The 56703-nt window shown below is 62.2% G+C and carries 55 protein-coding genes (2 of these 55 cut by a window edge); 35 read left to right on the top strand and 20 right to left on the bottom strand.

The window, feature by feature from the left end; translation table 11 throughout:
* Window positions 1–259, top strand: partial view of an SDR family oxidoreductase gene (locus tag ABIE49_RS10065; protein ID WP_192737972.1) — the 3' portion only. Its footprint begins 593 nt before the window's first position; only the last 259 of its 852 coding nucleotides appear in the window; its start codon lies beyond the left edge, outside the window; it ends in the stop codon at window positions 257–259.
* A 7-nt stretch (window positions 260–266) separates the two neighbouring features.
* Complete coding sequence (locus ABIE49_RS10060) at window positions 267–506, top strand: hypothetical protein (protein WP_192737971.1); 240 nt, start codon at window positions 267–269, stop codon at window positions 504–506.
* A 33-nt stretch (window positions 507–539) separates the two neighbouring features.
* Here ABIE49_RS10060 and ABIE49_RS10055 read toward each other — a convergent pair whose 3' ends face one another.
* Window positions 540–1163, bottom strand: coding sequence for a hypothetical protein (locus ABIE49_RS10055; RefSeq protein WP_192737970.1), 624 nt, complete (start codon window positions 1161–1163; stop codon window positions 540–542).
* 114 nt (window positions 1164–1277) lie between these two features.
* Between ABIE49_RS10055 and ABIE49_RS10050 the strand changes: the two genes are divergently transcribed.
* The 3 genes from ABIE49_RS10050 to ABIE49_RS10040 all read left to right on the top strand — a co-directional run bounded on the left by ABIE49_RS10050 (window position 1278) and on the right by ABIE49_RS10040 (window position 2542).
* Window positions 1278–1976, top strand: coding sequence for a TetR/AcrR family transcriptional regulator (locus ABIE49_RS10050; RefSeq protein WP_192737969.1), 699 nt, complete (start codon window positions 1278–1280; stop codon window positions 1974–1976).
* A 144-nt stretch (window positions 1977–2120) separates the two neighbouring features.
* Complete coding sequence (locus tag ABIE49_RS10045) at window positions 2121–2288, top strand: hypothetical protein (protein WP_192737968.1); 168 nt, start codon at window positions 2121–2123, stop codon at window positions 2286–2288.
* An 11-nt stretch (window positions 2289–2299) separates the two neighbouring features.
* Window positions 2300–2542, top strand: a complete 243-nt coding sequence (locus ABIE49_RS10040) for a hypothetical protein (RefSeq protein ID WP_192737967.1) — start codon at window positions 2300–2302, stop codon at window positions 2540–2542.
* 30 nt (window positions 2543–2572) lie between these two features.
* On the opposite strand, the gene ABIE49_RS10035 is transcribed toward ABIE49_RS10040, so the two are convergent.
* Window positions 2573–3361 carry a Crp/Fnr family transcriptional regulator gene (locus ABIE49_RS10035; RefSeq protein WP_354066738.1) on the bottom strand — a complete coding sequence of 263 codons (789 nt, stop codon included), beginning with the start codon at window positions 3359–3361 and terminating at the stop codon, window positions 2573–2575.
* Window positions 3362–3755: 394 nt separating this feature from the next.
* Between ABIE49_RS10035 and ABIE49_RS10030 the strand changes: the two genes are divergently transcribed.
* Complete coding sequence (locus tag ABIE49_RS10030) at window positions 3756–3890, top strand: hypothetical protein (RefSeq protein ID WP_354066737.1); 135 nt, start codon at window positions 3756–3758, stop codon at window positions 3888–3890.
* Window positions 3891–3920: 30 nt separating this feature from the next.
* Here ABIE49_RS10030 and ABIE49_RS10025 read toward each other — a convergent pair whose 3' ends face one another.
* Together ABIE49_RS10025 and ABIE49_RS10020 are read right to left on the bottom strand one after the other, a co-directional pair.
* Window positions 3921–4115 (bottom strand): hypothetical protein, encoded by a 195-nt coding sequence (locus ABIE49_RS10025; RefSeq protein WP_192737966.1) that lies wholly within the window; start codon window positions 4113–4115, stop codon window positions 3921–3923.
* Window positions 4116–4131: 16 nt separating this feature from the next.
* Window positions 4132–4344: a hypothetical protein gene (locus tag ABIE49_RS10020; protein WP_192737965.1), complete on the bottom strand. Its 213-nt coding sequence runs from the start codon at window positions 4342–4344 to the stop codon at window positions 4132–4134.
* Window positions 4345–4729: 385 nt separating this feature from the next.
* On the opposite strand from ABIE49_RS10020, the gene ABIE49_RS10015 reads away from it, so the two are divergent.
* Window positions 4730–6442, top strand: coding sequence for a sulfatase-like hydrolase/transferase (locus ABIE49_RS10015; RefSeq protein WP_192737964.1), 1713 nt, complete (start codon window positions 4730–4732; stop codon window positions 6440–6442).
* 99 nt (window positions 6443–6541) lie between these two features.
* Complete coding sequence (locus tag ABIE49_RS10010) at window positions 6542–8212, top strand: sulfatase-like hydrolase/transferase (RefSeq protein ID WP_354066735.1); 1671 nt, start codon at window positions 6542–6544, stop codon at window positions 8210–8212.
* A 139-nt stretch (window positions 8213–8351) separates the two neighbouring features.
* Here ABIE49_RS10010 and ABIE49_RS10005 read toward each other — a convergent pair whose 3' ends face one another.
* The 5 genes from ABIE49_RS10005 to ABIE49_RS09985 form a co-directional block, all read right to left on the bottom strand.
* On the bottom strand, window positions 8352–9287 hold the full coding sequence (locus tag ABIE49_RS10005; protein ID WP_192737963.1) for a DUF1932 domain-containing protein: 936 nt from the start codon (window positions 9285–9287) through the stop codon (window positions 8352–8354).
* Window positions 9288–9304: 17 nt separating this feature from the next.
* Window positions 9305–10123 carry a dienelactone hydrolase family protein gene (locus ABIE49_RS10000; RefSeq protein ID WP_192737962.1) on the bottom strand — a complete coding sequence of 273 codons (819 nt, stop codon included), beginning with the start codon at window positions 10121–10123 and terminating at the stop codon, window positions 9305–9307.
* Window positions 10124–10234: 111 nt separating this feature from the next.
* Window positions 10235–11794 carry an ABC transporter permease/substrate-binding protein gene (locus ABIE49_RS09995; RefSeq protein ID WP_192737961.1) on the bottom strand — a complete coding sequence of 520 codons (1560 nt, stop codon included), beginning with the start codon at window positions 11792–11794 and terminating at the stop codon, window positions 10235–10237.
* Window positions 11791–12591 (bottom strand): ATP-binding cassette domain-containing protein, encoded by an 801-nt coding sequence (locus tag ABIE49_RS09990; protein WP_192737960.1) that lies wholly within the window; start codon window positions 12589–12591, stop codon window positions 11791–11793. The genes ABIE49_RS09995 and ABIE49_RS09990 overlap by 4 nt, the downstream gene beginning before the upstream one ends.
* A gap of 143 nt (window positions 12592–12734) precedes the next feature.
* Window positions 12735–13874, bottom strand: a complete 1140-nt coding sequence (locus tag ABIE49_RS09985; RefSeq protein ID WP_192737959.1) for an SGNH/GDSL hydrolase family protein — start codon at window positions 13872–13874, stop codon at window positions 12735–12737.
* A gap of 212 nt (window positions 13875–14086) precedes the next feature.
* Between ABIE49_RS09985 and ABIE49_RS09980 the strand changes: the two genes are divergently transcribed.
* From ABIE49_RS09980 to ABIE49_RS09970, 3 genes are all read left to right on the top strand, one after another.
* Entirely contained in the window at window positions 14087–14938 is an 852-nt protein-coding gene (locus ABIE49_RS09980) for an ABC transporter ATP-binding protein (RefSeq protein WP_192737958.1), read from the top strand.
* Window positions 14938–15723, top strand: a complete 786-nt coding sequence (locus ABIE49_RS09975; RefSeq protein ID WP_192737957.1) for an ABC transporter permease — start codon at window positions 14938–14940, stop codon at window positions 15721–15723. The genes ABIE49_RS09980 and ABIE49_RS09975 overlap by 1 nt, the downstream gene beginning before the upstream one ends.
* A 135-nt stretch (window positions 15724–15858) precedes the next feature.
* A complete protein-coding gene (locus ABIE49_RS09970; protein WP_192737956.1) occupies window positions 15859–17103 on the top strand; it encodes an MFS transporter in 1245 nt (414 codons plus the stop codon).
* A 121-nt stretch (window positions 17104–17224) separates the two neighbouring features.
* Here ABIE49_RS09970 and ABIE49_RS09965 read toward each other — a convergent pair whose 3' ends face one another.
* Window positions 17225–17674: a cupin domain-containing protein gene (locus ABIE49_RS09965; protein ID WP_192737955.1), complete on the bottom strand. Its 450-nt coding sequence runs from the start codon at window positions 17672–17674 to the stop codon at window positions 17225–17227.
* A gap of 207 nt (window positions 17675–17881) precedes the next feature.
* Between ABIE49_RS09965 and ABIE49_RS09960 the strand changes: the two genes are divergently transcribed.
* Complete coding sequence (locus ABIE49_RS09960) at window positions 17882–18910, top strand: ABC transporter substrate-binding protein (protein ID WP_192737954.1); 1029 nt, start codon at window positions 17882–17884, stop codon at window positions 18908–18910.
* Window positions 18911–18953: 43 nt separating this feature from the next.
* Window positions 18954–19664, top strand: a complete 711-nt coding sequence (locus tag ABIE49_RS09955; protein WP_192737953.1) for an NUDIX hydrolase — start codon at window positions 18954–18956, stop codon at window positions 19662–19664.
* A 25-nt stretch (window positions 19665–19689) separates the two neighbouring features.
* Here the strand turns inward: ABIE49_RS09955 and ABIE49_RS09950 are convergent, their stop codons facing one another.
* Window positions 19690–20517 (bottom strand): FadR/GntR family transcriptional regulator, encoded by an 828-nt coding sequence (locus ABIE49_RS09950; RefSeq protein ID WP_192737952.1) that lies wholly within the window; start codon window positions 20515–20517, stop codon window positions 19690–19692.
* A 272-nt stretch (window positions 20518–20789) separates the two neighbouring features.
* On the opposite strand from ABIE49_RS09950, the gene ABIE49_RS09945 reads away from it, so the two are divergent.
* From ABIE49_RS09945 to ABIE49_RS09920, 6 genes are all read left to right on the top strand, one after another.
* The gene (locus tag ABIE49_RS09945) at window positions 20790–22100 is read left to right on the top strand and encodes an ABC transporter substrate-binding protein (protein ID WP_192737951.1); all 1311 of its coding nucleotides are present in this window, start codon (window positions 20790–20792) and stop codon (window positions 22098–22100) included.
* A gap of 18 nt (window positions 22101–22118) precedes the next feature.
* Window positions 22119–22886: an ABC transporter ATP-binding protein gene (locus ABIE49_RS09940; protein WP_192737950.1), complete on the top strand. Its 768-nt coding sequence runs from the start codon at window positions 22119–22121 to the stop codon at window positions 22884–22886.
* 2 nt (window positions 22887–22888) lie between these two features.
* Entirely contained in the window at window positions 22889–23593 is a 705-nt protein-coding gene (locus ABIE49_RS09935) for an ABC transporter ATP-binding protein (RefSeq protein ID WP_192737949.1), read from the top strand.
* A 71-nt stretch (window positions 23594–23664) separates the two neighbouring features.
* The gene (locus ABIE49_RS09930; protein WP_192737948.1) at window positions 23665–24546 is read left to right on the top strand and encodes a branched-chain amino acid ABC transporter permease; all 882 of its coding nucleotides are present in this window, start codon (window positions 23665–23667) and stop codon (window positions 24544–24546) included.
* Window positions 24543–25523 (top strand): branched-chain amino acid ABC transporter permease, encoded by a 981-nt coding sequence (locus tag ABIE49_RS09925; protein ID WP_354066725.1) that lies wholly within the window; start codon window positions 24543–24545, stop codon window positions 25521–25523. Before ABIE49_RS09930 ends, ABIE49_RS09925 begins: the two co-directional genes overlap by 4 nt.
* On the top strand, window positions 25520–26452 hold the full coding sequence (locus ABIE49_RS09920) for a polyphosphate kinase 2 family protein (RefSeq protein ID WP_192737946.1): 933 nt from the start codon (window positions 25520–25522) through the stop codon (window positions 26450–26452). Before ABIE49_RS09925 ends, ABIE49_RS09920 begins: the two co-directional genes overlap by 4 nt.
* Window positions 26453–26479: 27 nt before the next feature.
* On the opposite strand, the gene ABIE49_RS09915 is transcribed toward ABIE49_RS09920, so the two are convergent.
* Entirely contained in the window at window positions 26480–26737 is a 258-nt protein-coding gene (locus ABIE49_RS09915) for a hypothetical protein (RefSeq protein ID WP_192737945.1), read from the bottom strand.
* Between the two features lie 109 nt (window positions 26738–26846).
* Window positions 26847–27296, bottom strand: a complete 450-nt coding sequence (locus tag ABIE49_RS09910) for an MgtC/SapB family protein (protein ID WP_192737944.1) — start codon at window positions 27294–27296, stop codon at window positions 26847–26849.
* Window positions 27297–28098: 802 nt separating this feature from the next.
* Between ABIE49_RS09910 and ABIE49_RS09905 the strand changes: the two genes are divergently transcribed.
* Together ABIE49_RS09905 and ABIE49_RS09900 are read left to right on the top strand one after the other, a co-directional pair.
* Window positions 28099–29661, top strand: a complete 1563-nt coding sequence (locus ABIE49_RS09905; RefSeq protein WP_192737943.1) for a 2-isopropylmalate synthase — start codon at window positions 28099–28101, stop codon at window positions 29659–29661.
* Window positions 29662–29964: 303 nt separating this feature from the next.
* Window positions 29965–30168 (top strand): hypothetical protein, encoded by a 204-nt coding sequence (locus ABIE49_RS09900; protein WP_192737942.1) that lies wholly within the window; start codon window positions 29965–29967, stop codon window positions 30166–30168.
* Window positions 30169–30629: 461 nt separating this feature from the next.
* Here ABIE49_RS09900 and ABIE49_RS09895 read toward each other — a convergent pair whose 3' ends face one another.
* A complete protein-coding gene (locus ABIE49_RS09895) occupies window positions 30630–32159 on the bottom strand; it encodes a DHA2 family efflux MFS transporter permease subunit (RefSeq protein WP_192737941.1) in 1530 nt (509 codons plus the stop codon).
* A 74-nt stretch (window positions 32160–32233) separates the two neighbouring features.
* Here ABIE49_RS09895 and ABIE49_RS09890 point away from each other — a divergent pair, with 74 nt between their 5' ends.
* Both ABIE49_RS09890 and ABIE49_RS09885 read left to right on the top strand, forming a co-directional pair.
* Complete coding sequence (locus ABIE49_RS09890; RefSeq protein WP_192737940.1) at window positions 32234–32755, top strand: MarR family winged helix-turn-helix transcriptional regulator; 522 nt, start codon at window positions 32234–32236, stop codon at window positions 32753–32755.
* On the top strand, window positions 32752–33828 hold the full coding sequence (locus tag ABIE49_RS09885; RefSeq protein ID WP_192737939.1) for an HlyD family secretion protein: 1077 nt from the start codon (window positions 32752–32754) through the stop codon (window positions 33826–33828). The genes ABIE49_RS09890 and ABIE49_RS09885 overlap by 4 nt, the downstream gene beginning before the upstream one ends.
* Here the strand turns inward: ABIE49_RS09885 and ABIE49_RS09880 are convergent.
* Both ABIE49_RS09880 and ABIE49_RS09875 read right to left on the bottom strand, forming a co-directional pair.
* The gene (locus tag ABIE49_RS09880; RefSeq protein WP_354067443.1) at window positions 33815–34456 is read right to left on the bottom strand and encodes an alpha/beta fold hydrolase; all 642 of its coding nucleotides are present in this window, start codon (window positions 34454–34456) and stop codon (window positions 33815–33817) included. The two genes, ABIE49_RS09885 and ABIE49_RS09880, sit on opposite strands and share 14 nt — an antisense overlap.
* 133 nt (window positions 34457–34589) lie before the next feature.
* Window positions 34590–35585 carry a DUF808 domain-containing protein gene (locus ABIE49_RS09875; protein ID WP_192737938.1) on the bottom strand — a complete coding sequence of 332 codons (996 nt, stop codon included), beginning with the start codon at window positions 35583–35585 and terminating at the stop codon, window positions 34590–34592.
* Between the two features lie 204 nt (window positions 35586–35789).
* Between ABIE49_RS09875 and ABIE49_RS09870 the strand changes: the two genes are divergently transcribed.
* The 5 genes from ABIE49_RS09870 (at window position 35790) to ABIE49_RS09850 (ending at window position 42009) form a co-directional block, all read left to right on the top strand.
* The gene (locus ABIE49_RS09870) at window positions 35790–37094 is read left to right on the top strand and encodes a PQQ-dependent sugar dehydrogenase (RefSeq protein WP_192737937.1); all 1305 of its coding nucleotides are present in this window, start codon (window positions 35790–35792) and stop codon (window positions 37092–37094) included.
* Window positions 37095–37257: 163 nt separating this feature from the next.
* The gene (locus ABIE49_RS09865) at window positions 37258–38013 is read left to right on the top strand and encodes a hypothetical protein (protein WP_192737936.1); all 756 of its coding nucleotides are present in this window, start codon (window positions 37258–37260) and stop codon (window positions 38011–38013) included.
* Between the two features lie 122 nt (window positions 38014–38135).
* Entirely contained in the window at window positions 38136–38324 is a 189-nt protein-coding gene (locus ABIE49_RS09860; protein WP_192737935.1) for a hypothetical protein, read from the top strand.
* Between the two features lie 256 nt (window positions 38325–38580).
* On the top strand, window positions 38581–39864 hold the full coding sequence (locus tag ABIE49_RS09855) for a cystathionine gamma-synthase family protein (RefSeq protein WP_192737934.1): 1284 nt from the start codon (window positions 38581–38583) through the stop codon (window positions 39862–39864).
* Window positions 39865–40095: 231 nt separating this feature from the next.
* The gene (locus ABIE49_RS09850) at window positions 40096–42009 is read left to right on the top strand and encodes a diguanylate cyclase (RefSeq protein ID WP_192737933.1); all 1914 of its coding nucleotides are present in this window, start codon (window positions 40096–40098) and stop codon (window positions 42007–42009) included.
* 72 nt (window positions 42010–42081) lie between these two features.
* On the opposite strand, the gene ABIE49_RS09845 is transcribed toward ABIE49_RS09850, so the two are convergent.
* Window positions 42082–42897, bottom strand: a complete 816-nt coding sequence (locus ABIE49_RS09845) for a class I SAM-dependent methyltransferase (RefSeq protein ID WP_192737932.1) — start codon at window positions 42895–42897, stop codon at window positions 42082–42084.
* Window positions 42898–42932: 35 nt separating this feature from the next.
* Between ABIE49_RS09845 and ABIE49_RS09840 the strand changes: the two genes are divergently transcribed.
* The 3 genes from ABIE49_RS09840 (at window position 42933) to ABIE49_RS09830 (ending at window position 46237) form a co-directional block, all read left to right on the top strand.
* Entirely contained in the window at window positions 42933–44672 is a 1740-nt protein-coding gene (locus tag ABIE49_RS09840; RefSeq protein ID WP_192737931.1) for a sulfatase-like hydrolase/transferase, read from the top strand.
* 207 nt (window positions 44673–44879) lie between these two features.
* Window positions 44880–46034 carry an ATP-grasp domain-containing protein gene (locus ABIE49_RS09835; protein ID WP_354066721.1) on the top strand — a complete coding sequence of 385 codons (1155 nt, stop codon included), beginning with the start codon at window positions 44880–44882 and terminating at the stop codon, window positions 46032–46034.
* A complete protein-coding gene (locus ABIE49_RS09830; RefSeq protein ID WP_192737929.1) occupies window positions 46004–46237 on the top strand; it encodes a hypothetical protein in 234 nt (77 codons plus the stop codon). Before ABIE49_RS09835 ends, ABIE49_RS09830 begins: the two co-directional genes overlap by 31 nt.
* 228 nt (window positions 46238–46465) lie before the next feature.
* Here the strand turns inward: ABIE49_RS09830 and ABIE49_RS09825 are convergent, their stop codons facing one another.
* Together ABIE49_RS09825 and ABIE49_RS09820 are read right to left on the bottom strand one after the other, a co-directional pair.
* A complete protein-coding gene (locus ABIE49_RS09825; protein WP_192737928.1) occupies window positions 46466–46744 on the bottom strand; it encodes a hypothetical protein in 279 nt (92 codons plus the stop codon).
* A 134-nt stretch (window positions 46745–46878) separates the two neighbouring features.
* Window positions 46879–50298: an AAA family ATPase gene (locus tag ABIE49_RS09820; RefSeq protein WP_354067441.1), complete on the bottom strand. Its 3420-nt coding sequence runs from the start codon at window positions 50296–50298 to the stop codon at window positions 46879–46881.
* A 102-nt stretch (window positions 50299–50400) separates the two neighbouring features.
* Between ABIE49_RS09820 and ABIE49_RS09815 the strand changes: the two genes are divergently transcribed.
* On the top strand, window positions 50401–51471 hold the full coding sequence (locus tag ABIE49_RS09815; RefSeq protein WP_192737926.1) for an ABC transporter substrate-binding protein: 1071 nt from the start codon (window positions 50401–50403) through the stop codon (window positions 51469–51471).
* A gap of 129 nt (window positions 51472–51600) precedes the next feature.
* Here ABIE49_RS09815 and ABIE49_RS09810 read toward each other — a convergent pair whose 3' ends face one another.
* The gene (locus tag ABIE49_RS09810) at window positions 51601–52971 is read right to left on the bottom strand and encodes a transposase (RefSeq protein ID WP_354066552.1); all 1371 of its coding nucleotides are present in this window, start codon (window positions 52969–52971) and stop codon (window positions 51601–51603) included.
* 225 nt (window positions 52972–53196) lie between these two features.
* Between ABIE49_RS09810 and ABIE49_RS09805 the strand changes: the two genes are divergently transcribed.
* The 3 genes from ABIE49_RS09805 to glgC all read left to right on the top strand — a co-directional run.
* Entirely contained in the window at window positions 53197–54105 is a 909-nt protein-coding gene (locus tag ABIE49_RS09805; protein ID WP_354066719.1) for an NAD(P)-dependent oxidoreductase, read from the top strand.
* A 528-nt stretch (window positions 54106–54633) separates the two neighbouring features.
* The gene (locus tag ABIE49_RS09800; protein ID WP_192738796.1) at window positions 54634–55776 is read left to right on the top strand and encodes a serine hydrolase domain-containing protein; all 1143 of its coding nucleotides are present in this window, start codon (window positions 54634–54636) and stop codon (window positions 55774–55776) included.
* A 162-nt stretch (window positions 55777–55938) separates the two neighbouring features.
* Window positions 55939–56703: the 5' portion of a glucose-1-phosphate adenylyltransferase gene (gene glgC / locus ABIE49_RS09795; RefSeq protein WP_192738795.1), read on the top strand. Its footprint extends 495 nt past the window's final position; only the first 765 of its 1260 coding nucleotides appear in the window; its start codon is at window positions 55939–55941; the stop codon falls past the right edge of the window.

The following is a 56703-nucleotide window of genomic DNA, read 5'->3' as shown; positions in this document are numbered from 1 at the left end:
CGACATATCCGGTTACAAGAACTCGCCGTTCTTTCCGGCGCTGCAAAAGGTCCGCGCATACATGCTGCAACTCGGTTCGATCGGATTGCCCGCGGAGAAAATCGCCGCGAAGATCTTCGACGCGCTGACGCTGCCAAATCCCAAGGTCCGCTATTCTATCGTGCCCGATCCGCTTCAGGTGCTGGTGGCGGCGCTGCTGCCCAAGCGTACCGTCGACAAGATCATCGCCAGGCGCCTCGGCCTGACGCCGCAGGCATGACGACGCGGTGACAGAAACAATCGGCAAGACCAACGCGGAGCTGACCGAACTCGTCAACGAGGCGCTTGGCGATCAACCGGGATGCGAAACGGCGCGGATCACCGGCCTTCAAGCGGTGCCGGGCGTCCGCGGCGGCCGCAACTGGGAAATCCCGAGTGTCGCGCTCGGCGACAGCCTGATCAGCGACGTGGATCGCGCCGTGATCACGATTCATCGCCGATTGGGCCGCACGTTTCATCTGATCTGATATTACCGCACAATCGCGCAGGCGTTTTGGCTGTCATCCCGCCTGCATCGTGCGCGGCGTTCGCGCCGCGGCCATGCTGATCATCCGCAAGGCGAAAACCGCCAGCAGCGGGATCAGGAACAGCGCGTATAGCGGCATGTCGGGAATTCGCTTGCCGAACGAGACCGTGAACTGAAACAGCAGATAATAGCCGCCGATCAGATGCAGCCTGCGCCAGGCGCTCGCGCCGAGGGCCTTGGCTGACCGGTCGAATGACGTTGCCGTCATCGCGATGATGACGGCATAGCCGATGCCGCCGAAAATGTAGGAGGCAAGCGAGGTCGCGGCCGCATAGCCCGCGGGATCCATCATTGCGAAGGCGGCGATCGCAATCGCATGAATGCCATGCGAGGCCGCGAAGGTCACGCCGAGGTAACGGCGGTTGCGGCGCTGCCATCGCGTCCAGGCGTTGGGCCAGAGCCGCGCCAGCGCGGCGGCGCTGAAGGCGAGACAGAAGAACAGCAGCGAGGTCCGCGCCGTGAAGCGGATCACCATGCGCACGCCATCGACCTCGAATTGCCGCATGCCGGCGATCCAGACGCTAAGCGCGAGCAGGGTCAGCGCCAGCACGGCAAACAGCCGCCAGCCTTCGAACCAGTTTTGACGGCTTTCCGACATCGCGCGCTCCCCTGCATGTAAATGATGTAATCACCAGTTACATATGCGCGTCACGCATCGTCAATCCGTGTAATCGATGCTTACATTCACAAGGGGGTGATGTTAGGAGGGACGATGCGTTCCTCGGCCAAGCCTCCGTCCGCCAAACTGCCGGCCAAGCCGCGCCGCCGTACGGCGCCCGCGCCGGCGCCAAAGCCCTATCATCATGGCGATCTCCGCCGGGTCCTGATCGACGCGGCGCTGCAACTGGTCGGCGAGGGCGGTCCTGACGCGGTCAGTGTCCGCGAGGCTGCCCGCCGCGCCGGGGTGTCGCCGGGGGCGCCGTTCCGGCATTTTCCCAGCCGCAACGCCCTGATGAATGCGGTCGCCGTGGAGGCGCAGCGCAGGTTCCGGGCCGAGATCGAAGCGGCGCTGGCCGAGGCACCGGCTGGCAATCCGTTGGGCCGGTTCCGCTGCCTGGGGCTCGCTTACCTGCGCTGGGCGATGAAGAACCCGACCCATTTCGAGATCATTTCCAGCCGCCGCTTTTTTGATCACGACAAGGCGGCCGGCGTCTCGCAGGACAATGCCGAATTGATCGACCTTACCGAGCGCACGCTGGCGGAGGCGTTTGCAGAGGGGCAATTGTGCCCGGCGGACCTGAAACAGGTGCAGATCGCCGGCCGGGCGCTGGTCTATGGCTTCGCCCGGATGAATATCGACGGTCATTTTCCGCGCTGGGGCGTCGCCGGCGCTGACGCCGAGCGAACCGCGGAAGGTATCCTCGATCTCTTCATCGAAGGGATCGCCAAAGTTCCCAGCAAATCCGCTTGATGCGTTTGAGGAGCATTCCGCTGCGCGTAACCCGCGAAGCCGGAACCGGCAATCTCGCCGCGCGTTGACAAGCGCGGCAAGGCGTTCCGCCACCGTTCGCTGCTGCACAATTCAAAGACTGCATCCTGAACCGGGAGGACGCCCGTGGTCAGAGAAGGTCCTGCGCAACCCGCACCACCGCCAAAAGACAAGGCGCGGGGCGCCGAGGTGATCCTCAATACGCCGCTCAGAAAGTGGATCTTCTTTGGCGGGCTTATCGGCGCGATCCTGCTGGTGCTCGTCCTGAGCCTTGTTCGCCTCGGAAGCGGCTAACGGAGACTGCCATGAAACGAAGCCTGTTCTGCGCGATCTTCGTGCTGACCCTGAACGGTGCCGGTCTCGCCCAGCCTGCGGGAAACGTCCCCGCATTCTACATCGTGCTGAACTCGCTGACGAAGACCTGCACGGTGGTCGACAAGACCTCTCGCACCGATACACCCAACATCACGGTGGCCAGCGACACGATCTACAAAACGCGAGCCGAGGCGGAAACCGCCGTCAAGACGCTGAAGCCATGCAACCAATAGAGCTGCAGCCGCACCGCATCAGCCTGCCGGCTACTTCTTGAGAGGTCCAATCAGCCTTTCATAATGCGTCTTGACCGAACCGTAGCATTCGCAGGCACTCGCCTTCAGCGCTTCTGCATCCACGATCTGGATCTTGCCGCGGGCATATTTGATCAGCCCCGTCTCCTGCAATGTCCTGGCCACCGCGGTCACACTCGTTCGTCTGACACCCAGCATCTCTCCGAGATATTCCTGCGTGAACGGCAGGTAATCACTATCGGACAAATCTCTCGCGCGCAGCAACCAGCGGCAGAACCGCGCTTCCACCTGGTGCGTGGCAAAACATGCCGCGGATTGCTGGGCCTGGGCGTAGACCGTTTGTTCGTGCCGCATGAGCAGGGCAAGCAGTTTCGGGCTTTGTATTGCGACTGATTTCAGGGCTTCGATGTCGCATACGACGATTTCGCCGCTGAGCTGAATGATGCCGCGGCTCACCGCTATCTTCCCGTCAAGCGCTGCGGAAGCACCTACGACACCGTCCTTGCCGATCATGGCCGCTTCGACCATTTCGCCGGTCGACAGTGTGATCACGAGCGACACCACGGCGCTGGTTGGAAAGTAGACGTGGCGGATTCGCTGGTCCGCCTCGAACAGCACCCGGTGCTGGTCGAATTGCGCGGCCTTCAAATGCGGACCGAGAAGTTTCATGTCGGACGGCGGGAAAAGGCTGAGCAATTGATTGTTCATGAAATGCGTTCCTGCTGACAGGCGGGAGCGCGAACTACTCTCAGCTATCGGTGCCTTCGCGGGATACCCGATAATTGCCGGACGGTACGTCAACTACCGGACATAGCAAGAAAATAATCCCACTATGTCGGGTAGCGGACAGACGCCGGAACTCATTCGGCGAACGATCCGACAGGCTTACAACGGGCTCACGAACCTCCATTTTGCAGGATGCCGTTTGGCGCGCCGCGACGAGCAGGGCCCGGTCAAACCAGCCGGCGAGATATGCATGAAGGAAGGATCATGTCCAAAATGCCGGACGTCCCCCTTTCCTCGATCGAACGGCCGCGCTGCGGCAGGTGCCTCACCCGGATGATGCTGGCCCGATTAGCGCCTCTACCTGACGGGTCGGAGGAGCGGACTTTCGAATGCCCGAAATGCAACGCGGTCGAGACCAGGACGGTTGTCGACCCGCTGAAATCGGAAGCCGTCGTGCGGTTGACGACCAATGTCCGGCCGCCGGTTTGACGAAGACCTGAGCCTGACGGAGATCGCGATCCGGGTCGCGGGCGCCTCTGCGTGGACTATCGTGATCGCCGTCTCGATATTCTTCGCGATCCTGTTTTTCCTCGGAACGGGCTGACGTTTTCCGTGGCCGACGGTCTGGCTCGGCTCAGGTCTTCGGCGGCCGACCCCGCTCCGCAAACAGCATGCCCTGCATGTCCACGGCGTTCTGCAGAATGCCGGCGCGTTTCATCGCTTCGGTGCGCTCCGGGCCGGGAGCCATGGTGCGGGCTGCCTCGAGCGCGGCCAGCGCTTCGGTTTCGAGATCGAGCTTGGGGCGGGGGTTCTTGATCGGTCGGGCCATGGATCTAACGCTTCGGCTAGTGCTGGGTTTTGGTCGGATCGTCGAGGACGGGCCCTGGCGCGGTTTCCTGCGGGGGCAATCGTCCCGGCTCGAGAGCTGTCCCATCGACGGCAGTCGTATCCAGCGGGTCGATCGCCTCGATCCTGGTTTCGGCATGGGCGCATTTCGGGCATTGATAATTTCGATGCTCGAAACCTTCCGGTCCCGCCGACACGGCAACCGTCGCCATCCGCGTTTTGCAGTCAGGACAGCGCGGACGGTGGATGGGCAGCAGCTCTGGATCAGCTCTGGTCCTCAGCATGCCAAAAAAATACCGCCGACCGAAAACACTTGTCTGTCTGATACCTGACCAAGAAAGTCACTAAAATCAAGTTCCGCCCGCGACGGTCCTTCGCCTTTGGTAGGGTGCGCGAACGGCTGGCCGGAAGTTAGCGGCGTAGGCCAGCGTCAGCCGGATTCACTAAAGCTTTGCGTTGCAACGGCAATTTCATTGCCTGTTCATGACGTTTACACTACGTTTTCGTGACACGACCAGGTTCCGGCTGCGTCGTGCGTCTCCTGGCCGTCGCCAGCCAAGGCATTTGCATTGCGCCGGGTAGTGTTGCGTCCCGCCCATGGCGCCCGCGCCAAACCCAGGTCCCTCTGCCACCGCTGCGGTTACCGCCGGCATTGCCGCGATCGGCATATGGCGGCTGTTGGCCGTCGCCGCGCCGCATATGGCTGCGCTGGCGATCATGCTGCAGACCGAGGCCGATTTCGGCTCGCGCCTGTGTTTCGCACTGTCCTGGGGTATCCTGAACTTGCTGTTCATCGCGCTGCTGCGCCGGCCCGCGCTATCGGGCGCGCTGTCGCTGACGCTGGTCGTGGCGCTGGTTCTGCTGTCGCAGTTCAAGCACGGCGTCGTGCAGATGACCGCGAACTTCGTCGATCTGATGGTGATCGATCGCGACAGTGCGGCTTTCCTGTTTACGATCTTTCCGAACCTGCGCTGGTCGGTAATCTCGGCGGGCCTTGTGACGATCCCGCTGATGTATGCGCTGTGGTGGCTCGATCCGTTCCGGATCCGCCGGTTGCCGGCGCTGGCGGGGATGCTCGCCTGCCTCGCCGCGCTCACCGGATACGCCTTTGCCTGGCCGGACGAGGCCTGGCGCGGCTACTATCCCGACGGCTATCTGTCCAAATTCGCCCGTTCCGGCGTTACCGCGGTCTCGGATTTCGTCAACTACGGCTTCATGGAGTCCGACGCCGTCGCCGCCGGTCGCCTCAAGCTGCCGCTGGTTGATTCATGCGCCCCGGCGGGGCGGCGGCCGCACATCATCATGGTCCATGATGAGTCGAGCTTCGACATTCGCCAGGCGCAGGGCGTCAAGGTGCCGGCGGGCTACGGCAGCCATTTCGACTCCTTCGACGGCAAGGCGCGCAAGTTCGTGGCCGAAAGCAGCGGCGGAGCGAGCTGGTTCACCGAATACAATGTGCTGGCCGGGCTTTCGTCGCGCTCGTTCGGCCGGTTTTCCTACTTCGTGACCCGTATCGCAGCGGGCCGCGTCGAGCGCGGCCTGCCGCTCGCGCTGCGCCGCTGCGGTTACAGCACGACCTCGCTCTATCCCGCCCACGGCGCGTTCATGAGCGCACGCGGCTTCCACACCACCACCGGCATCCAGAAATTCTACGATGCGCGCGATCTCGGCGCCAAGGGCATCGAGCCCGACAGCTTCTTCTATGACAAGGCGCTGAACCTTCTGTCCCAGAACGCAGCTTTGAACCCGCAATTTATTTTCGTCTATCTCGCCGCCAATCATTTCCCGTGGGAGACGCCGTTTCGTGCCGACCTGACGCCATCCTGGTCGAAGCCCGGCAACGCGCCGGTGGTCGATGAATATGTGCGCCGGCAGACCATGAGCGCCAACGATTACGCGGCGTTCGTCGCCGGCTTGAAGAAGAAATTCCCGGCGCAGCCGTTCCTGATCGTGCGCTATGGCGACCATCAACCCGAATTCTCGTCGCATGTTCTCGATCCCGGGATTGACGAGACCGCCGCCGGCAAGAAATTCGAGAGTTACGATCCACGCTATTTCACGACCTATTATGCGATCGACGCCATCAACTTCGAACCGGTCAAGAGCCCTGCGGTGATGGAAACCGTCGACGCGGCCTATCTGCCGCTGGTGGTCCAGGAGGCCGCCGGCATCCCGCTCGATCCCTCCTTTTCGGAGCAGAAGAGCATCATGCTGCGCTGCAAGGGCGTGTTCTATGCTTGCAAGGGCGGCGCCGAGGCCCGACGCTTCAACCGGCTCCTGATCGACGCCGGTTACGTGAAAAACCTCTAGCACCGAGGGAGGGACAGCATTCCAACCACGGCCAAACCTGCAGCAAGCCGGACCGGCGATACAGCATCGCGCGGGATCTGGTTCTATGCCGGCGTCGGCGTGGTCGCCGCGTTGCATCTTGCGGCCTTGGCTATCCTGCTCAGCACGGAATACGGATTCGTTGGGATCACGCTCGCGCTGCTGGCGTGGATTTTTGTGAATTGCCTGTTGCTGCTGGTGCTGCGGCGGCCCGGCGTCGCCGCAGCGCTGGCGCTGGTTTTGGTGGTGCTGCTGATCGTGCTGTCGCGCTTCAAGTTCGACATTCTGCAGCTATCTCTGACCTTCCTCGATTTCCTGATCGTCGATCGCGATACGTTTTCGTTCCTGCTCTCGGTGTTTCCACAACTCCGGACGCAGCTGATCGTGGCGGCGGTGATTGCCGTTCCGCTGCTGTGGGTAATCTGGCGCGCCGATCCGCTTCGTGCAGCGCGCGGCCCGGTGCTGGCGGTTCTTGCTGCCACGACCGTATCGATGTCGGCGCTGTCGGTCGCGGCTCCCGAGCAGCCTTGGGAGCCGTTCCAGGGCATCAATCATATTTCCAGCCTCGCGCGCTCGGGCGTGGTCGCGGTGTCGCGGCTGGCCTCGACCGGATGGATCGAGGCCGATCCGCCGGCGAGCGGCTCGCTTGGCCTGGCCCCGGGAGCGCACGCCACGGCCCGGCCGGCGCTGCCGCCGGAAGAGAAATGCGATACGACTGCCAAGCGCCCGCACATCATCATGCTGCTCGACGAGTCGAGTTTCGACATCACCGCAGCACCCGGCGTCAAGGTTCCGCCAGGCTATTCCGACTTCTTCAAGTCCATTGACGGCAAGCAACGGACCATGATCGCGGAGGCGACAGGGGGCCCGACCTGGTACACCGAGTTCAATGTCCTGACCGGAATGTCGGTGCGCTCGTTCGGCGATCTGAAGTTCTACGTCACGAGGATCACCGCGAACCGCATCGAGCGTGGACTGCCGCAAGCGCTGCAGCGCTGCGGTTACAAGACCGTCTCGCTCTATCCGACCTATGGTGACTTCCTCAGCGCCCGGGCGTTCCAGAAGGGTGTCGGCGTCAACAGGTTCATCGACATGGCCGACATGGGCGTCGATGAGGACATGCAACCCGACAAGTTCTACTTCGATCAGGCCTTGAAGGCGTTTGCTGACGAGCAAGCGTCACAGTCGCCGGTCTTCATGTTCGTGTATCTCACGGCCAATCATTTTCCCTGGACCAGCATCTACCGGCCCGATCTGACGCCGGACTGGAAGCCGCCGGGAAATACGCCGGAGATCGACGAGTATATTCGGCGCCAGAGCATGACGGCAAAGGACTACCGCGATTTCACCGCACGGCTGGCGCGCGACTATCCGGACCAGTCGTTCCTGGTGCTGCGCTTCGGCGATCATCAACCGGCCATCTCGCAGAAACTGCTCGAGCCCGGCATCGACCGGAAACTGCTGGGGCAACGTTTGATGAGCGCGGATCCGCGCTACTTCTCGACCTACTATGCGCTGGATGGAATCAATTTCCAGCCGCCCGATTTGTCGTCGGCCCTCGCAACCCTCGACGCCGCCTACATTCCGCTCGTCATCCAGGATGCTGCCGGCATTCCGCTCGATCCCTCGTTCAAGGAGCAGAAGAGCATCATGCTGCGATGCAAGGGCGCGTTCTATGCCTGCAAGGACGGCGCGGAAGCTAGGCGCTTCAACCGCCTCCTGATCGACGCCGGCCTGGTGCGGGGACTGTAGACGCCCGGCACGGAGCAGCCCGTGCATCCGGTATCGCGTGACGTCGCGTAGGGTGGGCAAAGCGCTAGCGTGCCACCATTCAAGTATTCGGGGAGCGATGGTGGGCACGGCGCAAGTGCGCCTTTGCCCACCCTACGTTTCAGCCCTTCTTCTTCGCGGCGGCAAGGATCCGGTCGGCTTCCACGCGCCAGTCGGGACTGCGGGCAAACGCGTCGGTGCCTTTCGCACCGAACAGGCCTTCGTCGGCGAGATCGGCGATAAAGGCCTGACGTTCAGCGGTGCCTTCCGCCGACCACGGTGTGAGGCCGGCCTCGCGCACGGTTTCCGCCACTTCGCGAACCTCCTCGCTGCGGCGGCGGCCATGCTCGATCACGCGCTGGAAGAAGTAGGCGCCCTGTTTTTCCCAGTCGATGCCGGGAAAGGTCTCTCTGAGCGACGCCAGCACCGCGTCCTCGACGCCATAGGCGCGGGCGGTCGTAAAACTCTCGATCACCATCGCTTCCAGGCCCTTGATCATCACGCTGCGGCACATCTTTACCGCCGAAGCGACGCCTAATTCCCTGCTTGCCACCTTGGCGTCGAAGCCGAGTTGCACCAGCAGCGGCGCGAGCGCCTCGGCGCCGCTGCCGCCAAGCAACAAGGGCACCTTGATCCGGTACGGCGGGATCGACGTCATCACTGCGCCTTCGACATACCGGCCGCCCTTGCCGTCGATCAGGCCGGCGGCGCGCTGCTTGGCGCCCGGCGATGCCGAATTGAAATCGAGGAACCAGGCGTCCTGCCTCACGGCCGGTGCGCAAGCCTGCGCGACGGGGACAGCCTGGCTTGCGGTGACGGCGGAAACGATGAAATCGGCACTCGCGGCGAGATCGGCATGGGACGCCGCAAGCGCGACACCATGTGCTAAAGCATGATCGCGCAAGGCGGAGCCTGTCTGATCGCTGCGCAGCTTGGTGTCGTAGGCCGCGACCTTCACGTCCTGTTTGCGCAGGTCCTCGGCGACAATGCGACCCACCTCGCCATAGCCGACGAGGCCTACGTTCCACTTTCTTGGGTCGGTCGATACAACGGTCATTTGAGACATTCTCCTGACTAAGGCTTCAGTACGCTTGCAAAGAACGCAATCGCGCGCGCGATCGCGTCGCGGGTCGCGGACGCATTGGCGGCGTCGCTCTGGCGCGATGGGCTGGGATCGTCGAAACCATGCGCCGCATCGGGATAGAGCTGGAACTGGATGTCGCCGCCGATCGCGCGGCTTTTGGCGACGAAGTCGGCACAGCGCCGCGGCGAGACTTCCTCGTCGGCCGATCCATGCAACACGCGCACCGGCGCGTAAGGCTTGATCCCGTCCGCGAACTGCCCTTTCAGGCCGCAGCCCGGGTAGAACGCCAGTCCGGCCCGGAAGCCGGTCGCGGGCGTCGGCGCTGTGATGCCGGGCGGGCTCACCGACATCGTTGCCAGGGTGGCGCTGCCGCCGTTGGACCAGCCCTGCAGCGCGACCCGATCTGATATCACGTCGTTGCGTGTCCGCAGGTAAGCCAGCGCGCCATAGGCGTCGAGCGGACGAATGGTGATCTCATTCAATTCATCGGGCCGGGAATCGTAGCTGAAACGGGGAAAACCAGTTGGATAGCCGCGAGGGCCAAAACCATCGACCAGGATGGCGAGATAACCTTGCCGGGCCCAGATGTGTCCCCATTGCTGGTTGCGTTTGGAAAGCGTCGAGGCGTCATATTTGCCGTTGGCGGCCGAGGAATAGACGCCGGCGCGGCCATGCATCATCACCACCGCAGGCGTGCGCGCCGCATGCGGCACCTCCGGCATGAAGACGTAACCAACCAGCGTCGTCCGCCCGTCGGCGCTGGCAAAGGTGACGCGCACGGGTAGGGATGCCGCTGTGGCATCGGCCATTCCGAATATCAGTCCCGACATAACAGCGATACAAACGGCAGGCGGTACGAGAGAGCGCGAAAAATTCACGGCGCGGTTCCATGTGAGCCGGAACACCTTAGCGCAGGTTACCTACTTCGTCCCGATCTTCTCCCACAGCCATTTCGCCACCGCATCGGGCGATGAAGTCGCGTCGTTGCCCGAGGCGCGCAAGTTCGCCTCGCGCATCACGGCGATATCGATCTTGCCGATCAGCGGCTGCAGCGCCGCCCGCAACGCCGCATCGCCGGCGCGCTTGGGGGCGAGCAGCACCATCGCATCATAGGGCGGGATCGCGTGGCTGGGATCGGCGAGCACCACCAGATCGTATTTCGCGATCAGTCCGTCGCTGGTGTAGCCCGCGATCACGTCGACTTCCCCGGAAGCTGCCGCCGCATACATGAAGTCCGGCTGCATCTGCCGCTGCGCGCGGAACGACAACCCATAGGCCTTTTTCAGCCCGGCCCATTCCGGCCTTGAAAAGAACTCGTAGTCCGCGGCCATCGACATTCCGGCCGCGTGCGGCGCCAGATCGGCGATGCTGCGGATGCCGAGTTGTTCGGCCCGTTTGCGCGGCATCACCAGCGCATAGGCGTTCTCAAAACCGAGTTCGCCGAGCAGCGTGATGTTCTGTTTGGCGAGCATGGTCTTCAATTCGTCGAGCACCTCCTGGCGCGGCCTGATATCGCTGCGCTGGAACTGATTGGCCCACAGCGTGCCGGAATAATCGACATAGAGATCGATGTCGTTGGCGGCCAGCGCCCCGAAGATCACGTTCGAGCCGAGGCCTTCGCGCGAACCGGCGGAGAGGCCGGCGGCCCTCAGCCGCTGCGCCATCAGCGCCGACAGCACATACTGCTCGGTAAAGGTCTTGGCGCCGATGATATAGTTGGTTTGCGAGCGCGTCATGGCGGGCACCAGCGTGGCCGCGACCAGCACCGCGATGCCGGCGCCGCCAAACGTGGCGCGCACGCGGCTGCGGTTGCGCAAGCCGTTCTCGATCAGCGCCAGCAATTGATCGACGGTTAGCGCCAGCACCGCGGCGGACAGGCAGCCGAACAGCACGAACACCCAGTTCTGGGTCTGCAACCCCGCAAAGATGTAGTTGCCGAGGCTGGTCTGGCCGATCGGCGTCGACAGCGTCGCGGTGCCGATCACCCAGACCGCCGCGGTGCGGATGCCCGCCATCATGACCGGCAATGCCAGCGGCAGCTCCACCGTGAACAGCGACTGCCGCGGCGTCATGCCGACGCCCTGTGCGGCTTCGAGGATCGCGGCATCGACGCCCTGCAGGCCGGTGATGGTGTTGCGCAGCACCGGCAGCATCGAATAGAGCGCCAGCGCCAGCACGGCGGGGAGGAAACCGAAGGCGGAAAATCCAAATCCGAACCACGACAGCGACACCGCCGCGAGCGCCAGCAGCAGCGGATAGAACAGCGCCAGCAGCGCCAGTCCCGGCACGGTCTGCACGATGCTGGCAAGCCCAAGCAGCGCGCCGCGCAGTGCTCGACGATTGCGTGCCGCAATCGCGAGGGGCAGGCTGACCGCGAGCCCCAGCGCCAGCGCGGTCACGCTGACGCGGACATGGTTGCCGAGATAGTCGGGCAGATGCCCGAACGCCTCGCTCCAGCGCGGATCGGCGAACAGGTTCATGTCGCGCCATCCCGCGGCAGCAGCGCGCCGAGCCGTTCCGCCTGCCGCCGCGGCGTGCGCAGCAACTCGCCGACGTAAGCGTCGCCGCTATCAGAGAGTTCGGCGGGCGTGCCTTGGGCCAGAAGCCGTCCGCCGCGCATGATAGCGATGCGGTCGGCGAGCAGAATGGCCTCGGTCATGTCATGGGTGATCATGACCGTGGTCAGCCCGAGCCGGCGGTGCAATTCGCGATAATCGTCGCCGAGCGCGTCGCGGGTGAGGGGATCGAGCGCGCCGAACGGCTCGTCCATCAGCACGATGCGCGGTTTCGCGGCAAGGGCCCGCGCCACGCCGACGCGCTGGCGCTGGCCGCCGGACAATTCATGCGGCAGCCGGTCGCGATGCTGCGCGCGGTCGAGCCGCACCAGATCGACCAATTCATCGACCCGCGCCGTGATTTCGGCCGCAGGCCAGCCGAGCAGCTTTGGCGTGATGCCGATATTGCCGGCGACGGAAAGATGCGGAAACAGCCCGCCGCTCTGGAACACGTAGCCGATCCGCCGGCGCAGACCGATCGGGTCGACATTGCGGACGTCTTCGCCTTCCACCGTGATGTGGCCCTCGTCGGCGTCGATCAGCCGGTTGGCCAGCCGCAAGAGCGTTGTCTTGCCCGACCCGGAGCCGCCGACAATGGCCAGGAACTCACCTTCGGCGACATCGAGCGAGACGTCGTCGACCGCCACCACACGGTTCGCACCCCGGCCACCGTCGAAGGTCTTGCCGACATGCGCGTAGGAGATGAGAGACGAGGCGGGCATTCGGCGTGGATTCTCCGAAAGGAAAATAGCGCTAGCCGAACAATCGGCTAATCGTGAGCCGGGTGCCAACCTTTTTCTGCCGCCGGCACGCGTTAACGCCATTCGATGGCCGCGTCGACCGGCAGGCCATTGAGGTGGCGCGGTCAGTCCTTCGGGATCATCGCCGAGGCCATGAACGCTGCGACGGCAGCGGAATATTCCGCCAGCCCCTCATGACTGAAATGCATATCGTTACCTCCCCAATAGAAGCGCTCGGGGCGCGATCCGGACCGCTTCTTCAGCGCCTCGGTGGCATTGAAGAAAAGAAAGCCGTTGGCGACGCAAGTCTTTTGCACCGAAGAGCTGACGAGATTGTTCCACAGGCGGCCCTTGGCGTCGGGCTTGAGGTGCTGGAGATGCGGATGAGAGATGAACAGCACGCGGCTGCCATCCCGAGTGTAATCCTTCAGCACCTCGGCCAGCTCCTGCAGATTGCTCCTGAAACTTGCGAGCGGTTCTGCATATTTCCGTTCGAGATCGCTGCCCTGGTCCTGCGAATAGGAAAACAGGGTGAAGTCCGATCGGTTCTTCTCAACCACCGCTGGCATGTGCACAAAGGAATGCCAGACCCTTGCCGCAAAGCGCATCAGGTACAAGGGATGCTTGCGGGCTTCCATCAGGCCGAGACTGCATTCGCGTCCGATGGGTGAAGCCTTGACGCCGACATTTTGTCCGCGTTCGTTGCGGACAATCAGCCCGCGGTATCGGGCGAAGTCGTCGTACAGATCGGTTTCGTCCACGTCGACCACAATATAGTCGGGACGCAGCACCGGCAGCAGCTTTTTGGCCTGCGGCACGAAGATGGCCGGGGAATAAGAGGTATATCCGGCATTGTAGGTCTTCAGGCAGGTACCGCGCTCTGTCTTGAAGTATTTTGCAACGTGATACGGCAGCGTGTTCTTGTCGTCATAGCCTTCCATGAAGGAATCGCCGAGGAACAGGACCGAAACCGGGTTTTCGCACTCGGCCTGCTGTGCCGTATCGTCGGTGATCCTGATGCCGTTCGCATCAAAGGATCGCTTGTAGCTGAAGCCGGTCGAATCGCCGTAGATGCACAGATTCTGGTCTTGCGGTGTCGGCTGATGGTTCACCACGTCGGATTGCCAGTTCAAATTGACGCTCGCCATCTCGAGATCGTACAGCGGACCGAAATACTGCTGCAGCCGAAACCCAATCTCAAAGATTACGGCCCACGTGATGACCAGCAGTACCGCCGATCCGACGAGGTAAAACCCCCGCTTCATTGAACGTCTCCGGCATGAATTCCGAACAGATCAGTAGATACCCAAATTCGTCGTATTGCATGGGTCTGTCGATTGGCGATCACCAAAGCAGACCGGTCGAGCTGGCAAAAGAAGCGGCGACCGGGTGGCGGCCCGGCCTCCAGGCACGGCAATAAAGAACAACTACCACGTTGCGGTGCCGCGTTGAACTTATCGTTCGTAACCGCTAAGGCATGACCCAAATTGGGGAGGGGACGGGAGTGGATACGGTACAGCCTACGGCGGTCGCGCTTGACGATGCGACGGTGGCCTTCCGCCTGGCCGATTCGCGGGTCTATACGGCGGTGGAAAAGGCCCGGCTTTCGGTGGCGCATGGCGAGTTCGTCGCCATCGTGGGACCCACCGGATGCGGGAAATCGACGCTGCTCAACGTCGCCGCCGGCCTGTTGAAGCCGGCCGGGGGCGCGGTGCGGATTTTCGACCAGCCGCTCACGGGGCTCAATCGCGACGCCGGCTATCTGTTTCAGGCCGATGCGCTGTTTCCCTGGAAGACCGCAATCGACAATGTCGCCATTGGCCTCGAGATCAAGGGCGCGCCGCGGGCGATGGCACTTGAGTGCGCCCAGGGCTGGTTGACGTCGGTCGGGCTTGGCGCGTTCGGCAACCGCTATCCGCATATGCTGTCCGGCGGGCAGCGCAAGCGCGTTGGGCTCGCGCAGGTGCTGATTCGCGACCCCAAGATCCTGCTGATGGATGAGCCGTTCGGGCCGCTCGATGCCCAAACCCGCCAGATCATGGGCAATCTCTTGCTGGAACTGTGGACCGCCGACCGCAAGGCGGTGCTGTTCGTGACCCACGATCTCGAAGAGGCGATCGCGCTGGCCGACCGCGTGGTGATCATGTCGGCGGGACCCGGCGCGCGCATCATCGGCGACTGGAAGGTGGCCCTGCCGCGCCCGCGCGATATCTCCGAAGTGCGGATGGAGAAACAGTTCCACGAGCTGCACCGGGAAATCTGGAGCGTGCTGAAGGATGAAGTGATGAAGGGTTACGCGCAGTCTTCGCAAGCGGCAGAGGCCTCCTGATGTCCCGCCTGACGCTGCTGTTCTGGCAATTGATGGTCGCCGTGGTCGCGCTATCGCTGTGGCAGTTCTTTGCCACCGTGCCGGTGTTCGGCCGCATGTTGCTGCCGCCGTTCTTCTTCTCCACCCCGGTCGATGTCGCCAGCCAGATCTACAAATGGTTCGCTACCGGCGTGATCTGGAAGCATCTGATGATCACGCTGTGGGAGTCGGTCCTGGCCTTCGTGATCGGTTCGGTCGGCGGCGTGCTGGTCGGCTTCTGGTTCGCGCGCCAGCCCCGCGTCGCCGCGGTGTTCGATCCCTATGTCAAGATGATGAACGCATTGCCGCGCGTGGTGCTGGCGCCGATCTTCGCGCTGTGGCTCGGGCTCGGCATCTGGTCCAAGGTCGCGCTCGGCGTGACGCTGGTGTTCTTCATCGTGTTCTTCAACGTCTATCAGGGCGTCAAGGAGGTCAGCACCACCGTGCTCGATAACGGCCGCATGCTCGGCATGAGCGAACGGCAGTTGACGCGGCATGTGTACTGGCCCTCGGCGCTGTCGTGGATGTTTTCCTCGCTGCATACCGCTGTCGGTTTCGCCGTGGTCGGCGCCGTTGTCGGCGAATATCTGGGATCGGCGGCCGGCCTCGGCTACCTGATCCAGCAGGCCGAGGGGGTGTTCGACGTCGGCGCTGTCTTCGCCGGCATGTTCGTGCTGTCGGCCTTCGTGATCCTGATCGATTTCGGCGTGACGCTGGTCGAGCGGCGGCTCCTGGTATGGCGGCCGGCGCCCGTGGCGCGGGATTGATCGACGCCGTCGGAGGCCGCGGCCTTGTTACAAACGTCTGCTTAATTGTTACTCGCCTTCGGCGAGCGAACTGACGCATGATCAAGCCGGGCCGCCCCGTGCGCGGCTTCGATCGGCGCGACCGCCCGAAAGCAAATGATCCCCGCACAGGACGCAAGCCAATCCGATGAGACGTTGCTGCGCTACGCCGGCTGGCGCGTCGTGCTCGCCTGTTTCCTCATGGCGCTGTTTCTGTTTGGTTTCGGCCTTTACGGTCATGGCGTCTACCTGGCCGAGCTGCAGCGTCTGAACGGCTGGCCGGCCGCGCTCATTTCGGGCGCCAGCACGCTGTCGCTCCTGCTTGCCAACATATTCGCGACCTTTACCAACGAACTGGTGTCCCGGCTGGGTGCCAGGCGGCTGGTCTTGCTCGGAATTGCCGCGCTGGCGACGTCGACGACGCTGCTCGCGTTCGCGACCGCGCCGTGGCAGCTCTATATCGCTTTCGCACTGATGTCGCTTGGATGGATCGGGATGGGGACGATCGTGATTGCGACGGTCGTGAGCCTCTGGTTCGTCCGCCGCCGCGGTCTCGCCATCAGCCTGGCCTTCACTGGCGCCAGTTTTAGCGGCATCATCGTGACGCCCTCGCTGGTATATTTGATCGAACGGGTCGGCTTTGCCGCCGCGATGCTGACCGGAACAGCGGTCATGGTCGCGGTTCTCGTCCCTGTCACGCTCGCCTGGATCGGCCCGCCATCGGCCGGAGGTCCGGCTGATCCGCAGCATGCCGAAACGCCTTCTGTCCCGAGCGACATTTCGCGCGCGCAGCTCATCCGCCGCGTTGCGTTCTGGACCATCTCGATCCCGTTTGCACTGGCGCTCGTGGCCCAGATCGGTTTTATCGTGCACCAGATCGCCATGCTCGAGCCGAAGATCGGCCGCGCCAATGCGGGTCTGGCGGTTTCGGTGATGACATTCATGGCGATCGCCGGCCGCTTCGGCCTCGGCATGGTGATCGACCGGTTCGATCCGCGGCGCGTCACCGCTATCTCGATCGTCAGTCAGGCGGCGGCACTCGTGAGCATCCTGCATTTCGATGCGATCCCGATCGTACTGGCTGCCTGCGCGGTGTTCGGCTTTTCGGTCGGCAATCTCATCACACTGCCGCCGCTCATCATGCACCGCGAGTTCAGCGCCGCGAGCTTTGTCGTCGTCATGGGGCTGTCGAATGCGATCAGCGGAACCATTGGCTCGTTGGGGCCCGCCTTTCTCGGTGTCGTTCAGAGCTTGAGCGGCGGGTACGAGACGCCCATTGCGTTCTGCGTCGCGCTACAGCTGATCGCGGCGGTGATAGTGCTACAGCGCGGGTCGAGCAGGTCGGTCGAGGCGCCGGGGTAGGGACTCTCGTCGTCATTCCGGGGCGATGCAAGGCATCGAACCCGGAATCTCGAGATCCCCCGATGCGCAATTGCGCATCTGAGGTTCGCTTCGCGCCCCGGGATGACGGCGCTTCGCGCCGTCAGTTCAAGATCTTCGTATCATCCGGGGCCTGCGGCGGGGTCTTGATCGCGATCGCCTTGATGGTGCGGCCGACAGGCTTGGTGCCGCCATGCGGGGTGCCTTTGGGGATGACGACGAGGTCGCCCGGCTTCACCGTTACCTCCTTGTCGCCAAGCCAGATCGTTCCGGTGCCTTCGAGGATGAACTGAATCTCGTTGGCGTTGGCATGCAGATGCTTCGGCGGGCTGCCATCCTGGATCGCGATGGTCACGCCATCCGCGGAGACCAGCATTTTGTTGCGCATGCCGCCGGCGTTGAGAGGAGACAGCTTGTCCCCTTCGAGATCGCCGGTCGAGATGACCTGCGCAGTGATGTTTTCTGCGGCAAGGGCAGGGCGCAGCAGATGCGTGACGCCGCAGCCGGCGGCAAAGGCGGTGGCGATCGACAGGGTGATGGCGATACGATTCATGATAATCCTCCCAGGGAAACTTTTGCGGCGGAATGCTACGCCGCGAAGCCGCACTTCGCCAGCGCGACGAAAAACCACGCATCTGCGATGGAATAAATCGCACCGAGCGGAACAGCGTTGCAATAATGGCCCTCGCATTGTCGGCAAAGTCGCCTTCTCAAGGCCTGTGCACTGCATTATCCTGTCGGCAACCCATCGGAGGAAACCATGAAGAAAATTGTTGGCCGGCTGGCCGGGGCGCTGCTGGCGCTGGTCCTGACATCAGGCTTTGCCGCAGCGCAAAGCAAGGTCACCATCGCGATCGGGGGCGGATCCTGCCTGTGCTATCTGCCGACGGTGCTGGCCAGGCAGCTCGGCGAATACGAAAAAGCCGGCGTTGCCGTCGAGCTGGTCGATCTCAAGGGCGGCTCGGATGCGCTCAAAGCCGTGCTGGGCGGCAGCGCCGACGTGGTTTCTGGCTATTTCGACCATTGCGTCAATCTGGCGGCCAAGAAGCAGGAGCTGGTGTCGTTCGTGGTCTATGACCGCTATCCGGGGCTGGTGCTTGTCGTGTCGCCCTCGCACAACAAGGAAATCAACTCGATCAAGGATCTGGCCGGCAAGAAGGTCGGCGTCAGCGCGCCGGGATCCTCGACCGACTTCTTCCTGAAATATCTGCTCAAGAAAAACGGCCTCGATCCGACCAGCGCCTCGGTGATCGGCGTCGGCCTTGGCGCCACCGCAGTTGCGGCGATGCAGCAGGGCCAGATCGACGCGGCCGTGATGCTGGATCCGTCGGTCACGGTGCTGCAGGGCAGCTATCCCGACCTGAAGATCCTCAGCGACACCCGCACGCAAAAGGATACGCTCGCAGTGTTCGGCGGCGAATATCCGGGCGGCTCCCTCTACACAACGGCAGCCTGGATCAAATCCCACGAGAAGGAAGTGCAGGCTTTGACCACGGCGATCGTCAACACGCTGGCCTGGATTCATTCCCATTCGCCGGAAGAGATCATGGCCAAAATGCCGGAAGAAATCGTCGGCAAGAACAAGGAGCTGTATCTGGCGGCGCTGAAGAACACGATCCCGATGTATTCGTTGAACGGCAAGATGGACCCGAAGGGCGCGGATGCGGTGCTGGCGGTGTTCAGCGAGGGATCGCCCGAGGTGGCAAAAGCCAACATCGACGTCACCAAGACCTACACCAACAAATATGTCGATCAGGTCAAGAAGACGACGGGATCGATCGCCAAGTAAGGCGTGAAATAGTGCGTGACGCAATGTTGGAAGTGATGCGGCGATGAATGGCACGGCAGCTCCGGTCATTCATCGCGTTACCTCGCTCGATCTGCCGGTGGAATCCTGGTCCTGGCCGTTCGCCGCCGTGCGGCGGGCGGAGATCGATGCGCATTTTGCAGAGGCGCAGCGCGACAATCCGCAACTTTGGAACGGGCGCGTGCTGCTCGGACGCCATCCGGTCTTTGCCGACAGTCACCTCACGGCCGGCTATTTCGAGACTGATTTCGCGAGCTTCCTGGCCTGGCGTGACTGGGGCTTTCCGGGCCGGGACGTGTTCAACGGTTTTGGGATGGGCGCGCTGCGCTGCGCCGACGGCGCGTTCGTGCTCGGCGAGATGGGCCAGCACACCTCCAACGCCGGACGAATCTATTTTCCGTCAGGCACGCCCGATCTTGACGACGTCAGGGATGGCGCGCTCGACATATCCGGCAGTGTGGCGCGCGAGCTCGAGGAGGAAACCGGTCTCGTGCCGGGCGAATACCGGAGCGACCCGGATTGGCACTGCGTCTACACCGGCCCGGCGCTGGCAATGATCCGGCTGTTGCACGTCGATATATCGGGCGAAGCATTGCGCAGCCGGATCGAGGCCAACCTCGCCTTGCAGCAATCGCCCGAATTATCGGCCATCCATCTGGTGCGCGGAACGCGCGATCTCACCTCAGCCATGCCGCGCTTCGTGACGGCGTTCATTGAGGCGCAGTTTGCGGCTTAACAAGGACATGGGTCGAGCGCTGACGCTACGACGCCTGGCGCTTTTTCTTTTTGCTGACGCCCGCTTTCTTGACGACGGCTCTCTTCGTTGAAGCGCTTGTGGTTGGGCCGGCCGACCGTCGCTCGGCGGCAGTCGCCGTCTTGCGGCTCGACAGTTTGAATTTGGTGTAGCCAAGCACCCGCTCCATCGCGATCCGCGCCTTCTCGGCGTCGCCGCTCTCGATCGCGCGTGCGGCGGCGGCATGGTTGGGCAGATTGTCCCGGAACCAGCCGGCGCTGCCCACCGCGACAATGAAAACCGTGCTCAGGATGGTGTCGATGGCGCCACGGAAGCCTTGCAGCACCGGGTTGTGCGTGGCGTCGAGGATCGCGAGATGAAACGCCTTGTCCGCGGCGATGGTGCTCGCCTGGTCCTGCGCGGTTTCCATCGCGGCCAAAGCTGCATTGATGCGCCAGCGGTCGTTCTTGGTGGCGCGCTCGGCGGCGAGCGCTGCGGCCGCCGGCTCGATGATCGAGCGGACTTCCTGGATTGCCAGCAGGAGATCGCGGCCCGGCTCGTCCTTGCCGACCAGCCAGCTCAAAACGTCGCGGTCGAGCAGGCTCCATTCACTGCGCGGCAGCACGTGGGTGCCATGCCGGGGGCGGACGCTGACCAGTCCCTTTGCGGCGAGCGTCTTGATGGCCTCCCGCACCACGCCGCGTCCGACGCCGAAGCGGGTTTCGAGATCCGGCTCCGGTGGCAAGGCCGCTCCGACCGGAATGCGATCCTGCGCAATTTCGCGGCCGAGTGTCGTCAACACGTTGCGAATGCGCCCCGGCTTGACACGCTTGTCGGCGCTCTTCGGGTTGGCCACCTCCTTCTCCTCTTGACGTTGCTGAGATTTGGCTGAGATTTGCGATTTGCTAGCATGGGTGATGTATGCTAGCAATCATCCGATGTTTAACATCCGATGATTGCGCCGCTGCGCGCATCGGTTGTGCTGCGACTGATATTTTTCGGATGCCGAGGTGCCGCGACAGTGTAACCTCGGTTATTGCCTTGACATCACACGGCGCTACCCGTGTGATGTCGAAAAAAGAAGACAAAAACAAAAAGGTGCATCGCACCATATACAGGGAGGATTTGATGCCGGGGCACAAGGTTGCGCGCCTGTTTGTCGGGCTGTCCGCCGCAGTGGCGGTGCTGGGGATGGCGGTTGCCGCCGAGGCCCAGGAGAAGAAAATCAAGATCGGCGTGATCTACGACCTGACCGGCCCGCTCGCCGGCGGCGGTTCCGAGCTGCAATACACCGGCGCCAAGATCATGCTCGACCATTTCAGCAAGACCGGCGTCGAAGGCTACAAGATCGAGGCGGTCTACGCCGACGCGCAGAGCAAGCCCGATGTCGCCATCAACGAGGCGATCCGCCTCGTCGAACAGGAAAAGGTCGACATGCTGCTCGGCTTCTTCTCGTCGGCGCAGTGCGTGCCGGTGGCCGCCCGCGTCGAGCAGCTGAAGAAGTTCATGTGGATCACCACCTGCATTTCCTCGGCGGTGCTCGCCGACAAGAACTTCAAATATATCTTCCGTCCGCAGGCCAGCGGCGATCAGTTCGGCCTGATGACGATGGATTTCATCGCCCAGAACGCCAAGGAAAAGTTCGGCAAGGAGCCGAAGGACCTGCGGGTTGCGATTATCCATGAGGACGGCGCCTATGGCGTCGACGTCTCGAAGGGCAACGAGGCGGGCGCCAAGAAGGCCGGCTTCAACGTCGTCCTGAAGGAAGGCTATTCCGCCACCGCGCCGGACCTGTCCGCGCTCGTCACCAAGCTGAAGCGCGGCCGGCCCGACGTGGTCTTCCACACCGGCTACAACCCGGACATCACGCTGCTGCTGCGCCAGGCGCGCGAGCAGGGCCTGAAGTTCGGCGCGCTGGTCGGTCATGGCGCGGGCTATGGCGTGTATGAGAAGCTGAAGGAAGGGCTCGGCGGCGACGTCAATTACGTCTTCAACACCGATCCGATCTCGATCTGGCTCGCCAACCAGAAGTCGATGGATCCGAAGCTGCCGCCGATGATCAAGATGGTGGGCGAAGAATTCGACAAGGCCAAGCCCGGCGTCGCCATCCGTTCCGCCCATGTCGGCATGGCCGCGTCCAACACCTACGTCTTCATGACCGAGGTGCTGCCGCGCGCGATCAAGAAACATGGCGGTGTCGACCCCGAGGCGCTGCGCAAGGCCTCGCTCGAAGTCGACCTGCCGGAAGGCGGCACCATGCTCGGCTTCGGCGTCAAGTTCTACGGCGAAGGCCAGCAGATGGCGGGCCAGAACGAGCGCTCGTTCCCGGTGGTGATCCAGTATGTCGACGACAAGTCGTATGTGGTGTGGCCGAAGAGCCAGGCGCAACGCGAGGCCGTGTTGCCCCTGCCGAAGGGCACCACCTTCAGCAGCCAGTAGGTTAGCGGAGTATCTGGGGTGCTGACGGTGAACGGGTTGGTGAAGCGCTTCGGCGGCTTCACCGCGGTCAACAACGTATCGTTCCGGGTCGAACAGGGCGAGATTCTCGGCCTGATCGGGCCGAACGGTTCCGGCAAGAGCACGATCTTCAACATGCTGTCGGGCACGCTGGTCCCGACCGCAGGTTCGATTCTGTTCGACGGCGCGGAGATCGCAGGCGTCGCGCCGCATCGCATCATCAACCGTGGCATCGGCCGCACCTTCCAGATCCCACGGCCGTTTCATCGGCTCAGCATCTTCGAAAACGTGGCGCTGGCCGGTTACTACGGCCAGGGCAGCCACAGCCGTGCCAAGGCCAACGAGGCCGCCGAAAAGGCGCTTCACATGGTCGGCCTGACCACCGATCGCCATGCCACCGTCGACGGCCTCGGGGCAGCCGGACTGAAGAAGCTCGAACTTGCGAAAGCGCTGGCGACCGGGCCGAAGCTTCTGCTCGCCGACGAAAGCCTCGGCGGCCTCGACGAGAAAGAGATGGATGCTGCGGCGGACATGCTGCGCAAGATCCGCGACGAACTCGGCATCACCATCATCTGGGTCGAGCACATCATGGGCGTGCTGATGCGGGTGGTCGATCGTGTCATGGTGCTCGATCACGGCGAGAAGATTTCCGAAGGCTTGCCGAGTGCGGTGTCGAGCGATCCCCGCGTGATCGAGGTCTATCTCGGCACCGATGCGGATTCGACTCTGGCCGCGGCCGGGGAAGCGCGCCGGCGGGCAGGGGACTAGGCATGCTCGAATTGAAATCGGTCGATGCGGGTTACGGCACTTTCCAGGCGTTGTTCGGCGTCAGCCTCGACGTCAAGGCGGGCGAGGCGGTCGGCGTGATCGGCCCAAACGGCGCCGGCAAGACCACGCTGATGCGGGTGATCTCCGGCCTGATCCGGCCCACCAGAGGCTCGATCTCGATGGAAGGCACCGACGTGCTGGCGACGGCGGCGCATCGCATCGTCAGCCTCGGCATCGCCCATGTGCCGGAAAACCGCCGGCTGTTTCCGCGGCTCACGGTCGACGACAATCTGAAGATGGGCGCCTACATGGAAGGCGCCCGCGCCAAATATGCCGAGCGGCTGGAATTCGTGTTCGACCTGTTTCCGCGCATGAAGGAACGCCGCAGCCAGATGGCGGGCACCATGTCGGGCGGCGAACAGCAGATGTGCGCGATCGGCCGCGCGCTGATGTCGAACCCGAAACTTCTGCTGCTCGATGAGCCGTCGGCAGGTCTGGCGCCGGTCGTGGTGCAGCAGGTGTTCGAACTGGTGAAGCGGATCCGCGCCAGCGGGCTGACGGTGCTGATCGTCGAGCAGAACGTGCAGCAGGTGCTAAAGGTGGTCGACCGCGCCTATCTGCTCGAGGCCGGCACCATCCGCGCCTCCGGCACCTCGGCGGAGATGATGAGCAACGACACGATCAAGCAGGCATATCTCGGGGTTTAGAGCATGATCCGGAAAAGTGGGCACCGGTTTTCCGAAAAGATCATGCTCAGAAGGTAACGGACAGACAAGCGATGCAGGGATTTCTTGATATCTTCGACATCTATCTGCTGGAAGCCGTGGTCAACGGCATCCTGCTCGGCGGGGTGCTGGCGCTATTGGCGCTCGGGCTCAATCTGATCTTCGGCGTCATCGACGTGACCTGGATCTGCTATGCCGAGCTGGTCATGATCGGCATGTACGGCATGTACTATCTGGTCCAGTTCTACGGCCTGCCGTACTGGGCGGCGGCGCCGCTGACCATCCTGCTGGTCGCGCTGCTCGGAGCGGCATTGCACTACATCGTGATCGCGCCGCTGCTCACCGCGCCGCCGATCAACCAGCTGCTCGCCACCGGCGGCGTGCTGTTCATCCTGCAGAGCTTTGCCACCGTCGCCTTCGGCATCGACTTCCGCAATCTCGGCATCCGCCTGCCGGTACTGGCGCTCGGCGAGATGCACTTTAGCTATTCGCGGCTGTTGTCCTTCGCCGCAGCCCTGATCGGCATGGTCAGCGTCTATTTCTTCATGACCCGCACCTATACCGGCACCGCGATCCGCGCCATCTCGCAAGACCGCCAGATCATGTCGCTGATGGGCGTCGACACCAAGCGCATCTACCTCGTCACCTCGGCGCTGGGCGGCGCGCTCGCGGGGCTGGCTGCCTGCCTTCTCGTGCTGCAGTATGACGTGCATCCCTTTGTCGGCCTGTCGTTCGGGCCGATCACCTTCCTGATCTGCGTGCTCGGCGGGCTCGGCAATTTCGTCGGCGGCTTCATCGCGGCGTTCGTGTTCGCCGAGATCATTTCGCTCGGCGGCCTGTTCTCCGACCTCGAATGGGGCTACGTGCTCGCCTTCGCCTTCTTCATCGTCATGATGTTCATCCGGCCCGCCGGCCTTTTCGCGAGGCGCTCGTGAACGCACGAACCATTGCCTGGGCCGTTGGATTAGCGGCGTTGATCGCGCTGCCCTTCGTCTACCGCCAGCCCTATCATCTGCACATCCTGGTGCTGATCCTGATCTGGTCGTTCGCCTACACGTCGTGGTCGATCATGGGCCGCTTCGGCCTGGTGTCGCTCGGCCATGGCGGCTTCATGGGCGTCGGCGCCTATGTCACGGCGCTGCTCTGGAACCATCTCGGTGTATCGCCGTGGATCGGGATTCCCCTCAGCATGGTGTGCGCGGGTTTGCTCGCGGTCATCGTCGCCTATCCCTGCTTCCGCTACCGCATCACCGGGCATTATTTCGTGCTGGTGACGCTGGCGCTGTCCGGCATCGTGCTGCAGGTCATCACCGCGACGCGCGACTACACCGGTGGCTCGCTCGGTTACACGCCGAACCGCACCAAGGGCAGCCAGTTGCTGGCGCTGCAGTTCGACGACAAGACGACGTGGTATCTGATCGCGCTGTTCGTCTGGGTGGTCGGACTTCTGATCTGGCAATGGGTCGACCGCAGCATGAGCCGCTACGCCATGGAGGCGATCTCTGACGACGAGGACGCGGCGGCCGCAGCCGGCGTCAACGTGACCTTCGAAAAACTCAAGATCACCATCATCAGTGCGCTTATGACGGCGCTGGCGGGCGCGTTGTACTGCCAGTACCAGATGTTCATCTCGCCCGACACGGTCAGCGGCATTGCGGTGTCGCTGCAGATGGTGTTCGCCGTCATCGTCGGCGGCGTCTACGTGTCGTTCGGGCCAACGGTCGGCGCCATCATCACGATTCTGCTTGCCGAATTTCTGCGCATCTGGTTCGGGACCAAGGCGGTGGGCTGGGACAATCTGGTCTACGGCGTGCTGCTGGTGCTGTTCATCATATTCCTTCCCAAGGGCATTCTTGGTAGCGTCATGGATCGGTTCAAGACGCAACCCAAGAAGAAGCCCGTAGCCTCATGAGCAATAAATCACAGCAACCGCTTGGCGATACCCTAAAACCCTTTGTCGCCCCGTTTCGCGTTGACGGGACAGGCGAGTTTCACCTGAAATCGCACAAGACCAGCGAGAAGGGTGGTCTCGACAAAGACAAGGGCGAGAAGATCATCGAGGCCAACCGCAAGCGGCTGAGCGAATATCAGGAAAAGCTTTACGCGCAGGACAATTGGTCGATGCTTCTGGTGTTTCAGGGCATGGACGCCGCCGGCAAGGACTCGGCGATCAAGAGCGTGTTCGACGGCATCAACCCGCAGGGCTGCGAGGTCACGTCGTTCAAGCAGCCATCGACCAAGGAACTCGACCACGATTTTCTCTGGCGCAGCATGATCGCGCTGCCCGAGCGCGGCCGGATCGGCATCTTCAACCGCTCCTATTACGAGGAATGCCTTGTCGTGCGCGTGCATACCGAGATTCTCGGCAAGCAGAAGATTCCGAAAAAGCTGGTGACCGGGAATATCTGGCGCGAACGGTTCGAGGATATCTCGGCCATGGAGCGTTACCTCGCGCGCAACGGCACCGTGATCCTGAAATTCTTCCTCAACATCTCCAGGGAAGAGCAGCGCGAGCGCTTTCTCGCCCGGCTGGATGAGCCCGCCAAGAACTGGAAATTCTCGCTGGCCGATATTGCCGAGCGCAAGCTGTGGGCAAAGTACCAGGCCGCCTATCAGGACATGATCCGTCACACGTCGGCGCGCCACGCGCCCTGGCATGTGGTGCCGGCCGACCACAAATGGTTCGCCCGCGTCGTGATCGGCTCGACCATCGTCAGCGCGCTCGACAGGCTGGATTTGCGTTTCCCCGAGGTCGACAAGGCCGACCGCAGCGAGTTCAAGCAGGTGCGTGAGGCGCTGTTGGCGGAGGAGAAGGGTGAGGGAAAGGTTGCGAAGAAGTAGGATGGGTTGAGCTCTGCCGCCCGGCGTTCAGTCCCGACCGCCCTCCAAGCCGTACTCCCGGTAGATCGTCTCCGGGTCGGTTTGTGGGAACAACCGGCACTTCGCCTGGGCCAGATGCAGACCCTCGCTACCGGGAGCGCAGCCGGCAATCAGGAGTTTCCGAAGATCCTCCATATGGGGGCGCGGCTGAATCTTCTCCGGAAGCTGTTCGAGCGCGACCAGGGCCGTGGCGAGTGCCTGGGTCACCACCCACTCGTCATGGCCCGTAACACCCTTCTTTGGCATCAGACGGCCTCCTGTCGGATCGTACCCGGCAGCTTACGTCCATAAACCGGCTTTACGCAAAAGTTGAGGCAGCGGCGAACGCAACAAGGCACCTTTGGCTGTCACCCCGTCAGGTCCGATCGGGCTTGCCGCCTTCGCCTTCATCGCTCTCGTCCTTGACGAGCGTCAGGAGGCGCAACGTCAGGAAGGTAAAGATGGCAACCGTGACGGCGACGTCATAACTGCCGAGGCCGACGGAAACGCCGATCGCGCCGGTCGCCCACAGGCTTGCCGCGGTCGCGGTGCCGTGAACGGAGTTGCCTTGTTTGAGAATGGCGCCGCCGCCGATGAAGCCGATGCCGGTAATCAGCCCTTCGATCACTTTCGCCATGCCGTCGGGGGAGTGCACGAGCAGGTTCTCGCTGGCTTGCACGAAGCCGCAACTGGCCAGCGCGACGAGCGGAAAGGTCCTTAGGCCAGCGCTTCGTGCGCGCTTCTCGCGATCCCAGCCGATCGGCACCGCGAGCGCGAAGGCGGCGGCCAGCGCAACAAAGTGACTACCGATCTGAAACCTGTCCAAACGCGTGCCTCGTCCATGAACCGATCACCGGTCATACAGTCGGCATCCACGCATCACCATGCGGCTTTAAGCGCTGCGGGATGGTGGAACAAATGCGACATCAGCGTAACGCGTATCCGGCGCGCTCAACCCCGGTGCTGCGGTTGCGTGATCGCGGACGTTTGAATGTGCAGCTGCCGGACCGTTGTGAGCGTTGCAAACAGAACCGCAAAGCCAAAGGCAGCCAGCAAGGTCAGCAGGAAAAACCGCGGGCTCATGCGCCGCTCCATTTTTCAGATCGCCACCCTCGCAACAGATGGTTCTCCCTCCATGGCTTTCAACCCGGAACAACGACGGGGAGGGCAAGAGGGGAGGGAAGGCCGGCCGGTCGCCGCTCACGGCCGCGTGTCCGGGGATGCTGACGGCAGGACGCCGTTTACCCTGCGGGGCTTTTGCCCCGTTAGGTCACCCATCCTGACCATCTTTTGGCATTGCGGCCTGCCATATTTCTCGTCTAGAACGGCCTTGGAACGTGGTCCGGGCAACGAACTGTCAATGGTTTTGGCTAAGGATTTCGTCTCCTCAAGGGTTTGGCAATGCTGATTCGCAGCGAAAATGTTGGAGTTCAGGGTGGATCGGCCTCGGCCGTTCGTACTCCCGCGATTCCGGCTGCGTCCATGCCCACCCTCCTTATTGGCGGGCTTCTGCTTCTTATCGGCCCCTGAGGGCCGTCTGGGCGGTTGCGCCTGGGCACTCAGGGGTTGCGTGAGATCAAAACCCTTCAGCGCCCAAACAACGGCGCACCACCCAAAGGAAGTTGCAGATGACCACAGCCAATAAGTCCGAGAAGGACCGCGTAATCGTATTCGACACCACCTTGCGCGACGGCGAGCAGTGCCCCGGCGCCACCATGACGTTCGAGGAAAAAATCGAGATCGCCGAGATGCTCGACGACATGGGCGTCGACGTCATCGAGGCCGGTTTCCCGATCACCTCCGAAGGCGATTTCCAGGCCGTCAGCGAGATCGCCCGCCGCTCCAAGAACTCGGTCATCGCAGGTCTGTCGCGCGCCAATCCGAAAGACATCGACCGCTGCGCCGAAGCGGTGAAGTTCGCCCGGCGCGGCCGCGTCCATACCGTGATCGCGACCTCGCCGCTGCACATGCGCGTCAAGCTGAACATGACGCCCGAGCAGGTGATGGAGCTCTCGATCGCCAACGTCACCCGCGCCCGCAACCAGATCGACGACGTCGAATGGTCGGCCGAGGATGCCACCCGCAGCGAGATGGATTATCTCTGCCGCATCGTCGAGGCCGTGATCAAGGCCGGCGCCACCACGGTCAACATTCCGGACACCGTCGGCTACACCACGCCCGAGGAATACACCCGCTTCATGCGCACGCTGATCGAGCGAGTGCCGAATTCCGACAAGGCGGTCTTCTCCGTGCACTGCCATAACGACCTCGGCATGGCGGTGGCGAATTCGCTGGCCGGTATCGCCGGCGGCGCGCGCCAGATCGAATGCACCGTCAACGGCATCGGCGAGCGGGCCGGCAACGCCGCGCTGGAAGAAGTCGTGATGGCGATGAACGTCCGCAACGACGTGTTTCCGTGGTGGAACAAGATCGACACCACAATGCTGACGCGGGCCTCGAAACTGGTGTCGGCGGCAACCTCGTTCCCGGTGCAGTACAACAAGGCGATCGTCGGCCGTAACGCGTTTGCCCATGAAAGCGGCATCCATCAGGACGGCGTGCTGAAGGACGCCTCGACCTACGAGATCATGCGCCCCGAGATGATCGGCCTGAAGAAGTCGTCGCTGGTGCTGGGCAAGCATTCCGGACGTCATGCCTTCGTGCACAAGCTGGAGGAGATGGGCTACAAGCTCGGCGCCAACCAGCTGGAAGACGCCTTCGTGCGGATGAAGGCGCTGGCCGACCGCAAGAAGGACATCTACGACGAGGACATCGAGGCGCTGGTCGACCAGGAAATCGCCAACTCGCATGACCGCATCAAGCTGACGTCGCTGACGGTCATCGCGGGCACCCATGGGCCGCAGCGCGCCACCATGAAGCTCGACATCGGCGGCCAGATCAAGATCGAGGAAGCCGAAGGCAACGGCCCGGTCGACGCGGTGTTCAACTGCATCAAGGCGCTGGTGCCGCACGAGGCCAAGCTCGAGCTGTACCAGGTCCACGCAGTCACCGAAGGCACCGACGCGCAGGCCGAGGTTTCCGTTCGGCTCGCCCATGAAGGCCGCTCGATGACCTCGAAGGGGTCTGATCCGGATACGCTGGTGGCTTCGGCCAAAGCCTATCTCGGCGCGCTCAACAAGATCGTCATGAAGCGCGAGCGCGACATGCCGTCGTCGGCAGTGGCGAGCTGATTATCCCGTCATTCCGGGATGGTCCGAAGGACCAGACCCGGAATCTCGAGATTCCGGGTTCGTCCTTCGGACGCCCCGGAATGACGGCGAATGAAATGAGAGAAAACGAAACGCGGCGCCTTTGGTGCCGCGTTTTTGTTTGATCCGTTCGATTGGCTGGATGCGACCACCTTTGCGCGCTCACACCGTGATTCCGGTCACAGCACAAACATCCGGTTTTGGTCAGCCTCGATGCCGACCCTCGACGATCTCGGTCCCTTGGATGGGCGTTGAGGGATGTACGGCCTATCGAAGGAGACAATGATGGCCAACACGCAAGCAACTCTGAATGCCGACGGCCTTGCGCCGTTGTCGGATGCCAAGCTCGACCAGGTCAGCGGCGGCTGGTTTCCCTTCATCGCCTTGGGCGTTGCATTGGGGATCGGCTACTGCATCGTGGATGGAACGCTCGACCCGAAGCCAGGCCCGAAGGGAGACTTCCCGATCGGCCCGAAGAACGTGGGTTGATTGTTCGTCAGGTTGCCGCGAAGCGACGCCGTGCCCAACAGGGTGCGGCGTCGTGCGTTTGGGCGTCACGAAAAACGCGACTGGTTGAAGCCTGCTCTACTTCCGGCTGGCGCTCGGCAGTTGGACCGGGACGTGCGGCGAGGTGCTGATCACCCTTGTGCTGCCATCCGAATAGGTAGGGCTCCGCTCGGCCTCGCTCCGGAGGGTTTCCAACAGTAGAAAGAATTTTTCTGAAAGCATGGCGTGTTCCACTTCTTTGAGGATGCCACCGCTGGTCTGGTGAAATTCGCTTCTTCAGTAAGGTGTCAGTATGCCTGACAATGGTTTCAGGAAGTGTTCGCCAGATCACTAAAATGGCTTCGCTGGTGGACAGAATTGTTTCATCAAAGCCGGTCTGCGAAACACTTATCACGGAAACGCGACGGTCGGCGCCCGTAAGAACCCGGTGATCTTGCCTCGCATCAAGCCGCCGTCTTGCGGCCGCGGACCATCAGGACGAACAGGACGGCGAGGCCCGACGTCACCGTGTACATCGTGAACGCGTTCAGATAGCCGATCATCATCGACTGGCGGGCGATCTCCTTGGCTACCTTGGCAAGGCCCGGCACGGTGTCGAAATTCCACCCGCCGGTCAGGCCCGGCGTCGTCAGCGCGCGGTTATAGGGTGAGATCATCTCGGTCATCCGGCTGTAATTGGCGCCCGAGGTGCGCACGATTTCGGCGATCGACAGCGAGATGAAGAAGCTCGATCCGATGTTGCGCAGCAAATGGAAGATCGCGGACGCTTCCGCATAATGCCTGGCGTCCAGCGTGCCGAACGCTACCGCCGTGATCGGCACCCAGACGACGCCGACGGCAAAACCCTGGATCATGCTGTTGATGACCAGGATCTCCATCGTGACGTTGAGGTCGAAGGTCAGCATCCACAGCCCCGCCACGGTCTGCAGGCCAAAGCCGAACGCCATGGTGAGACGCGGATCGAGCCGGTTCATCAAGCCGGCCATCATGAAGCCGACCAGCATCCCGAGGCCGCGCGATCCGATCACCTGTCCGACCAGGGCGTCGGGATAACCGGCCTGCTGCTGCAGCAGCGGCGGCAGCAACACCATCGGCGTGAAGTTCAGCATGCCGTAGATCGTCACCAGCGCCAGCCCGATCGCATAATTGCGGTCGGTCAGGAGTTTCAGGTTCACGAACGGATTGCGGGCGCCAAGGCTGTGAATGAGGAAAACATAGAACGCGATGCCGGCAATCAGGCATTCGACCACGATCTCCGTCGAGTCGAACCAGTCCAGCCGTGCGCCGCGCGCGAGCACCAGCTGGATGGCCGCCAGCGCGGTCGCCAGCGCGATGAAGCCGGTCCAGTCGAAGCGGACCCTGGTCAACTGGTTGTCGGAAGGCAGCGTCCAGGCCATGCCGACCGTGGCCGCAATTCCGATCGGCACCAGCATGTAGAACGACCAGCGCCAGCTATGAGCCTCGGCGAGATAGCCGCCATACACCGGGCCGAACACCGGCGCGACCGCGACCGCCATGCCGAAGATCGACATCACCATGGAGTGCTGGCGCCGCGGGAAGGTCGCGAACAGGATCGACTGCGACAGCGGTACCAGCGGCGCCCCGGCGCCGCCCTGCAGGATGCGCCACAGCACCAGCCCCTCGAGCGATTGCGCCATTCCGCACAATAGCGTCGCCACGGTGAACCATCCGACCGACCACACCATCACGCGCCTGCTGCCGAAGCGGGACACCAGCCAGCCCGTCATCGGCGTCACGACCGCGGTCGCCAGGATGTTGAAGGTCATTACCCATGCGACCTCGTCCTGGGTCGCCGACAGCGCGCCCTGCATCTGCGGCAGGATGGTCGACGTCGTCAGGAGCGCCGTGCCGTACAGCGAAGAGCCGAGCACGACCGTCATCAGCGTCAAATATCGCTGCGCCGTGGACATGGTCCCGGCGGGGTCCTCGGCCTCCATGCTGGTGGAACTCAAGGTGATGTCCCTTGCGGCGGCTGACGTCAAATACTAACCTAGCTTACTAATTTCAGGGCGGCTACAACAGCGCCATGCCGAATACCGACGAATATATTGGGGTTGTGATTTCGGACGTTGCCCGCCTGTTGCGGACCGAGTTCGATCGCCGCGTGCGTCGCCTCGGCATCACCCGGGCACAATGGCTGGTGTTGACCCGCCTGCACCGGCGCCCCGGCGCCTCGCATTCCGAACTGGCCGAGATGATGGAGGTCGAGAAGGCCACCGCCGGCCGCATGATCGACCGCCTGGTGGCCAATGGCTGGGTCGAGCGCCGCACGCAAGCGGACGACCGCCGCGTCAAGCGCGTGTATCTGACCAAGGAGGCCGAGAGGGTCCACAAGCGGATCTGGCGTATCGCCGAGGATACGGTCGATGCCGGGCTCGCCGATCTCGCCGGGCCCGAGCGCAAACAGCTGATGGCTTTGTTGCAGCGCATCAAGAAAACCCTGGTGTCGGCGGATGACGGCGAGGGGGCGCAGGCGGAGTTGGCGACGGCCCCGAGAAAGCGGGCTCCCGTGGCGACAAGCCGGCTCAACGGCAGGGCCGCGCCATGACCAAGCGGATGAAGCGATTGGCGCTGGTCGGCGTGCCCCTGTTGGTCCTGGTGGGCGCGCTGGCGTTCTGGCTGCAGGGCGGCCGCCACATCTCGACCGAGAACGCGTTCGTCAAGGCTGACATCGCCCAGATCGCCAGCGAGGTTCAGGGGCGCATCACCGAGTTGCGGATCCACGACCATTCGGCCGTCGCCGCCGGCGACGTGCTGCTTCGCCTCGATCCGACGCCGTATCAGTTAGCACTCGCCAAGGCCGAAGCGGAAATTGATTCCGCGCGCGCCGCCGTCGAGCAGCTCAAGGCCAGCCTGCGCGAGATCCGGGCCGAGACAAAGGAGGCGGAGAACAAGCTGTCGTATCTCCAGTCTTTGGCGAGACGCCAGCGTGAATTGTCCGGACGCGGCGTCGCCTCGACCGCGAAGGTCGAGCAGACCAACAGCGAGGAGCAGGAAGGCGAAGATCGCGTCGCCGTACTGCACCAGCGCATCGCGCGCGTCGAGGCAGCCCTCGGCGGCAAGCCCGACCGGCCGACGGATGCGTTCGCGGCGGTGCGCGAAAAGCTGGCGGTGCGCGATCGCGCCGCCCTCGACCTTGCCTATACCGAGATCAAGGCGCCGAAGGCGGGTGTGGTGGTCAATTTCAAGCTGCAGCTCGGCGAGCAGGTCAAGGCGCAGACGCCGCTGTTCGCGCTGGTCACCGACCGCAGACCCTGGCTGGAGGCGAACTTCAAGGAGACCGACCTGACCTATGTGACGGTGGGGCAGAAGGCCAAGGTCGTGCTGGATATGCATCCCGAAATCACCTGGGACGCAGTGGTGGAAAGCATCAGCCCGGCGACCGGCGCGGAGTTTGCGATCCTGCCGGCGCAGAACGCCTCGGGTAATTGGGTCAAGGTCGTGCAGCGCCTGCCGGTGCGGCTGCAGCTGGTTGCGCGGCCCGGCGAGCCGCCGCTGCGCGCCGGCATGACCGCCTATGTCAGCATCGACACAAGGCGCGCCCGCAGCCTCGCAAGGCTGCTCGGCGGCGGACCTGCGGTTGCGGCGAACCCCGCGCAGGAGACGGTCAAGGCTGATTGAGTCCGGATGTGGTGGCCTCCAACGGATGGAGGCGTCCGAGGAACCCCGTAATTGCATGCGCTGCCGCGATCGGTGCGCGCTGCAGAAGAAAATGCGGCGCATCCAGCATTATGCATTCAAGATTGGGGCGCAGAGCTTTCATACGCTCGGCAGTTTGAGACGAGATCAACCGGTCCTCTGTTCCGCCTAGATATAGAATCGGTGCGGGGCATTCTACGAACGCTTTCGTGGCGTCAACCTCAAGCGCGGCTTTGGTGCGACCTGCTAGCACTGCCGGATCAACCGACTGAAGACTTGTGACTGTGTCGTTTATCATCGCGGTCGGAGGTCTCCTGCCCAACAAGAACCATCGCAGCAGGGGGGTCTGAATTGGCAAACGGAAGATCAGAGGATGCAGGATGTGCCGAGCGAAATTGGGTACCCAGGCGACGGGCTTGGCGATGAAGCTTGCAACAAGGATGACTGCGGCGAGATTCTTGTATCGTCGCGCTGCAATACGCAGCGCAAGCGGTCCAGAGAAGGATTCTCCAAGAATAGCAAACGGCCGGTCTTGCGGCAGAAGGCCTACAACATAGGCTTCGAGCGCCGCATAGTCGCCGTAGGTCTCTGTTGGAAAGGAAACGACAATTGGTTCGAAATCTACTGGTAACGCTTCCAGAAACCATTAAGAGCTGGCCCGTTCCGTCGAGCCCCGGAAGCAGAACCAACAAGAGCGGGGAGGAAAGCTGTGTTATTTGGCGCTCCATCTGGCGCGTCACAGGCTAGCGCTGCGAGCCCGGCAGAAGCCGCTTCACTCGTTTCCAGGCGGGCGCAACGGCATATCCGATGACCGGAATTGTCGCCGCGCCGACCACCAGTCCGATCACGCCTGAGATGGCCGCCTCGACGATCCATTTGAGCAAACCGGCGACCGCCGGCAGGGCGTGGGCCGCAGCGTCGGTCGCGGCGTGGACGCCATGACCGATCGAAGGCGGGCCGTACGCCTCGATGCCGTGCAAGATGATGCCACCGCCGACCCAGATCATGGCGGCGGTGCCGACCGCGCTGAGAAATATCAGGAAGACGGGCATGCCCCGGACGAGGGCATGTCCCAGACCGCGGCTGATACTGCCCATGGCCGAGGCATTGTCGTTTTGCGCCAGCGCCACACCGGCGTCGTCGGCCTTCACGATCAGCGCTACCACGCCATACACCGCGACGGTGATCCCGATTGCGACAACCGCCAGCACGATGGCCTGCTTCAGGATGCTGCCGGCGGGCAGGGCCGCCAGTGTAATCGCCATGATCTCCGCCGACAGGATGAAGTCGGTCTTGATCGCGCTCGCGACCTTCTGGTCCTCGAGCGTCTGCGCCTGCAACGCCACCGTGCCGAGCTCGGCCTCATGCTGGTGTGCATGATGGGGCATGACGGCTTCGTACAGTTTTTCAACGCCTTCGTAGCAGAGATAGGCCCCGCCGAACATCAGCAGCGGCGTGATCGCCGAGGGCAGGAAGTAGCTGAGCGCCAGCGCAGCGGGAAGCAGGATCAGGAGCTTGTTGCGAAGCGATCCCGCCGCGATCTTGCCCACGATCGGCAGTTCGCGCTTGGCTGCGAATCCGATCACGTAACCTGGCGTGACCGCGGTATCGTCGATGACGACGCCGGCCGCCTTTACCCCCGCCTTGGCGGCCTGGCTGACCACATCGTCAAGCGAAGCCGCCGCCACCTTTGCGATCGCGGCGATATCGTCGAGAAGGGCGATCAATCCGACGCTCATCGATAAATCCCGTTCATGATTAGCGGGTTCCTCGCCGAGCGTGACCCTCCGCAGATTGAGCTTTGACAGCGGATCGGCTTTTACAGCATTGGGCTGACTTTCACGATCTGCTTTTTCGACGCAATCCAGACTTGCAGTTCAGCGCACGAGGTTTCAACGCGCGGAGACGTCGGCTAGTGTGCGCGTGATTCAAAGGGGAATAGCATGAGTTTTTCTGCAATTTTTGCGCGCATCGTCGCGCTGATCGGCGGGGCTGCCTTGTTTTGGCGCAAATTGCAGGGCGACGCGCCGGCGCCTGCCTGGGGCAGTGCGCCCGTGGTGCCGGAGGCGAAGCCGCAGGGCGCCATCCCGACGCTCAAGATGCCGTCAGCGAGGGGCTGGGACGACGGGCAGAAGCCGACGGCAGCACCGGGGCTCAAGGTCAATGCATTCGCGACCGGCCTGAAACATCCGCGCTGGATCAACGTGATGCCCAATGGCGACGTGCTGATTGCGGAGTCGAACCAGGTCCCAGGTCCGGTCAGAAACGTGTTCGGCTATGCGATGCAGGCGACGATGCGGCGGGCCGCGGCACTTGGCGAAAGCGCGAACCGCATCACCCTGCTCCGCGATGCGGATGGCGACGGCGTCGCCGAGAAGCGCGGGGTTTTCATGGAGGGGCTGAACCAGCCGTTCGGCATGGCGCTGGTCGGCGACAATTTCTATGTCGGCAACACCGACGGCGTCGTGGCGTTCCCCTATGTGGCGAACGCCGATCGCATCACCGCAACAGGGCGCAAACTCGTTACCTTCAAGCCGGGCGGGCATTGGACGCGGAGCCTGCTGCCGAGCCCGGATGGCAAGAAGCTCTACGCCGGTGTCGGCTCGCTCACCAACATTGCCGACTACGGCATGGAAGTGGAAGAAGGCCGTGCCGCGATCCATGAGCTCGATCTCGCCGGCGGCACCAGCCGCATCTTTGCCGGTGGCCTGCGCAATGCGGTCGGCATGGCCTGGGAGCCACGGACCGGCGTGCTCTGGACCGTGGTCAACGAGCGCGACGGCCTCGGCGACGAGACCCCTCCGGATTATCTCACCGCGGTGCGCGATGGCGGCTTCTACGGCTGGCCCTATTGCTACTGGGGCCGGACGGTGGACGATCGGGTGCCGCAGGATCCGGCCATGGTCGCCAAGGCGATCACGCCGGACTATGCGCTCGGCGGGCACACTGCGTCGCTCGGTCTTTGCTGGGTGCCCGCTGGCACGCTGCCGGGTTTTCCCGATGGCATGGCGATCGGCCAGCACGGCTCCTGGAACCGCAGCACGCTGAGCGGTTACAAGCTCGTTTTTGTGCCGTTCGAGAACGGGCGTCCGTCAGGGCCAGCGCGGGATATTCTCTCCGGCTTCCTCGCGCCCGACGAGAAGGAATCCTATGGACGACCGGTCGGGGTGGTGGTCGGTCCCGACGGCCGGTCGCTGCTGATGGCCGACGATGTCGGCGACGTCATCTGGCGCGTCACCGGCGCGTAGCAGAACTGAGCGCGTCCGCGACGGCTGGATCGGCGAACGAAAGCGCCGGCCGGCCGTCACCGAATGTGGCGGTAATCTTTGTGTTGCGCAGCTTGCCGGAAGCGTTGAGAATTGGCTCTCATGTTTAGCAATTGAATTTGGCCCTAGTCGCAGAGAAGGCCTGTTGGTGCGCGTTGCCGGGTGGATATTGCTGATTGCCGGGGCTCTGCTTTGCGTCACGCTGGTATGGGCGACGGTTGGGTTCCTGCTGATGGGCGTCGGCCTGCTGTCACTCCTGGTGGCAAAGAACAGGCGACGGCGCGTGAGCGTCACAACGCTCGGCCGCACGCCGGTCGATGAGCGTATGGCGCAGCCTCCGGTTCCTGAACCGGTCGTCTCTCACGAACCCCCGAAGCCGATAAGCCCACCGACGGTTTCCTATGACAGGCAGGCATGGCGTCAGCTTGTTGAAAGCGATGTCGACCTCGCGCGGATAACCTCCGTGTTGGCCGACTACGGCCAGCAATATGTCGACGAGTTAGCCTGCGAATACATGGCTGACGTCGACAAGCAGCGCCTCCCCGACATCGTTGAGGGTATCATCGGAAGAGCGAGTGTTGCGCCGCGTGGCAATGGCGGGCCGGCCAGTGACGCCGGGCCGCCCAATCCGGTTGGCGGCGCGACGGCGGCCGGTCGGTCGCCGAGGCCTTTGCCGGAGTCGACATTAAAGCTTTCCGAAAAATCGTCCGATTCCGCGTCCTCGCCGGTCGAACCGGCCAGACGACAGGAAGCTATTGGCGCACTCGCCGAGCCGCCAACTGCGGTGGATCCTGCACCGGGCGAGGGAGACAGCAACAAGACGATCATCAGCGCCGATGAGGAACTCACCGTCATGCTCGGCAGATTGTCTGCGGACGCGGCCACGCCAAGCAAGAGCTGAGCGCTGTCGCGGTTCGGCCATCACATTGCCGCGATAGGCCAGCCTGTCTTGCATTAGCCATACTTCGACCACGAGCCGCTGGCTTGATTTGCGCACACCCGAAAACAAAACGGGAGATCGCAATGAAGCGAGACATCGGGGTGATCAGCGGCGCGACGCTCGCAATTGGCGTGGTCATGTGGGCGTTTGTGGGTAATCCGGCCAGCACGAAGCGAACCAATTTAGCGCAGCACGTGACCCAGGCGATGGACGCTGCGCCGGAACTCAAGCATGTGACTGAGCACAGCCCGTATATGCGGTCCGAGCGCTGACCAGTCTGAGGTGAACAATACTTCCTGCCTCGCGCCGGTTTTGCCGGCCCCAGCTGCGACAGTTGCTCGCACCGGCGCAGTGATCGCCTTGCCCGGAAACTGTTTCGAACGCAGTGAATTCAGCCCCGGATGTTGCTAGGCTGCCCCAGAGATCGGTGACCCGAGTCGTTGGATGCCGTCATATCCAACACTACCGGCGCTTGCCGACGACCCCCACAAAGGGGAACGTTTCTGAATGCAGCCAGCGAGGCAGGCCATGGTGAAACCGTTTCCGTCCAAGACCCACATCGGCAACCACATGCTGCATCCGGAAACCTTGATGCTGAACTACGGCTACGATCCGCAATTGTCGGAAGGCGCCGTCAAGCCGCCGGTGTTCCTGACCTCGACCTTCGTGTTTCGAACCGCCGAAGACGGTCAGGATTTCTTCGATTTCGTCTCGGGCCGGCGCGAGCCGCCCGAGGGGATGGGCGCGGGCCTGGTCTATTCGCGGTTCAATCATCCCAACAGCGAGATCGTCGAGGACAGGCTTGCGGTCTATGAGCGCACCGAGAAATGCGCGCTGTTCTCGTCTGGTATGTCGGCGATCTCGACGGCGATCCTCGCCTTCGTCCGCCCCGGTGACGTCATTTTGCACTCGCAACCGCTCTATGGCGGCACGGAAACCCTGTTCACGAAAACGCTTGCGGGCCTCTCGATCAGCTCGGTGGGTTTTGCCGACGGCATCGACGAAGCCGCGGTCCAGCAGGCGGCGGAGGAAGCCATGCGCAAAGGCCGGGTGTCCATGATCTTCATCGAGACCCCGGCCAATCCCACCAACGGCCTGGTCGACATCGAGATGATCCGCCGTGTCGCCGACAATATCGGCGAGGCGCAGGACCACGTGCCGATCGTCGCTTGCGACAACACGCTACTCGGACCGGTGTTTCAGCGGCCGATCGAGCACGGCGCCGATCTGTCGCTGTATTCACTGACCAAATATATCGGCGGCCATTCCGACCTGATCGCTGGCGCAGCGCTTGGTTCAAAAACCCTGATGAAGGACGTCAAGGCGCTGCGCGGCGCGATCGGCACCCAGCTCGACCCGCATTCCTGCTGGATGCTTTCCAGGTCGCTCGAGACCCTGAGCATCCGCATGGAAAAGGCCGACGCCAACGCACGGCTGGTGGCGGATTTTCTGCGCGACCACGCGAAGGTGGCGCATGTCCATTACCTCGGCCATCACGATGTGCACTCGCCGGCCGGACGCCTGTTCGCACACCAATGCACCGGTGCGGGCTCGACGTTCTCGTTCGACATTGTCGGCGGCCAGGCCGCCGCCTTCAAATTCCTCAACGCGCTGCAGATCTTCAAGCTGGCGGTCAGTCTCGGCGGCACCGAGTCGCTGGCCAGCCTGCCGGCGAGCATGACGCATTCCGGCGTTCCAGCCGACATCCGCCAGAAAATCGGCGTGCTCGCCTCCACGATCCGGCTGTCGATCGGCATCGAGCACCCGTCCGATCTGATCGCCGATATCGCGCAGGCCCTGAACGCGGCGTAGCTGTGCGCCTCGCCTGATGCCGCTCATACCGGGGGGACGAGGTTCCCTCCGGGGCAGCTTTGCGGCGGGCCGTGCCCACGCGACCTCCATGGTTAATGAAGTACGATCGCATTACGTCACATCCGATCCGGCGCGAGGGTAAAGCGCTCACCCACTCCGCCATAGCTGTCGTAGAGGCAACGCGGCGTTAAGCCCTCCATGGAAGTTTGCTCGGATCGGAGCAGCCTTAAGATGATCACCAGCCGCCGGGAAATTGGCAAAGCACATATCCCGTTATGGGCGGCGGGATTTGTGGCGTTGGCTTGCGTTGCAATTCTCGCGCTGAGCGGCTGGCGCGAATGGGAGTCCCGGCAGGTCGACCTGAAGAATGCAGAAGTGGACATGGCCAATTTGGCCCGTTCGCTGACGCAGCATGCCGACGATACGTTTGACCTGGCTGACACCATTCTAACCGGAATGGTTGACCGCATGGAGACCGGCGGAACCAGCCCCGCAGCGGTCGAAAAGATCCGGACGTTTCTGCAATCGCGCAAGTACAACCGGCAGCGCATCCGCGGCATCTTCGTCTATGATGAAACCGGCCGCTGGCTCGCAACCACCGAAGACGTCAATCTGACCGGTCTCAACAACGGCGATCGCGACTACTTTCAGCGCCATCGCGCTTCCACCGAGCGCGGGACGCTGATCGGCCGGCCGGTCAAGAGTCGTTCGGGAGGACAGTGGATCATCACCCTGTCCCGTCGCTTCAATCATCCCGATGGCAGTTTTGCCGGCGTGGTGTTGACCAGCATCGACGTGGCCTATTTCACGGAATTCTACCGGCGATTCGACATCGGGCCGAACGGCTCGGTGTCGCTTTTGAATGCCGATGGCATCATGCTGGCGCGCAGCCGCGACGAAGACGGCAGCAATGTCGGACGCGATATGTCCAAGTCGTCGTTGTTCCGGACCCTGAAAGACCGCCCCAGTGCCAGCGTCTATTACTTCAAATCGCCGCTGGACGGACTTGAGCGGTTGAGCTTCTACCAGCTGAGCAGCCGATATCCCATCCTGGTTCTGGCGACCAAGGCGCAGGAAGATGTGCTGGAGCCATGGCGCCAGCAATCGTTCACACGGCTGGCTGTCGTCGCAGGCCTCTTGCTGGTGATCGCGCTGACCGGCTTTGCCTTCGTGCGTTACCTGCTGCAGCGCCAGCGCATGGCGGCGGCCCTTGTGGCCAAGGAGGCGGATTTTCGCCTGCTGGCCGAACAGTGCAGCGATGTGGTGATGCGTGTGGGACTGGATGAACGGATTCTTTATGTTTCGCCGTCATGCGCCCGCGTTTTTGGTCACGACCCCGCCAAGTTGCTGGGAGCGCCGGCCCTTGCGGCGATCAACGCCGAGGACCGGCCGCGGGTTGAGCAAGCCATCGCGGCATTGAAGAACGGCGAGGCCGAAGAGGCGCGGCTTATCTACCGCGTCCGTCACCGCGAAAAGAATGAAATCTGGGTCGAGACCGCTCTGCGCGTGACGCGTGCGGCGGAGACCAACAAGATCGACGGCGTGGTCGCAATCTCGCGCGACATGACAGAGCAACAGGATTTGCAGAACAAGCTGGCGGCGCTTGCCACGTCCGATGGATTGACGGGATTGGCCAACCGCCGGCATTTCGACGAGCGCCTGTTGGAGGAATGGGCGCGCGCCAAACGCGATGGCACGCCGCTATCGCTGTTGTTGATCGACGTCGACCATTTCAAGAAGTTCAATGATCATTATGGTCACCAGGCGGGAGATGCCTGCCTGCGTGCGCTGGCGCGGATCCTGGACGCGCAAATACGCAGGCCGGCAGATCTGGCAGCCCGCTACGGCGGCGAAGAGTTCGTGCTGCTCCTGCCCAACACCGATTCGGAAGGCTGCATGCAGGTCGGCGAGAGGGTGCGTGAAGCGCTTCTTGAACTCGGCATGCTGCACGCGCTCAACCCGCCTTCCAAACTCATTACGGTCAGTCTCGGCGGTGCGACGAATGTCCCTGCCCAGAGCATGACCGAGCACGCGGCTCTGATTGCCGCAGCGGATCGGGCGCTCTATTCGGCCAAGAATGCAGGACGCGATCGGCTGGTCATGTCAGGACAAGTCGTCGCCTGGCCTGATGCCAAAAGCGCTTGATACAAGAGCGCTTGCTACAAGAGCGCCTGAAGCCAGTTGCGTCTGAAGCTGGATGCCTCGCGGCGCCGATTTTCACGAACCCTTTTTGGCCCTGACCGAATACGACAAGGGCATGCGCGGCACGCCATCGGCAAGCCGCCATAGCCTTTCCGATGCCGGCACCAGGCTTGGCAGGCCGCGCCAGGGCAACACTTCGTGCTCCCTGAACATCGTAATCGTCAGTCCGGCATCGATCAGGCCGCCGAGCACCGCCGAGAGCGAGTGGATCCACTCGCGGGTCGATCGATGCGACATGATCGTGGGATCGCCGGTGTAGGTGGTCTCGTTTGCGAATTGCAGCGGCCGGTCGACAGGCGTTTGAAAATCGTAGGTGGGAACAAGCCTGCCGTCGAATTCTTCCATCACCGTGAAGGTGGGGTGCGCGTCCGCGAAATAGAGTTCGCCACCCGGCGCCAGCACGGCCGCAATGGTCTCTGCCCATTTTTTCATATCGGGCAGCCAGCAAATGGTGCCCCAGGTGGTGAAGACGAGATCGAACGGGCCCGGCGTCAGGGCTGGGGCCTGATCGACGGTCCCCTCGACGAAATCAGCCTTCAGCCCGGTCTCATCGGAGAGGCGCCGCGCCACCTCCAGCGCGGCCGGAGAAAAATCAAGCCCGGTCACCGTCGCGCCGCGCCGCACCAGGCACAACGTGTCGCGGCCGATGTGGCACTGCAGATGCAGGACGCGCTTTCCCCTGATGTCGCCTAGTTCCGCCACTTCAATCGCACTCAGCGCGTCCTCGCCTGCTCGAAACCGGTTGAGCATGTAATCGCCGTTGGTATCGCGCGTATGAATGGCGGTGCGCTCGTCCCAGTTCCGGCGATTGATGTCGAAAGGGTCGGTCATGTCTGCTCCATCTTGGTGACCCCTAGCAGATTTCAATGTGCTTCGCGAATGTCCGCATTGCGATCATGGACGCCAAATCATTCCTCTGGCATCCTCTCCGGATGTCGCTGGCCCTGATCATCCTGATCGCTATCGCCGTGCTTTGGTTGGCGGAACGCAGCCTTGAACATCTTACTTTGGCTGCGGCTGCGCTGTGTTTGTGCACCGCAATGCTGCTGTTTGTCGTTGGCGATCTGGAACGCGCGATCCTGTTGTCAACCATCGTGGCGGCGGCAATTTTCGGAGCGTCGAGAGTCAAGTATAATCACAGCGGGATCAAACTCAGTGCAACCGATTTGCCGCTGGCCTTTGCCGGAACAGTTCCATTCTTATTGGTGCAGTATCCGCTCGCACTGACGGCTGCTCTGGCGGGAAGCATCACGCTCATGCTGGCCGCGGTCGCGACCCTGATTTACGTGCGTGGACCGCCAGTACCGTTTGAACTCCAGATCCTGTTTTTCGGCGTGGCTAGTATTGGCCTGATGGCAGCCTACAAAGCGAGCGGCGGGCCAGCTACGTTCCAGCGCAATGCGGCGCTCCGCCGCTGCTTTCTTTCCAGCTTCATCGCTTCGCTGCTCAACCCGCTTTCCTGGCGGCCATCCGGCGGGCTCGCGCTGAGCGATATCGCCAAAGACCCGCTGCCGCTGATGGCGGCGGTGCCGGCGCGCAGCCTCGACTATCCCGACATCATCGTGATCCAGCACGAGTCGATCTTCGATCCGCGCCTGTTTGGTCTCCCGGTTGAGCCGATTGTCGAATCGTTTCTGTCACCGCAGGACGGACTCCATGGCAGCCTCAACGTGGATATTTTCGGCGGAGGATCGTGGCAATCGGAATTCAGCCTGCTGACGGGCCTTTCAAGCGCGAGCTTCGGCTCGAACGCCTATTTTCTCTTCAAGCGCGGGGCCGGCCGCTTCCACAGCAGTCTTCCAGGGACGCTCTCGGCGCTCGGATACAGAACAATGCTGACCTCGAGCTGCCGTCGCAGCTTTCTCAGCTATGACAGGTTCTACCGTTCGATAGGGATCAACGAGCGTCTCTTCACGGATGATCTTGAGCCGCCCTTCGACGTCGATCGTTTCGAAGCCACACATTCCGATGCGTTGTTTCTGGACGCCGCGCTCGATGCACATATGAAAGGCATGGCCGACGACGCCGCACCTCGCTTTCTCTATGCGCTGACCAACTTCAATCACGGCCCGCACAACCGAAACCTGGTTGCCCCCGGGCGCTTTGAAGGCGAGCGGGCGTTTGCTGCCGCGAGCCTTCCCGATGCGCATTATGCCGAGTATTACGCGCGGCTGGTCGAGACCGCCGTGACCTGGAATAAACTCAAGGCCGAGCTCTCCTTGCGTTTTCCCAAGCGTCCGACACTCATTGTGCACTATGGCGATCATCAACCCGTCATGACGCGGCGGATCGAGAAGAGACTCAAGCTCGGCCCGGACGCGAGGCGGCAGTTCCGCACGTTCTACGCCATGGAAACCTTGAATGACTACCCTGATCGAATTCCGCGTGGACGCGGCCCGGACCTGGATATCGCCTTTCTCGGCACCGTGGCCTTGCAGCATGCTGGTCTGCCGCTGGACGAGATCTTCGCGACGCGCGCGAGCCTGCTTGAACAGTGCGGCGGCGCCTACTTCGCATCATCGTCGGAGCGGAAACGCCGGTTTCACCGCACCCTGGTCGATCTGGGCGTGATCGACGTGGCACCAGCCGTGCGATATCAGCGCTAAACCTTCTCCGGGGCCCACGTCGCCCGCTTGCCGAACGTCCGCTAATGCGCCAGCAGCCTCGTCCCGTTGCGAGCTTCGCGAACGCTTGTCGCTGTGGGATACGGCCCATCCTTGGTTGCTTCAGCAAGATTTGTTGCCTACCCTCGCGAGGTTCATCGTTACTTCCTTTCAGGCGAAATCATAATTTAAGCGATACGGGAGAAGTTGGTGGCTGCGCGATTGCTGTTTACGAGCGCGGGTAACGGTTCGAGTAACAATTTGGTCCGCAGCATGCGGGCCGGCGCCGGCTCTTCCTTTATCGTTGGCTGCAACGACGACCAGTTCGCTCTGAAGAAATCCGACGCCGACAGAAATTACCTCGTTCCGCCCGCCGATCACCCGGAATGGAGCGAGGTGCTGCGCTGGATCATGAAGACCGAGCGCCTGCATGTCATTATTCCGACCGTTGATTCCGATGTTGAGAGCCTGTCGCGCGCACGGAAGGCGCTCGGCGAATATCTTTTTCTGCCCAGCGAAGCCGTGCTGAGTGTTGCCCGCGACAAGTACCGTCTCGCTTCGCTGTTGCGCCGCAACGGCATCGACGCTCCTGAAACCTATCCGGTGCGGGACCTGAACAACGTCAGCAAAATCTTCCAGCAGCTCAAGGGCGGCAGACCATTGTGGTGCCGCGTTCGCAGCGGGGCCGGCGCGCTCGGCGCGCTGCCGGTCCAGACCGCCGAGCAGGCACGGAGCTGGATCAAGTACTGGCAGGAGATGCGCGGCGTGCCGGTCGCAGCGTTCTTGCTGTCGGAGTTTTTGCCGGGGCGGGATTTCGGTTGCCAGAGCGTCTGGAAGGACGGCGAGCTGGTGCTGATCAAGACCTACGAGCGGCTTTCCTATCTTGGCATGGGCAGCCAGCCGTCGCGGGTCTCCTCGGTGGCGGGGCTGGCAAAGACAGTCTTCGAACCGAAAGTCGTGGACACCTGCGTGCGGGCTATCAAGCTGCTTGATGCAAGGGCCTCCGGCGTTTTCAGCGTGGATCTCAAGGAGGATGTGCGCGGCATTCCCTGCATCACGGAAATCGGCGTCGGCCGGTTTACGTCTTCGACCAACATTTTCGATATGGTCGGAAAGCACAACATGGCGAGGACCTTCGTTCAGCTGGCGCGAGGCCTGAAGGTCAAGATCGAAGACAGCTACGAGGCCACGCCGGACTGGTACATGATGCGAGACCTCGATAGCGCGCCCCGCATCTTCCACGCCTCCCAATTCGCTGATAACATTCGAAGTACTTGGCAAGGGGCCGCCTCCGGTCGGGGCCGCCTGAAAACAACGGGAAGGGGCAAAAGCGGATGGCGTACATTCAAGTCAACAAGAAGATAAGCACCACAGGCCGTACCTATATTAGGGTAGCGGTCACGCCGAAGAGCGCCGAAGGGAAGGCGATGCTTCGTCAGTTCGTCGCGGGAGTGAAGGATTTTGAGAAAAAGTGGAAAGCGACCGCGGCCGCAAAAAAAGACCGTCTTGCAAGGGAAGCAAGAGCCAAGAAGAGAGCTGCCAAGAAAAAGAAGGCCGCCAAGAAGTAAGTCTCCCGAGATCCGGGATCCGGTCGTCACCGCGCTCGCAATCGATGGAGGCCTCGACAGCCATGAGCTCGAGGCGCTTCAACTCGAGCTGCGAGGGCTGGCCAGCGCTTGCGGACTGGAGGTCACCGCCCTGGAAGTTGCAGCCCCGGAAACCAAGGCTGCGAAGCGCCGGACCCTTACGATGCGGCGCCCGTCAAAAGCAGTTTGAACGACCTCAGAGGGCCGCCTTTAAGCCACCAGCGCTTGAAGCTGAACCGCCTGTTCCCGGTTATGCAAGGCAATGGCGGTGTGACTATAGAGGGCATTCGACTGCAGGGTAGCGAGGCGGTCAAGCAAACTGCTGCCCTTGACGACGTGCAGGCCCATTCCCTCTTCAGAGGGGAAGATACCCAAAACAACATCATAGGCCGCGACCACATCCCTCAATGCGGCGGCTGGGTCTTCTGAGCTTTCAATGAATGTGCGAACGTCCGCTGCGAGGTCGCGCAGCTCGTCAAAATTTTCCAAAGCGGTACTCCAACGCAACTAACTGCCCGAATCTTGGATGCAGAAGATTACCGAACCATCAACAAATCCCTCGTAACGGGGTTTTGCGCTGGATATGGCGTCTGCCTGTTCTGGCTCTTCTCTTCGAGCCTAAACTAGGACAATGAAGCAAGCTGCGACTGCGTCTGCTCCAGCCAGAATTGCATGCCAAGTTGCTGGAACAGGGCTGCGGCCGCATTGAGATGCTGCTCGGCGCTTCCGCCCTGGCCGGCCGACCTGTAGCGCTTTCCTAGCCCGAGGTGACATTGAGCCGCCAGGGGGCGCAGATCGAACGCCTCGGCCTTTCGCAGGGCTTCGTGAAAATTGGTTTCGCTCTCGTCGAGGGGGGAGGGGTCACTCAGTCCAAGCTCGGCAAGCAGCCGGAGCGCGTAGGCTTCATAACCGTACTCTCCCTGTTTGCGCGCAATCAGGAGCGCTCGCCGGGCGGTTCGCTCCGCGTCGGCCATGCGGGCGCCCTGTAGATAGGCTTCGCCCAGGCGAACCAGAATCATGGCGTGGCCGCCGAGGCGATGCATGGTGTTTCCGTCGCGTTCGGTTTCCTCCAGCAGCGCGATCGCCTCGTCCGCGCGATCCGCCAGGCAATAAGCGTGCCCGAGCGCTACGCCGATCAGCGGTAGCACCAGGGGAAGCGTCCACGAGCGGCCGAGATTAAGAGCCTGCTCGAGGACCGCGATGCTTTGCGCCACGTTGCCCTGCAGCACCAGAACCGTGCCCTTGCAGTAATAGGAAAAGGCGAGGCTGTAGACCTGGTTCGCGCTTTCGGCGATTTCGACGGCCTCCTTGGCGAAAAACGCAGCGCGTTCAAATTCGCCGAGTTCGGCGAGCGAGCACGCAAGATATCCGCGCATGAATACGCCAAGAACCCCCGTGGTGCCCATCATCTCGGTGGCAATGTCGCCGCGAAGGCGCTCAACCGCCGCGTCCAGTATCTCTGCTGCGCGACGGTGATTTCCCCTGGCGGCACACAGGGCCGCAAAATGTCCGCTCACCACCATCCGCAGCGGCAGTTCGTCGAGTTCTTCGGCGATCGCCATGGCGCGTTCGCCGGCTTCGGTGGCGGGATCGAGCTCCCCCATCAGGCGGTAATACTGACACAGGAACGATGAAGCCTGGCCAAGTCTTCGCTTGTCGCCGAGCTGCGTGGCCTGCACCTGCACCTTCTGGAGGTGATCCAGGCATCGCTCGAGGTGGCCCAGCGGGTGAAGCGAGTTGCGCAGATCAAACCGGATATCGATGGAAAGTTCGATATTCTCTTTGGTTTCTGGCACTTTCTCGAGGATGGAGAGCGCCTGTTCGAACCAGACCCGTCCGTTCTCGAGCGCCGAACGCGACAGCGCTTTCTGTCCGGCCTGCCGGAGGTATCGAACAGCTTTCTCCAGCAGCTCACCACGCACAGCATGCTGCGCCAGGCGCTCGATGTGTTCGCCGAGCCGATCCCGATACAAGGTCTCTATCGCATTGACCAGTCGCGCATGGAGCGAGCTCCGCCGTGCCCGCAGCAGTCCATTATAGGTCACTTCATGCGTGAGCGCATGGGTGAATGAATATTCAACGTCCGGGTAAAGTCCGGTCTCAAAGAGAAACTCGGCCGTCTGCAAATGTTCGAGCGCATGATCGAGTGCGTCTTCGGTGAAATCGGCCATGGGCCGAAGCACCGCCAACGGAATCTCCCGGCCCACCACGGACGCGATCTGCAGCAGATTCTTGTCGCCGGGGAGAAGCCGATCGATGCGCGCCGCCAGGATGGCCTGTACCGTGGGTGGAACCTGAATGTTTCCAATCGGGCGCATCAGCCGATAATGACCCCGTTCTCCCGACAGGGCCTGCGTTTCCACCAGGGCGCGGACAGTTTCCTCGAGAAAAAACGGATTGCCGCCGCGCCCCATCAGAAGCTGCTTGAGCGGATCAAGTTCGGGATCCCGGCCAAGCAGCACCTCCAGCAGATCATGGGTGTCATGGGTCGGCAGCGCGCTTAACCTGACCTGACGGTAGTTTGGCCTCGAGCCCCAGACGTCCTGGTAGCCGGGACGATAGGTGACCAGCAGCAGCAGCCGGGCCGAGCCGAGCGCGCCCGCGAGGGCGTCGAGCAATGCTTGCGTCTCGTTGTCCACCCAATGAAGGTCCTCGAAGATCAAGAGAACCGGCTGCTTGCGAGCTGCCTGCAGTATCAGGCCTCTTACGGCGTCAAGATAGCGACGCCGGCGCTGGGCCGGATCGAGCGCGTGCCAGCCGGCGTCGTCGACGGGGATGTCGAGCAGCGCCAATAGCGCCGGAAGTGTCGGTTCGAGCCCTTCGTCGAGCGCGATTGTCTTCTCGACGACCTTGCGGCGTATTTCTTGCTGCTCGTCCCGGTCCTGGATCGCAAAATAGCTCTTGAGAAGCGCGACCACGGGCAAATAGCTCGTTCCTCGTCCGAGCGAGATCGCCGTGGTCTCGAGCACCAGCCACCCGAGCAGCCGATGCGAGTGGGTGAACTCATGAAGCAGACGCGATTTGCCAACGCCGGCCTCGCCGATAACGGCGACCAATTGGCCTGCCCCGGTGGCCACCGGCTGCTGTGCACGGCGGAGCTGATCCAGTTCGGTCTCGCGGCCAACGAACTGGGTTAGGCCCCGAATGGTCGCCGCCTGCAAACGGGTGCGCGCGGGGCCTGCGCCGACGAGTTCATAGACCTCCTCGGGATCGGCAAGTCCTTTGATCGGCATCGGGCCGAGGGACCGCGCGGTGATGTATCCTTCCGCCAATCGGATGGTCTGCGTTGTCGTCAGGATCGAGCCGGGCCGCGCCATCTGCTCCATGCGAGCCGCCAGATGCGCGGTCTCGCCAACGACGGTGTATTCCATATCGAGATCTTTACTGATGGCGCAGACGACAATTTCCCCGGAGTTGATCCCGACGCGAATTTTGAGCGGCTGTTCGGCACGGTCCGCCAACTCGGCGGCAGATTCCTGTATCATCAGCGCGGCATAGCAAGCGCGCACGGCATGATCCTCGTGCGCCAATGGCGCACCGAAGATCGCCATGATGCCGTCACCCAAAAGCCTGTTGACCGTCCCCTCATAGTAATGGACGGCTTCAATCATCTGCTCGAGCACGGGATTGAGGATCGCCTGCGCACTCTCGGGATCCCGGCCGTATATCAGCTCCAATGAGCCCGTGATATCAGCGAACAGCACGCTGACCTGCTTTCGCTCGCCCTCGACTTCGGCTCTGGCCGTGAGGATTCTTTCGGCGAGGTGGCGCGGGGTCGGCGGTCTCAGCGCCAAAGAGCGCGAAGACAAGAACGTCGGCACGCTCCGGCCCGTGGCGTGACCGCAATGCGAGCAGAACTTGGCCGTGGGCGACAACTGGTTGCCGCAACTCGTACAAACAGGTGCCAGGGCGAAAGCGCATTCCTCGCAGAACTTCGCTTCCGCGCTGTTTTCGTGCTGGCAACCCGGGCAGATCATTTGAGCTTCCAGGAAAAATAGCGTAGTCGAAAAAATCGAGCAAACGAAGGTAGCGTCCAGCACCACTGGCAACAAGTCAGTATTTCGAGCATCGCTCAATTGGCGAAAGCCCGCTTTGCGCCAGAAGCGGGCATACCCTCCAGGTCAGCCTTTGGCCCGGAGCGGACATTGGCCGGCATCTCATGTTGCAGTAGCGAGCCCGGTTTTAACCTCTATCAAGGTGTCCGTTTGAGCAGTTATGATGCTGCCTCCGAGACGGGGGTGTGCATGAGGCGCCGCGAGTTCATCGGTCTCATCGGCGGCGCGGCGGCGGCTTGGCCGGTAGTGGCACATGCGCAGCGGTCGGGCACGCCCAAGGTTGGCTATGTCTGGATCGGGGAACGTAGCACGGACGTGAGCGGCGCCGGGCTGCGTCAGGGACTAGTCGACAAGGGCTACGAAATCGGGCGCAATCTCGCGTTCGAAGACCGATACGCCCACGGCGACATCGAAAAGGTCCCGGCACTCATTGCCGAGCTTCTCGCGCTCAAGGTCGACGTTCTTGTGACGGTGGGTACGTCCATCAGCCTTGCAGCGCGGCGCGCGACCTCAACCGTGCCGATCGTTTGCATATCCGGCGATCCAGTCGGCACGGGTCTCGTGGCTAGCCTGTCACGGCCGGGAGGCAACGTCACCGGGCTCTCGCTGCTTGCGGCTGAATACAGCGAAAAGTGGCTGGAACTGCTGAAAGAGGCGCTGCCGAAGCTGCATCGCGTTGCGGTGCTGTGGAATGCCGACAATCCGAGCATCGTCCTGGAAATGGAACGGTTGCAGGCAGCGGCGCGTGCGCTTGGCCTCGATTTGACCGCGTTCTCGGCGAAGCCCAACGACATCGAGGTTAGCTTTGCCGCAATCGCAAACGGCGGCTTTGACGGTCTTGTTGTGACCACCGATGCCTCTATAGAACCAAGTACACCTCGGATTATTGCATGGGCCGCGGAACACCGACTGCCGGCGATCTATCCATTCAGCACCGCCGTCCAGCAGGGCGGCCTGATGTCCTACTCTGCTGACTTTTTTAAACTGTGGCGGCTTGCGGCGAGTTATGTCGATCGCATTCTCAAGGGCGAAAAGCCGGCCAACCTTCCCATCGAGCAGCCGACCGCGGTGACCCTGAAGATCAATCTGAAGACGGCGAAAGCACTCGATCTCGCCGTGCCTTCGACGCTGGTTGCCCGCGCCGACCAGGTCATCGAATAGGCGGCAGGTCCGTTCATGGCAGATTTTGTTGCAAAAGTCGGCTGTGACCGATGATGTCGTTCGGCCATTTGACTTCGGGCGACGGGGTTTGGTCCCTCGACCCTGACACTCTCTACGCAACTATTACGCTTACGCAATACAGAGAGCCCGAGCGGGTGGCGGTCGCGCAACCAGCGATGCGAGCCGCCGCAGGTTCTGGGCGATGGCAGCCAGAACGAACTCATCCTGGGCGCCTCGTGGACCGCGCAGTCGAAGGCGGCCGAGCTTCAGGATGCGCTTGAGGTGCGCAAACCGCATCTCGATCTTCTTGCGCTCACGGCGTGACTGCTCGAAGGCTTCAGTCTCCGCAAGCGAACGGGCAACGTCTCGGGCGTGTTCATGGATGTCGCGCGGGATCTTGCGCGATGGGTCTTTCGGACAGCATTGCGGTTTGAGCGGACATACATCGCAGTCGAGTTTGCTGGCGCGATATAGAAGTGTCTTGCCCTCGTGCACGGTGCCGCTCGTTCCGAGCTGCTTCCCGCCCGGGCAGTGGTAGACGTCGCTGGTCGGATCATATCGAAAGTCGCTGCGCGAGAGGGTGCCGTCATCTCTCTTCGACTTGTCGAACACGGGGATATGTGGCGCGATGCCTTTCTCCTCGACCAGCCAGTTCAGCATCGGAGCTGCCCCGTAAGCGGTATCTCCGACAAGCCGTTCCGGCTTAAGGCCGAAGCGTTCCTCTGTTCGCTCGATCATGGTCTTTGCCGCGCCGACCTCGGCCTGTCGAATGGAGCGGGAGGCCTCGACGTCAACGATCACGCCGAACTTCACGTCGATGAGATAGTTGTCGGAGTAAGCGAAGAATGCCGGCCCCTTGTGCGCCCCGGTCCACTGGGCCGCGGGATCGGACGGCGAGACGAACTTTGGCACAACGTCGCTGGCGGCGCCCCACGCCGTATCGTCGAGGGTCGCCAGATACTCCTTCACAGCGCGGCTTGATCTCGCCGGATCACGATCCCTGCGCCAATCCTGACCTGCGATTGAGCGCTGCTTGTTGGCATCGGCTTGGATCAGGCTCGCATCGACGGCGAAGCCTTCGCCGCCAACCAGACCGGCCGCAATGCACGCCTCGACGACCCGCTCGAACACCCGGCGAAAAATATCCCCCTCGCGAAAACGCTCGTTCCGGGCACGCGAAAACGCCGAATGATCCGGGACAGCATCCTCGATACCGAGCTTGCAGAACCAGCGATAGGCCAGGTTCACCTGCACTTCACGACAGATCAATCGCTCCGAGCGGATCGCAAACACATACCCCACCACCAGCATCCGGATCATCAGTTCCGGGTCGATCGATGGACGACCCATCGACGAATAATGAGGCGCAAGCTCGCTGCGAAGCCACGACAGATCGAGCGCAGTGTCGATCTTCCGCACCAGATGATCTTCGGGGACCGCATCGCCAAGACGAAACTCGTAGAACAGTTGACCTTGGTCACTCTGCAGACGGCCCATCATGGATCGACCTCACCGAGAATCGCGTAACCTCAACGGAATCACGCTTCGCGGCCTGTCTCAACTGACTTTTGCAACAAAATCGGCACTTAACGGACATCGACATTTGGCCGAACGTCCGCTGTGCGCCAGAAGCGGGCATTCCGGGAGGAATTCGGATTTGAGCCGGACCGCGAAGCACCGCCAATGATATGATTTCCCGCGGTTGGCTGAGAATCGTCGGGCGGGTTGGTTGTTGGCAGGAGTCAACAGGCTGGAGGTCATGTGACAGATCGGACAGTGGGTATCATTGGACTGGGCATCATGGGGGGCGCCATCGGCCGCAACCTCGCCACGCGCGGCTGGGCCGTCGTCGGATTCGACACCGAGCCGGCGCGCAGGCGCGAGCTTGCGCTTGCCGGCGTTGATATCGTCGATGGCACCAGCGCCGTCGCCGCCCGTGCCTCGACGGTCATGACGAGCCTGCCCAACGCCGGGGCTGCCCATGCCGTCGCGACGGAAATCGCCGCGTGCGCGCAGGGTGAGCGCATCGTGGTCGAACTCAGTACGTTCGCCATCGCCGACAAGGTGTACTTCAAGCAAATTCTCGAGTCTGCAGGTCATATCGCGCTCGACTGTCCGCTCAGCGGCACCGGCGCCCAGGCCGCGGTTCGAGACCTCGTCGTCTATGCGAGCGGCGATAAAGCCGCGATCTCGCGCTGTGGCAGTCTGTTTGCCGACTTTGCCAAGCAAAGTGCCGATCTCGGCGAATACGGCAATGGCAGCCGGATGAAGTTCATCGCCAATCACCTGGTCGCCATTCACAACGTCGCCTCGGCGGAAGCGATGCTGCTCGCAGAACGGGCCGGCCTCGATTTGAATCAGGTGATCGAGATGATCGCTCCCGGCGCGGGCGGTTCGCGGATGTTTCAGATGCGGGCCCCGATGATGGCAAGCCGCCTCTATGAACCTGCAACGATGCGGATCTCGACCTGGAAAAAGGACATGGCCATTATCGCGGAGTTCGCCAGCGAGGTCGGCTGTGAAACGCCGCTCTTTGCGATGACCCAGCCGGTTTACACCCGGGCCATGGCGATGGGATTGGGCGATCAGGATACGGCCGCGGTGTTCGAAGTGTTGAAGGCGGGCGGCCCGTAACGGGTCAGCGCCGAACGGCCGTTTGGCGTCAGGAGCGGTTATTCCAGAACCAGCGGCGAGGCGACCCCACCCGAAATGACGCCGACAGTCCAGTCGCGCGAATATGCACCCTAAACCAAGGGATAGGCGGCTCCATTCCAATTGCGTAGCGGGAGGCTACCTCGGTTCGGCCGAACCATACCCGCGTGCAATGGTGTCCGCCGACGCGTCGCGCTACCAATCCAGCACGACGAAATGCAAAGCAACGGAACCGGACCCTCGAGCCGGCAGTTGCAAGACAAGGTCGGCGGCGTAATGCCCGCCGGCCTTTTTCTTTTTCTCGCGCGGCGCGCCGAACTTCTCGCCATCGTGCGATTCATGACGCGTTCTTGATTGCTTGCAACGAATGCCCGCGGGGCGCGCCAGCAGCAGACGTTCTCTCTGGTCCTTCTTGACCCTAAACGGACTTCACGCCGTTCTGGGACCAGGTGCAAAATACAAGAAAACAATCTACGCTAGGGATATCGCTCTTTGTTGAGAAAGGCCGCGATGTCCATTTCACGCAGACAGTTGCTTCAGACTTCGTTACTTTGTGCTGCAGGAATGGTCCAAGGATCGTCCCCAGCTTTTCCTCAGGAGCCCGCCTCGCCACCGACGCCGGATGAGCGCAAGAGATTGGCTCGGTTGGCTGCCGCTTTCATGGAAACCTATGAGGTTCCGGGGCTCTCGATTGCGATCGCAATCAAGGGAAGGCCCGCCTATGTTGAGGCGTTCGGCGTTGCGGATCGAGAGACCGGCGAAGCATTAACGCCGCAACATCGATTTCGCGTAGCAAGCATATCGAAGCCGATTACGTCCACCGGAATCTTCACACTCATCGAAGCAGGAAAACTGCAGCTCGATCAGCGCATTTTTGGACCAAATTCCATTTTTGGTGATGATTACCCGTGGTCGGCCGATGGATCGGAAACACGAATTACAATCGAGCATCTGCTAACTCACACCACCGGTGGCTGGAAAAACGATGCTCGCGATCCAATGTTTTTGAACAAGCAACTGAACCATCGGGAATTAATTACCTGGACATTGAAGCAGATGCCTCTTGCCGTCCCTCCAGGGACATCCTTTGCCTACTCCAATTTCGGCTATTGCATACTTGGGCGCGTGATTGAAAAACTTACTGGTCAGACCTACGAACAATTCATCAAGGAAAACATTCTAAAGCGCTGTGGAATAACCGAAATGCAGATTGCCGGAAACAGATTGGTGGACCGGGCGATCAACGAGGTAAAATACTATAGTCCGGGTGGGGGCGATCCTTACGGGATGAACGTCGCCCGAATGGATTCTCACGGTGGTTGGATTGCGACACCGAGCGAGATGACAACGTTCTTCGTTCATATCGATGGGTTCAAGACTACGAAACAACTGCTGACCGACGACACGCTCCGCACAATGAGCACCCCTACCGCCGCAAATCCTCGTTATGCCAAGGGCCTATTCGTTAATTCGGCCAATAATTGGTGGCATGGCGGTTCGTTGCCTGGAACAGAAACCCTTTCTGTACGAACAAATAGTGATTTTTGCTGGTCCGCGTTTACCAACACGCGGCCCAAATTCCGGGACATGACCGCCGCTCTTGATATGCTGGGATGGCATATGGTGCGTTCGGTGGCTGACTGGCATCCATGAGAAATGGACCCGGAAGGAACAAACTTCAGAACTCGGCCGTTTTACATATCACTTTCCGATCAACCAATCGTCCCGCTACTATCGGTCCCGTGGCCCTCGATCTGCCCTCCGGACAAGAGAGGGTGTCGGGGGCATGCGTTGTGGTTCCCAGGGAGGACAAAAATGGCCATCGTCAACGAACCGCTTTCACGCCATGCGCTCGCCTTCGTTCTTGCGGGCGGTCGTGGAAGCCGGCTCCTGGAGCTGACCGACAGGCGCGCCAAGCCGGCGGTCTATTTCGGCGGAAAATCGCGCATCATCGATTTTGCCCTCTCCAACGCGGTGAACTCCGGAATTCGCCGGATCGCGGTTGCAACCCAATACAAGGCCCACAGCCTGATCCGGCACCTGCAGATGGGCTGGAACTTCTTTCGTCCGGAGCGCAACGAGAGCTTCGACATCCTGCCGGCGAGCCAGCGCGTCTCGGAGACCAACTGGTACCTCGGAACGGCGGACGCGGTTTATCAGAACATCGACATCATCGAGTCGCACGATGCCAAATTCATCGTGCTGCTCGCCGGAGATCACATCTACAAGATGGACTACGAGCGCATGCTGAAGCAGCATGTCGAACAGCGCGCCGACGTCACCATCGGCTGCCTGGAAATGCCGCGTGCGGAATCCAGCGGCTTCGGGATCATGGACGTGGATGACGATGGCATCGTGAAATCCTTTCTCGAGAAGCCGGCCGATCCGCCGCCGATGCCCGGCAAGCCCGACAAGTCATTGGCCAGCATGGGGATCTATGTTTTCGATTCGAAATTCCTGTTCGACGAGTTGCGGCGCGACGCGAACGACCCGAATTCGAGCCACGATTTCGGCAAGGATCTGATTCCCTACCTCGTCAAGAACGGCCGGGCGGTGGCGCACCAATTCTCCACCTCCTGC

The organism is Bradyrhizobium sp. OAE829 (assembly GCF_040546575.1).
Taxonomy (GTDB): domain Bacteria; phylum Pseudomonadota; class Alphaproteobacteria; order Rhizobiales; family Xanthobacteraceae; genus Bradyrhizobium.
The sequence above is the reverse complement of the archived record's forward strand: the minus strand, read 5'-3'. Positions and strand labels throughout refer to the sequence as shown.

What these genes read in the sequence shown, in the direction of transcription:
- ABIE49_RS09800 (WP_192738796.1), top strand. Translation starts at nt 54,634, where the DNA reads ATGTCCATTTCACGCAGACAGTTGCTTCAGACTTCGTTACTTTGTGCT.
- ABIE49_RS10055 (WP_192737970.1), bottom strand. Translation starts at nt 1,163, where the DNA reads ATGTCGGAAAGCCGTCAAAACTGGTTCGAAGGCTGGCGGCTGTTTGCC.
- ABIE49_RS10005 (WP_192737963.1), bottom strand. Translation starts at nt 9,287, where the DNA reads ATGACCGTTGTATCGACCGACCCAAGAAAGTGGAACGTAGGCCTCGTC.
- ABIE49_RS10025 (WP_192737966.1), bottom strand. Translation starts at nt 4,115, where the DNA reads ATGGCCCGACCGATCAAGAACCCCCGCCCCAAGCTCGATCTCGAAACC.
- ABIE49_RS09875 (WP_192737938.1), bottom strand. Translation starts at nt 35,585, where the DNA reads ATGAGCGTCGGATTGATCGCCCTTCTCGACGATATCGCCGCGATCGCA.
- ABIE49_RS09945 (WP_192737951.1), top strand. Translation starts at nt 20,790, where the DNA reads ATGCCGGGGCACAAGGTTGCGCGCCTGTTTGTCGGGCTGTCCGCCGCA.
- ABIE49_RS09990 (WP_192737960.1), bottom strand. Translation starts at nt 12,591, where the DNA reads ATGCCCGCCTCGTCTCTCATCTCCTACGCGCATGTCGGCAAGACCTTC.
- ABIE49_RS09885 (WP_192737939.1), top strand. Translation starts at nt 32,752, where the DNA reads ATGACCAAGCGGATGAAGCGATTGGCGCTGGTCGGCGTGCCCCTGTTG.
- ABIE49_RS10015 (WP_192737964.1), top strand. Translation starts at nt 4,730, where the DNA reads ATGGCGCCCGCGCCAAACCCAGGTCCCTCTGCCACCGCTGCGGTTACC.
- ABIE49_RS10050 (WP_192737969.1), top strand. Translation starts at nt 1,278, where the DNA reads ATGCGTTCCTCGGCCAAGCCTCCGTCCGCCAAACTGCCGGCCAAGCCG.
- ABIE49_RS09890 (WP_192737940.1), top strand. Translation starts at nt 32,234, where the DNA reads ATGCCGAATACCGACGAATATATTGGGGTTGTGATTTCGGACGTTGCC.
- ABIE49_RS09900 (WP_192737942.1), top strand. Translation starts at nt 29,965, where the DNA reads ATGGCCAACACGCAAGCAACTCTGAATGCCGACGGCCTTGCGCCGTTG.
- ABIE49_RS09965 (WP_192737955.1), bottom strand. Translation starts at nt 17,674, where the DNA reads ATGAATCGTATCGCCATCACCCTGTCGATCGCCACCGCCTTTGCCGCC.
- ABIE49_RS09935 (WP_192737949.1), top strand. Translation starts at nt 22,889, where the DNA reads ATGCTCGAATTGAAATCGGTCGATGCGGGTTACGGCACTTTCCAGGCG.
- ABIE49_RS09985 (WP_192737959.1), bottom strand. Translation starts at nt 13,874, where the DNA reads ATGAAGCGGGGGTTTTACCTCGTCGGATCGGCGGTACTGCTGGTCATC.
- ABIE49_RS09840 (WP_192737931.1), top strand. Translation starts at nt 42,933, where the DNA reads ATGTGCTTCGCGAATGTCCGCATTGCGATCATGGACGCCAAATCATTC.
- ABIE49_RS09870 (WP_192737937.1), top strand. Translation starts at nt 35,790, where the DNA reads ATGAGTTTTTCTGCAATTTTTGCGCGCATCGTCGCGCTGATCGGCGGG.
- ABIE49_RS09860 (WP_192737935.1), top strand. Translation starts at nt 38,136, where the DNA reads ATGAAGCGAGACATCGGGGTGATCAGCGGCGCGACGCTCGCAATTGGC.
- ABIE49_RS10030 (WP_354066737.1), top strand. Translation starts at nt 3,756, where the DNA reads ATGTCCGGCCGCCGGTTTGACGAAGACCTGAGCCTGACGGAGATCGCG.
- ABIE49_RS09850 (WP_192737933.1), top strand. Translation starts at nt 40,096, where the DNA reads ATGATCACCAGCCGCCGGGAAATTGGCAAAGCACATATCCCGTTATGG.
- ABIE49_RS09955 (WP_192737953.1), top strand. Translation starts at nt 18,954, where the DNA reads ATGAATGGCACGGCAGCTCCGGTCATTCATCGCGTTACCTCGCTCGAT.
- ABIE49_RS09975 (WP_192737957.1), top strand. Translation starts at nt 14,938, where the DNA reads ATGTCCCGCCTGACGCTGCTGTTCTGGCAATTGATGGTCGCCGTGGTC.
- ABIE49_RS09995 (WP_192737961.1), bottom strand. Translation starts at nt 11,794, where the DNA reads ATGAACCTGTTCGCCGATCCGCGCTGGAGCGAGGCGTTCGGGCATCTG.
- ABIE49_RS09915 (WP_192737945.1), bottom strand. Translation starts at nt 26,737, where the DNA reads ATGCCAAAGAAGGGTGTTACGGGCCATGACGAGTGGGTGGTGACCCAG.
- ABIE49_RS10040 (WP_192737967.1), top strand. Translation starts at nt 2,300, where the DNA reads ATGAAACGAAGCCTGTTCTGCGCGATCTTCGTGCTGACCCTGAACGGT.
- ABIE49_RS09980 (WP_192737958.1), top strand. Translation starts at nt 14,087, where the DNA reads ATGACCCAAATTGGGGAGGGGACGGGAGTGGATACGGTACAGCCTACG.
- ABIE49_RS09905 (WP_192737943.1), top strand. Translation starts at nt 28,099, where the DNA reads ATGACCACAGCCAATAAGTCCGAGAAGGACCGCGTAATCGTATTCGAC.
- ABIE49_RS09845 (WP_192737932.1), bottom strand. Translation starts at nt 42,897, where the DNA reads ATGACCGACCCTTTCGACATCAATCGCCGGAACTGGGACGAGCGCACC.
- ABIE49_RS10020 (WP_192737965.1), bottom strand. Translation starts at nt 4,344, where the DNA reads ATGGCGACGGTTGCCGTGTCGGCGGGACCGGAAGGTTTCGAGCATCGA.
- ABIE49_RS10000 (WP_192737962.1), bottom strand. Translation starts at nt 10,123, where the DNA reads ATGGCCGATGCCACAGCGGCATCCCTACCCGTGCGCGTCACCTTTGCC.
- ABIE49_RS09960 (WP_192737954.1), top strand. Translation starts at nt 17,882, where the DNA reads ATGAAGAAAATTGTTGGCCGGCTGGCCGGGGCGCTGCTGGCGCTGGTC.
- ABIE49_RS09810 (WP_354066552.1), bottom strand. Translation starts at nt 52,971, where the DNA reads ATGATGGGCCGTCTGCAGAGTGACCAAGGTCAACTGTTCTACGAGTTT.
- ABIE49_RS09830 (WP_192737929.1), top strand. Translation starts at nt 46,004, where the DNA reads ATGGCGTACATTCAAGTCAACAAGAAGATAAGCACCACAGGCCGTACC.
- ABIE49_RS09970 (WP_192737956.1), top strand. Translation starts at nt 15,859, where the DNA reads ATGATCCCCGCACAGGACGCAAGCCAATCCGATGAGACGTTGCTGCGC.
- ABIE49_RS09930 (WP_192737948.1), top strand. Translation starts at nt 23,665, where the DNA reads ATGCAGGGATTTCTTGATATCTTCGACATCTATCTGCTGGAAGCCGTG.
- ABIE49_RS09855 (WP_192737934.1), top strand. Translation starts at nt 38,581, where the DNA reads ATGGTGAAACCGTTTCCGTCCAAGACCCACATCGGCAACCACATGCTG.
- ABIE49_RS09920 (WP_192737946.1), top strand. Translation starts at nt 25,520, where the DNA reads ATGAGCAATAAATCACAGCAACCGCTTGGCGATACCCTAAAACCCTTT.